This window comes from Microbacterium sp. Ld4, assembly GCF_045066555.1.
Classification (GTDB): Bacteria; Actinomycetota; Actinomycetes; order Actinomycetales; family Microbacteriaceae; genus Microbacterium.
In genome coordinates this window covers 612,231-665,272 of sequence record NZ_JBISHE010000011.1, presented here as the reverse complement: position 1 = coordinate 665,272, position 53,042 = coordinate 612,231, and the positions used below count along the sequence as shown (strand labels likewise).

The 53,042-nt window shown below is 70.6% G+C and carries 54 protein-coding genes (1 of these 54 only partly in view); 35 read left to right on the top strand and 19 right to left on the bottom strand.

Features of this window, described 5'->3' with window-relative positions; all coding sequences use genetic code 11:
• Positions 1-61 precede the first annotated feature (61 nt).
• Together ACJJV7_RS10565 and ACJJV7_RS10560 are read right to left on the bottom strand one after the other, a co-directional pair.
• Positions 62-772 (bottom strand): GntR family transcriptional regulator, encoded by a 711-nt coding sequence (locus ACJJV7_RS10565; RefSeq protein WP_405467852.1) that lies wholly within the window; start codon positions 770-772, stop codon positions 62-64.
• 48 nt (positions 773-820) lie between these two features.
• Complete coding sequence (locus ACJJV7_RS10560; protein ID WP_405374991.1) at positions 821-2,254, bottom strand: RNB domain-containing ribonuclease; 1,434 nt, start codon at positions 2,252-2,254, stop codon at positions 821-823.
• Between the two features lie 102 nt (positions 2,255-2,356).
• On the opposite strand from ACJJV7_RS10560, the gene ACJJV7_RS10555 reads away from it, so the two are divergent.
• The 5 genes from ACJJV7_RS10555 (at position 2,357) to ACJJV7_RS10535 (ending at position 8,241) form a co-directional block, all read left to right on the top strand.
• Positions 2,357-3,247, top strand: coding sequence for a cation-transporting ATPase (locus tag ACJJV7_RS10555; protein WP_405374992.1), 891 nt, complete (start codon positions 2,357-2,359; stop codon positions 3,245-3,247).
• A 122-nt stretch (positions 3,248-3,369) separates the two neighbouring features.
• On the top strand, positions 3,370-4,389 hold the full coding sequence (locus tag ACJJV7_RS10550) for a hypothetical protein (RefSeq protein WP_405374994.1): 1,020 nt from the start codon (positions 3,370-3,372) through the stop codon (positions 4,387-4,389).
• 52 nt (positions 4,390-4,441) lie between these two features.
• Positions 4,442-6,235, top strand: coding sequence for a proline--tRNA ligase (locus tag ACJJV7_RS10545; RefSeq protein ID WP_405374996.1), 1,794 nt, complete (start codon positions 4,442-4,444; stop codon positions 6,233-6,235).
• 85 nt (positions 6,236-6,320) lie between these two features.
• The gene (locus tag ACJJV7_RS10540) at positions 6,321-7,400 is read left to right on the top strand and encodes a TIGR00730 family Rossman fold protein (RefSeq protein ID WP_405374998.1); all 1,080 of its coding nucleotides are present in this window, start codon (positions 6,321-6,323) and stop codon (positions 7,398-7,400) included.
• Positions 7,401-7,404: 4 nt separating this feature from the next.
• Positions 7,405-8,241, top strand: coding sequence for a hypothetical protein (locus ACJJV7_RS10535; protein WP_405374999.1), 837 nt, complete (start codon positions 7,405-7,407; stop codon positions 8,239-8,241).
• A gap of 4 nt (positions 8,242-8,245) precedes the next feature.
• On the opposite strand, the gene ACJJV7_RS10530 is transcribed toward ACJJV7_RS10535, so the two are convergent.
• A complete protein-coding gene (locus ACJJV7_RS10530) occupies positions 8,246-9,046 on the bottom strand; it encodes a DUF1206 domain-containing protein (RefSeq protein ID WP_405375001.1) in 801 nt (266 codons plus the stop codon).
• A 123-nt stretch (positions 9,047-9,169) separates the two neighbouring features.
• Here ACJJV7_RS10530 and nusA point away from each other — a divergent pair, with 123 nt between their 5' ends.
• The 4 genes from nusA to rbfA all read left to right on the top strand — a co-directional run bounded on the left by nusA (position 9,170) and on the right by rbfA (position 13,865).
• Complete coding sequence (gene nusA, locus ACJJV7_RS10525) at positions 9,170-10,159, top strand: transcription termination factor NusA (protein WP_405375003.1); 990 nt, start codon at positions 9,170-9,172, stop codon at positions 10,157-10,159.
• Between the two features lie 9 nt (positions 10,160-10,168).
• On the top strand, positions 10,169-10,435 hold the full coding sequence (locus ACJJV7_RS10520; protein WP_405375005.1) for a YlxR family protein: 267 nt from the start codon (positions 10,169-10,171) through the stop codon (positions 10,433-10,435).
• Positions 10,436-10,528: 93 nt separating this feature from the next.
• Complete coding sequence (gene infB, locus ACJJV7_RS10515; RefSeq protein ID WP_405375007.1) at positions 10,529-13,294, top strand: translation initiation factor IF-2; 2,766 nt, start codon at positions 10,529-10,531, stop codon at positions 13,292-13,294.
• Positions 13,295-13,430: 136 nt separating this feature from the next.
• Complete coding sequence (gene rbfA, locus ACJJV7_RS10510; protein ID WP_405375008.1) at positions 13,431-13,865, top strand: 30S ribosome-binding factor RbfA; 435 nt, start codon at positions 13,431-13,433, stop codon at positions 13,863-13,865.
• Between the two features lie 6 nt (positions 13,866-13,871).
• On the opposite strand, the gene ACJJV7_RS10505 is transcribed toward rbfA, so the two are convergent.
• Positions 13,872-14,738 (bottom strand): A/G-specific adenine glycosylase, encoded by an 867-nt coding sequence (locus tag ACJJV7_RS10505; protein WP_405375010.1) that lies wholly within the window; start codon positions 14,736-14,738, stop codon positions 13,872-13,874.
• Positions 14,739-14,806: 68 nt separating this feature from the next.
• Here ACJJV7_RS10505 and truB point away from each other — a divergent pair, with 68 nt between their 5' ends.
• Genes truB through ACJJV7_RS10485 form a run of 4 tightly spaced genes read left to right on the top strand, consistent with a single transcriptional unit; the run spans position 14,807 to position 17,501 of the window.
• Complete coding sequence (truB, locus tag ACJJV7_RS10500) at positions 14,807-15,700, top strand: tRNA pseudouridine(55) synthase TruB (RefSeq protein ID WP_405375011.1); 894 nt, start codon at positions 14,807-14,809, stop codon at positions 15,698-15,700.
• Positions 15,697-16,065, top strand: coding sequence for a hypothetical protein (locus ACJJV7_RS10495; RefSeq protein WP_405375013.1), 369 nt, complete (start codon positions 15,697-15,699; stop codon positions 16,063-16,065). Before truB ends, ACJJV7_RS10495 begins: the two co-directional genes overlap by 4 nt.
• Positions 16,066-16,089: 24 nt before the next feature.
• A complete protein-coding gene (locus tag ACJJV7_RS10490) occupies positions 16,090-16,539 on the top strand; it encodes a hypothetical protein (RefSeq protein WP_405375015.1) in 450 nt (149 codons plus the stop codon).
• The gene (locus ACJJV7_RS10485) at positions 16,536-17,501 is read left to right on the top strand and encodes a bifunctional riboflavin kinase/FAD synthetase (protein ID WP_405375017.1); all 966 of its coding nucleotides are present in this window, start codon (positions 16,536-16,538) and stop codon (positions 17,499-17,501) included. The genes ACJJV7_RS10490 and ACJJV7_RS10485 overlap by 4 nt, the downstream gene beginning before the upstream one ends.
• A gap of 6 nt (positions 17,502-17,507) precedes the next feature.
• Here ACJJV7_RS10485 and deoC read toward each other — a convergent pair whose 3' ends face one another.
• On the bottom strand, positions 17,508-18,218 hold the full coding sequence (deoC, locus tag ACJJV7_RS10480) for a deoxyribose-phosphate aldolase (RefSeq protein ID WP_405375018.1): 711 nt from the start codon (positions 18,216-18,218) through the stop codon (positions 17,508-17,510).
• A 215-nt stretch (positions 18,219-18,433) separates the two neighbouring features.
• On the opposite strand from deoC, the gene ACJJV7_RS10475 reads away from it, so the two are divergent.
• From ACJJV7_RS10475 to ACJJV7_RS10465, 3 genes are all read left to right on the top strand, one after another.
• Entirely contained in the window at positions 18,434-20,587 is a 2,154-nt protein-coding gene (locus tag ACJJV7_RS10475; protein ID WP_405375020.1) for a DEAD/DEAH box helicase, read from the top strand.
• Positions 20,588-20,700: 113 nt separating this feature from the next.
• Positions 20,701-21,729: a 6-phosphofructokinase gene (locus ACJJV7_RS10470; protein WP_405375022.1), complete on the top strand. Its 1,029-nt coding sequence runs from the start codon at positions 20,701-20,703 to the stop codon at positions 21,727-21,729.
• Complete coding sequence (locus tag ACJJV7_RS10465; RefSeq protein WP_405375024.1) at positions 21,722-22,678, top strand: DMT family transporter; 957 nt, start codon at positions 21,722-21,724, stop codon at positions 22,676-22,678. Before ACJJV7_RS10470 ends, ACJJV7_RS10465 begins: the two co-directional genes overlap by 8 nt.
• A gap of 3 nt (positions 22,679-22,681) precedes the next feature.
• Here the strand turns inward: ACJJV7_RS10465 and msrB are convergent, their stop codons facing one another.
• The gene (msrB, locus tag ACJJV7_RS10460) at positions 22,682-23,086 is read right to left on the bottom strand and encodes a peptide-methionine (R)-S-oxide reductase MsrB (RefSeq protein WP_405375026.1); all 405 of its coding nucleotides are present in this window, start codon (positions 23,084-23,086) and stop codon (positions 22,682-22,684) included.
• Positions 23,087-23,175: 89 nt separating this feature from the next.
• Here msrB and ACJJV7_RS10455 point away from each other — a divergent pair, with 89 nt between their 5' ends.
• The 5 genes from ACJJV7_RS10455 to groL all read left to right on the top strand — a co-directional run bounded on the left by ACJJV7_RS10455 (position 23,176) and on the right by groL (position 27,278).
• On the top strand, positions 23,176-23,436 hold the full coding sequence (locus ACJJV7_RS10455) for a DUF3263 domain-containing protein (protein WP_405375028.1): 261 nt from the start codon (positions 23,176-23,178) through the stop codon (positions 23,434-23,436).
• 48 nt (positions 23,437-23,484) lie between these two features.
• Positions 23,485-24,036 (top strand): LytR C-terminal domain-containing protein, encoded by a 552-nt coding sequence (locus ACJJV7_RS10450; RefSeq protein ID WP_405375030.1) that lies wholly within the window; start codon positions 23,485-23,487, stop codon positions 24,034-24,036.
• A gap of 141 nt (positions 24,037-24,177) precedes the next feature.
• Complete coding sequence (locus tag ACJJV7_RS10445; protein ID WP_405375032.1) at positions 24,178-24,381, top strand: cold-shock protein; 204 nt, start codon at positions 24,178-24,180, stop codon at positions 24,379-24,381.
• Positions 24,382-24,404: 23 nt separating this feature from the next.
• Positions 24,405-25,472, top strand: a complete 1,068-nt coding sequence (locus tag ACJJV7_RS10440) for a DUF3048 domain-containing protein (protein ID WP_405375033.1) — start codon at positions 24,405-24,407, stop codon at positions 25,470-25,472.
• A 186-nt stretch (positions 25,473-25,658) separates the two neighbouring features.
• Entirely contained in the window at positions 25,659-27,278 is a 1,620-nt protein-coding gene (groL, locus tag ACJJV7_RS10435; RefSeq protein WP_405375035.1) for a chaperonin GroEL, read from the top strand.
• A gap of 71 nt (positions 27,279-27,349) precedes the next feature.
• Here the strand turns inward: groL and ACJJV7_RS10430 are convergent, their stop codons facing one another.
• The 3 genes from ACJJV7_RS10430 to ACJJV7_RS10420 form a co-directional block, all read right to left on the bottom strand.
• Positions 27,350-27,637 carry a WXG100 family type VII secretion target gene (locus tag ACJJV7_RS10430; RefSeq protein WP_405375037.1) on the bottom strand — a complete coding sequence of 96 codons (288 nt, stop codon included), beginning with the start codon at positions 27,635-27,637 and terminating at the stop codon, positions 27,350-27,352.
• Positions 27,638-27,767: 130 nt separating this feature from the next.
• The gene (locus ACJJV7_RS10425) at positions 27,768-29,387 is read right to left on the bottom strand and encodes a sensor histidine kinase (protein WP_405375039.1); all 1,620 of its coding nucleotides are present in this window, start codon (positions 29,385-29,387) and stop codon (positions 27,768-27,770) included.
• A gap of 149 nt (positions 29,388-29,536) precedes the next feature.
• Positions 29,537-30,229, bottom strand: a complete 693-nt coding sequence (locus ACJJV7_RS10420) for a response regulator transcription factor (RefSeq protein WP_405375041.1) — start codon at positions 30,227-30,229, stop codon at positions 29,537-29,539.
• A gap of 99 nt (positions 30,230-30,328) precedes the next feature.
• Between ACJJV7_RS10420 and ACJJV7_RS10415 the strand changes: the two genes are divergently transcribed.
• Positions 30,329-31,768, top strand: coding sequence for a type II CAAX prenyl endopeptidase Rce1 family protein (locus ACJJV7_RS10415; protein WP_405375043.1), 1,440 nt, complete (start codon positions 30,329-30,331; stop codon positions 31,766-31,768).
• 23 nt (positions 31,769-31,791) lie between these two features.
• Here the strand turns inward: ACJJV7_RS10415 and ACJJV7_RS10410 are convergent, their stop codons facing one another.
• The 3 genes from ACJJV7_RS10410 to ACJJV7_RS10400 all read right to left on the bottom strand — a co-directional run bounded on the left by ACJJV7_RS10410 (position 31,792) and on the right by ACJJV7_RS10400 (position 35,486).
• Positions 31,792-33,435, bottom strand: coding sequence for a DNA repair helicase XPB (locus ACJJV7_RS10410; RefSeq protein ID WP_405375044.1), 1,644 nt, complete (start codon positions 33,433-33,435; stop codon positions 31,792-31,794).
• A 67-nt stretch (positions 33,436-33,502) separates the two neighbouring features.
• Complete coding sequence (locus ACJJV7_RS10405; RefSeq protein WP_405375046.1) at positions 33,503-35,209, bottom strand: helicase-associated domain-containing protein; 1,707 nt, start codon at positions 35,207-35,209, stop codon at positions 33,503-33,505.
• A gap of 1 nt (position 35,210) precedes the next feature.
• Positions 35,211-35,486: a multidrug ABC transporter ATPase gene (locus ACJJV7_RS10400; RefSeq protein ID WP_405375047.1), complete on the bottom strand. Its 276-nt coding sequence runs from the start codon at positions 35,484-35,486 to the stop codon at positions 35,211-35,213.
• Positions 35,487-35,589: 103 nt separating this feature from the next.
• Here ACJJV7_RS10400 and ACJJV7_RS10395 point away from each other — a divergent pair, with 103 nt between their 5' ends.
• Together ACJJV7_RS10395 and ACJJV7_RS10390 are read left to right on the top strand one after the other, a co-directional pair.
• A complete protein-coding gene (locus ACJJV7_RS10395; protein ID WP_405375049.1) occupies positions 35,590-35,973 on the top strand; it encodes a cold-shock protein in 384 nt (127 codons plus the stop codon).
• The gene (locus ACJJV7_RS10390) at positions 35,957-36,826 is read left to right on the top strand and encodes a DUF3027 domain-containing protein (protein WP_405375051.1); all 870 of its coding nucleotides are present in this window, start codon (positions 35,957-35,959) and stop codon (positions 36,824-36,826) included. Before ACJJV7_RS10395 ends, ACJJV7_RS10390 begins: the two co-directional genes overlap by 17 nt.
• Positions 36,827-36,889: 63 nt before the next feature.
• On the opposite strand, the gene serC is transcribed toward ACJJV7_RS10390, so the two are convergent.
• Positions 36,890-38,008 (bottom strand): phosphoserine transaminase, encoded by a 1,119-nt coding sequence (gene serC, locus ACJJV7_RS10385; protein ID WP_405375053.1) that lies wholly within the window; start codon positions 38,006-38,008, stop codon positions 36,890-36,892.
• 117 nt (positions 38,009-38,125) lie between these two features.
• On the opposite strand from serC, the gene ACJJV7_RS10380 reads away from it, so the two are divergent.
• From ACJJV7_RS10380 to ACJJV7_RS10370, 3 genes are all read left to right on the top strand, one after another.
• A complete protein-coding gene (locus tag ACJJV7_RS10380; protein ID WP_405375055.1) occupies positions 38,126-38,830 on the top strand; it encodes an iron dependent repressor, metal binding and dimerization domain protein in 705 nt (234 codons plus the stop codon).
• A 235-nt stretch (positions 38,831-39,065) separates the two neighbouring features.
• A complete protein-coding gene (locus tag ACJJV7_RS10375) occupies positions 39,066-39,938 on the top strand; it encodes a M23 family metallopeptidase (protein WP_405375056.1) in 873 nt (290 codons plus the stop codon).
• Positions 39,939-40,245: 307 nt separating this feature from the next.
• Entirely contained in the window at positions 40,246-40,743 is a 498-nt protein-coding gene (locus tag ACJJV7_RS10370; protein WP_405375058.1) for an HNH endonuclease, read from the top strand.
• A 13-nt stretch (positions 40,744-40,756) separates the two neighbouring features.
• Here the strand turns inward: ACJJV7_RS10370 and cynS are convergent, their stop codons facing one another.
• On the bottom strand, positions 40,757-41,227 hold the full coding sequence (gene cynS, locus ACJJV7_RS10365; RefSeq protein WP_405375060.1) for a cyanase: 471 nt from the start codon (positions 41,225-41,227) through the stop codon (positions 40,757-40,759).
• Between the two features lie 179 nt (positions 41,228-41,406).
• Between cynS and ACJJV7_RS10360 the strand changes: the two genes are divergently transcribed.
• The 4 genes from ACJJV7_RS10360 to ACJJV7_RS10345 all read left to right on the top strand — a co-directional run bounded on the left by ACJJV7_RS10360 (position 41,407) and on the right by ACJJV7_RS10345 (position 47,938).
• On the top strand, positions 41,407-42,102 hold the full coding sequence (locus ACJJV7_RS10360) for a helix-turn-helix domain-containing protein (RefSeq protein ID WP_405375062.1): 696 nt from the start codon (positions 41,407-41,409) through the stop codon (positions 42,100-42,102).
• A 147-nt stretch (positions 42,103-42,249) separates the two neighbouring features.
• Positions 42,250-42,939 (top strand): hypothetical protein, encoded by a 690-nt coding sequence (locus ACJJV7_RS10355; RefSeq protein WP_405376161.1) that lies wholly within the window; start codon positions 42,250-42,252, stop codon positions 42,937-42,939.
• The gene (locus ACJJV7_RS10350; protein ID WP_405375064.1) at positions 42,939-44,534 is read left to right on the top strand and encodes a DNA polymerase Y family protein; all 1,596 of its coding nucleotides are present in this window, start codon (positions 42,939-42,941) and stop codon (positions 44,532-44,534) included. The genes ACJJV7_RS10355 and ACJJV7_RS10350 overlap by 1 nt, the downstream gene beginning before the upstream one ends.
• Positions 44,534-47,938, top strand: coding sequence for an error-prone DNA polymerase (locus tag ACJJV7_RS10345; protein ID WP_405375066.1), 3,405 nt, complete (start codon positions 44,534-44,536; stop codon positions 47,936-47,938). The genes ACJJV7_RS10350 and ACJJV7_RS10345 overlap by 1 nt, the downstream gene beginning before the upstream one ends.
• Positions 47,939-48,008: 70 nt before the next feature.
• Here ACJJV7_RS10345 and ACJJV7_RS10340 read toward each other — a convergent pair whose 3' ends face one another.
• The gene (locus ACJJV7_RS10340) at positions 48,009-49,442 is read right to left on the bottom strand and encodes a PepSY-associated TM helix domain-containing protein (RefSeq protein WP_405375068.1); all 1,434 of its coding nucleotides are present in this window, start codon (positions 49,440-49,442) and stop codon (positions 48,009-48,011) included.
• A gap of 237 nt (positions 49,443-49,679) precedes the next feature.
• Positions 49,680-50,288 (bottom strand): hypothetical protein, encoded by a 609-nt coding sequence (locus ACJJV7_RS10335; protein ID WP_405375070.1) that lies wholly within the window; start codon positions 50,286-50,288, stop codon positions 49,680-49,682.
• A 126-nt stretch (positions 50,289-50,414) separates the two neighbouring features.
• Between ACJJV7_RS10335 and ACJJV7_RS10330 the strand changes: the two genes are divergently transcribed.
• Positions 50,415-50,675, top strand: coding sequence for a hypothetical protein (locus tag ACJJV7_RS10330; RefSeq protein WP_405375072.1), 261 nt, complete (start codon positions 50,415-50,417; stop codon positions 50,673-50,675).
• A gap of 18 nt (positions 50,676-50,693) precedes the next feature.
• Here the strand turns inward: ACJJV7_RS10330 and ACJJV7_RS10325 are convergent, their stop codons facing one another.
• Together ACJJV7_RS10325 and ACJJV7_RS10320 are read right to left on the bottom strand one after the other, a co-directional pair.
• Positions 50,694-50,891, bottom strand: a complete 198-nt coding sequence (locus tag ACJJV7_RS10325) for a hypothetical protein (RefSeq protein ID WP_405375074.1) — start codon at positions 50,889-50,891, stop codon at positions 50,694-50,696.
• Positions 50,892-51,000: 109 nt separating this feature from the next.
• Complete coding sequence (locus ACJJV7_RS10320) at positions 51,001-51,282, bottom strand: Fe-S cluster assembly protein HesB (protein ID WP_405375076.1); 282 nt, start codon at positions 51,280-51,282, stop codon at positions 51,001-51,003.
• 187 nt (positions 51,283-51,469) lie between these two features.
• Here ACJJV7_RS10320 and ACJJV7_RS10315 point away from each other — a divergent pair, with 187 nt between their 5' ends.
• Both ACJJV7_RS10315 and ACJJV7_RS10310 read left to right on the top strand, forming a co-directional pair.
• Positions 51,470-51,712, top strand: a complete 243-nt coding sequence (locus ACJJV7_RS10315; protein ID WP_405375077.1) for a hypothetical protein — start codon at positions 51,470-51,472, stop codon at positions 51,710-51,712.
• A 341-nt stretch (positions 51,713-52,053) separates the two neighbouring features.
• Positions 52,054-52,338 carry a hypothetical protein gene (locus ACJJV7_RS10310; protein ID WP_405375079.1) on the top strand — a complete coding sequence of 95 codons (285 nt, stop codon included), beginning with the start codon at positions 52,054-52,056 and terminating at the stop codon, positions 52,336-52,338.
• Between the two features lie 38 nt (positions 52,339-52,376).
• Here the strand turns inward: ACJJV7_RS10310 and ACJJV7_RS10305 are convergent, their stop codons facing one another.
• A complete protein-coding gene (locus tag ACJJV7_RS10305) occupies positions 52,377-52,739 on the bottom strand; it encodes a hypothetical protein (protein WP_405375081.1) in 363 nt (120 codons plus the stop codon).
• Between the two features lie 174 nt (positions 52,740-52,913).
• Between ACJJV7_RS10305 and ACJJV7_RS10300 the strand changes: the two genes are divergently transcribed.
• Positions 52,914-53,042: the beginning of a hypothetical protein gene (locus ACJJV7_RS10300; protein ID WP_405375083.1), read on the top strand. The gene runs 843 nt beyond the window's last position; 129 of the gene's 972 nt are visible here — the first part of the coding sequence; its start codon is at positions 52,914-52,916; its stop codon lies off the right edge, out of view.

Genomic DNA, 53,042 nt, shown 5'->3' with positions numbered 1-53,042 from the left:
TGGGCGCCGCCGAGGTGCTGACTGAGCCGCGCAAGGTGGTGCACGGGGCTGGGCCCGAACGTCAGCGGGTGGCGGGGGAACTGGTCGAGGATCCTGGGGTCTCCAGGGGGGTCGGGAGGGGCAGGGGGCCGGGGCCGGCGAGCAGATCGAGCCAGATGCGTTCAGCCACCGCGCCGGCACCGACACGGTCGCCGGCGGCGCACCGTCGGATGAGCTCGTCGTGACGGTCTGCGGAGGCATCCGCATCGTGTGATGCGAAGCGCAGCCGCTCGGCGCGTTGGAGGACAGGCGCGTACAGGGCCAGGACGGTGCGCACCGCGTCGCTGCCGGCCCGGCCTACGGGAACAGCGTGGAAGGCGCGATCGGCCACGTGGGTGGCGGCGGTGTCGCCCGCATCGTGGGCGACACGGAAGGCGTCGTTCGCCTCCCGCATCTGCTCCAGGTCCGCCGTGGTGAGGTGCGGGGTCGCCTCCATGACGGCGACCCGGTGCATCGCGGCGACGACGGCGACCGCGTGGCGGACCTCCTCCGCATCGATCGGCGCGACGACGGTGGACCGACCCGGGGATGCCTGCACGAGGCCCGAGCGCGCGAGCGAGAGGAGTGCTTCCCGGACCGGCGTTCGGCTGACGCCGAGCCAGTCGGCGATCTCGGCGTCGCGCAGTTGCTCGCCGGGGGCGAAGGTCCCGTCGACGATGGCGTCGCGCACGCGAGCGAACACGTCGTCTCTCAGCAGCGAGCGCGGGGGAACTGTCGTTGAGGGGACCGGCATGCAATATATTGCACACGGTCACGGCCCGTCCGTCAACCCGCGGGCCCGTCAGACCATAGTGAAGAGCGTCTCTCCGCGACCGATGTCGACGGATTCCAGGCGCACCTGGACCGGCTCGCCCGGCGCGGGAACAGCCCCGTCGACCGTCGCTTCGACCGGGGGAGAAGTCAGTGCGATCCGCGCCCCGTCACCCCGGCGGCGCAGCACGATCCCCTCGAACTCCTCCCCCTCCCGGCCCGCCAGGAGGGCGGCCTCGACGCGGTCGATGCTTCCGGCATCCATCCGCCGCGCCACTGCGGAGGAGCGCGCCATCGCGGCGGGCACGTCGCTCAGGGTGGCGCGCGCCCACTCGGGTACGGGTCTGTCGTTCGCGAGGGCGTCGCAGATGACGAGGACCCACCGGTCGACGAGGCGACGGAGGGGAGCGGTGGTGTGCGCGTAGGGTGCCGCGATCGCGGCCTGCTCGGGCGAGTCGGGAATGGAGCCGTCGAAGGCGGCGTAGCCCGCCCCGCGGAAAAGCGCGGCGGCCTGCTCCCGCACGGCTCTTCCCGCGCCGGAGCGAGGAAGATCCCGCAGATAGTCGCCGTACGCGACTCCGGGCGCCCACGGCAGCCCGAGCGCCACGGTCTCCGCCCGGAAGGTCTCCAGGTCGTCCGGCGAGGCCGGCGGCATGGTCCGGAGGATGCCGATGCGTCCCCGCAGCATGATGTCCGCCGCCGCCATCCCGGTGAGGAGCGACACCTGGGCGTTGGCATCCTCGAGGGGGACGCCCTCGTCGACCTCCAGGTCGTACCCGCGCGCTGTCGAGACGATGCGCGTCTCGGGCAGATTGAGGCTGGCGCCGCCCCGCTCGCTCTCTCGGCGGGCGCGTTCGTCGCCGAACCAGACGAGGGCGGTCAGCGTCTCCGGGGCGCGTCCGCCGTCGATCGCCTGCTGCGCGTCGACGTACGTCCACTGCGCGCGTGACCGGATCACCGCGCGGACGAGCGTGACGGAGGTCGGGCGGGCTCCGTCGTCGAGGTCGAAGCGCCAGACGTAGGCCCGGCGATCACGGTCGGGAAGGAGTGAGGCGGCATCCTCGCTGAGAACGGCCGGATGCAGGGGGATCCGTCCGTCGGGAGCGTAGATCGTCTGCCCGCGCTGCCAGGCTTCGGCGGCCACCGAGCCGCCCGGCGAGACGAACGCCGGGACATCGGCGATCGCGTAGTGCAGCGTCGCACCCGACGCCGTGCGCGCCAGGTGGACCGCTTGATCGAGATCCGTCGATCCGGCGGGGTCGATGGTGAGGAACGGGATGCCACGCAGATCGGCGAGTCCGGCGGCATCCGGATCGACGGGCACCTCACGGGCGGCACGCTCCGCTTCCGCGAGCACATCGGGCGGGAAATCCTGCGGAAGATCCAGCTCGTCGCGCAGCGCCGACAGCGCGGCGGTCAGGTCGGCGGGGATGTCGGCGAGGAGCCGTGCACGTCGGTGGGCCACGCCGCCAGTGTAGGTGTCGACACCCCCATGGCCCGAGGTGCACACGGCCGGCTCCTCGACGCTGCTCAGCGCCTCCATAATCGGCCTCGCTACCGTCAGCACATGGGAAAGCTTTCACGACTCATCGGCATGGCGTCCAAGGCACTCGACAGCTCGGGGTCGTCCCGGTCGAACGCACCGACCGGCGGCTCGACGGACTGGCGTTCGGTCGCCCGTTCGGCGATGAACGCGGTCTCAGGCGATGGTCGGAACGCGGCGACGTCCGACCGCCCGGCGCCTCCCGCCCCCGCCGGGTACACCCCGCCTCCCGCCAGTCGGTACACGCCTCCGGCTGCTCCGGGAGGCTACGCGCCCCCGGCCGCTCCTGGCAGCTCCGTCCCGCCCGCAGGCGGTGCGCCGCTCTCCGCAGCGGACCGGCAGGCCATTGCGCGGTACGACTACCTCCTGCAGACGGCCGATCCGCACCAGGTCGAGCAGATCCACCGCGACGCGTTCGCGCGGCTGACGCCGGAGCAGCGGGCGCATCTGCAGTCGCGGATGCGGTCGGAGCTCCCTCCGAACGAGCAGCCGCGCTCGGCTGATCCTGCCGATCTCGCACGGGCGGCGGCGCGGTCCGAGGCCGCGCGGCCCGGCATGCTGAAGGGCCTCCTGGCGCGTGCGAGCGGTCGGGGCGGCTCCGGCGGCGGAGGCCGCCTTGCGGGCGGTCTCGCCCTGGGCGCCGGAGCGGGCATCCTCGGCGCCGTCGCGGGCGGCGCGATCCTCACGGCCGTCGGCGGTGCGGTCCTCGAGAACGCCGCCGCGATGGGCGTCGACTTCGAAGGGCTCGCGCAGGGCGTCGACCTCGACGCCATCGCGCAGGGCGTCGACGTCGAGGGGTTCGCCGGGGAGGCCGTGTCGGGTCTCGGCGAGCACGTCTCCGGCCTCGGCGAGCAGGTGTCGGGGTTCGGGGAGAACCTCGGCGGCTTCGGTCTGGGCGGCTTCTTCGACCGCTGAGCTCCGACAGAGGGATGCCGCCGCGATCCGCCCGCCGTCGCGGCCGGGAACAGCCGGGACACCCTCGAGCGACACGCCTCGCCTGCCTTCGCGTCCGTCTGCGAATCGCCTAGCCTGGGCGCATGAGCATCACGGGGGATGGTTTCGGGTCGGTCCGTTCACGGAAAGCCGGATGGTGGGGCGCGGCGGCACTGGTCGCCATGCTGACGGGCTGCACGCCGACAGCGGAACCGGCGCCGACACCGGCCGCCTCCGAGCCCACCGCCACCGCCACCGCCACTGCACCGTCGCCGTCGCCGTCGCCGTCGCCGTCGCCGTCGCCGTCCGACGCCGTCCTCTCCGGCGTGTCCATCGGGTGCGACGACCTCCTCGCGTCGGGCGACCTGGCCGAGGTCACGGGCGCCGCGGAGGCTCAGGAGCCGGTCGAGCTGTGGCATGTGGGGTTCGAGGCGGCGGGCGGCGTCGACTGCGCCTTCTCGTCGTCCACCGTCACGGGAAGAATCCTCGCGCTTCCCGCGGAGCGCGCCGCCGCGCTGTCCGATGGAGCGCCGGAATGTGAGCAGGTGTACGACACCGTCGAGTGCACTGCCACGACGGTGGTGGACGGGCTCTGGGTCGCCGTCCTTCTCGACCTCGTGGAAGACCCGGGCGGCGTGCCCGACGTGCTCGGCGAGCTTCTGAGCGCCGCCGCGGCCTCGGTGAGCGAGGCCGACCGCGTCGCGCCGGTCGCGACGGACTGGTCCGCGGAGACGTGCGACGCCCTCGGGCAGGTCGTGCGACCTGCCCGGCTGCTCGACTCCGATGAGGTGTCGACGTCGCGGATCGAGGAGGGACCGGGGGCGTTTGACCGTCGCGTCGCCGTCGACCTCGATCTGGTCCGCCAGTGCGACTGGTCTGAGCTGGAGGACTTCCGGGAAATCGGCGTGCTCATCGCTCCCGCCGGCGCGGACGCCTGGGATCGCGAAGCCGACCGTGTCGGCGGCTCCTCGGTGCAGATCGGCGACGCGGCGGCGCGCGAACTCCGGACAGACGCCTTCACGACGCTCCTCATCCAGAGCGAGGGGGAGCTGATCCAGGTATCGGGCCGCGGCATCCCCGCGGAAGCTGTCAGAGAGGCCGGCTCAGCCGTCCTGACCCGGTGAGCGAGGGGATGCCGCCACGCGGCCGGGATCGCGGGATCTAGACTTGACCCTCGTGGTCACCCGTCTCTCGACATACTTCCTCCGCACGCTCCGCGAAGACCCGGCCGACGCCGAGGTCACCAGCCATCGCCTGCTCGTGCGCGCCGGTTACATCAGGCGCGCAGCACCGGGCATCTTCACCTGGCTCCCGCTCGGCCTCCGGGTCAAGGCGAAGCTCGAGGCGATCGTCCGCGAGGAGATGGCCGCGTCGGGTGCGTTCGAGGTGCACTTCCCCGCGCTCCTGCCGCGTGATCCCTACGAGCAGTCGGGCCGTTGGACCAGCTACGGAGACGGGATCTTCCGTCTGCAGGACCGCAAGGGCGCCGACTACCTGCTGGCGCCGACCCACGAGGAGATGTTCACCCTCCTCGTGAAGGACCTGTACTCCTCGTACAAGGACCTCCCGCTCACGATCTTCCAGATCCAGGACAAGTATCGCGACGAGGCCCGGCCGCGCGCCGGTCTGCTGCGCGGCCGCGAGTTCACGATGAAGGACGCGTACTCCTTCGACTACACCGACGCGGGTCAGGACGTCTCGTACCAGGCGCAGCGCGACGCGTACGAGCGGATCTTCACGCGCTTGGGGCTCGAATACGTCATCGTGGCGGCCGACAACGGCCTCATGGGCGGTGCCCGCAGCGAGGAGTTCCTCCACCCGATCGCCGTCGGTGAGGACACCTTCGTCCGGAGCGACGGCGGGTACGCCGCCAACGTCGAGGCGTTCGTGACCGAGGTGCCCGCAGTCCTCCCCATCGCGCAGGGAGCACCGGTGGTGTTCGACTCCCCGAACACGCCCACGATCGAGACGCTGGTCGCCCACGCCAACGCTCACCTCGATGCCCCGGCATCCGGGGTGGCCGGGCCCGCCACAGACGGTGCGGATGCCTGGACGGCCGCCCACACGCTGAAGAACGTCGTCCTGGCGCTGACCCACCTCGATGGCACGCGAGAACTCGTCGTCGTCGGGCTGCCCGGTGACCGCGACGTCGACGACAAGCGCGTCGAGGTCGCCTTCGCGCCCGCTGCGGTCGAGGCGGCGACGGATGCCGATTTCGCGAAGAACCGCGGACTCGTCAAGGGATACATCGGGCCGTGGGCCGAGGGCGGTGCCGTGCTGGGCGAGGAGTCCGCGACCGGCATCCGCTACCTCGTCGACCCGCGGGTCGTCGACGGGACCGCCTGGATCACGGGCGCGAACATCTCGGAGAAGCACGTGCACTCCCTGGTGCACGGACGCGACTTCACGGCCGACGGCGTCATCGACGTCGCCACGGTGCGCGCCGGCGACCCGGCCCCTGACGGGTCGGGCCCGGTCGAGCTGGCCCGCGGGATGGAGATCGGTCACGTCTTCCAGCTCGGCCGCTTCTTCGCGGAGAAGCTGGGGCTCAAGGTCCTCGATGAGAACGGCAAGCTCGTCACCGTCACGATGGGCTCGTACGGCATCGGCGTCACCCGCATCCTGGCGATCCTCGCCGAGCTCAACAACGACGACAAGGGTCTCATCTGGCCCGAGTCCATCGCGCCGTTCGACGTCCACGTCGTCGCGACCGGACGCGACGCCCTCGCGTTCGAGCTCGCCGAGAAGCTCGCCGCCGATCTCGAGGCCGCGGGCAAGGACGTGCTGCTCGATGATCGCCCCAAGGTCTCGCCCGGTGTGAAGTTCGGCGACGCCGAGCTCGTGGGCGTGCCCCACATCGTGATCGTCGGGCGTGGCGCTGCCGACGGGCAGGTCGAGCTGTGGGACCGCCGCACGGGTGAGCGCACCGCGATCGCCGCGACGGAGGCCGTCGCCGCGCTGGTCTCCTGACGTCTCGGGTGCGACCGCAGTGATCGACATCCGATCACTGCGGATCGTTCACCCATCGGATGCCGGATCGTGACAGCCTGGGGAGATGTCGCCGAGCTCTTCCCCGTCCATCGATGGTGACGTCACCGATGCCATCCGCGATCTCCTGACCGGCGCGGGCATCGAGGCGAACGCCGACCTGATCGCCCGCATCCTCGTGACGGGGGTGGGGCTCGGGCTCGACGACACCGATCGCCTCGACCTGAAGATCGCGTCGGCCGCGCTGTCGGAGATGAGATCGGCGTTCTCCCTGTTCGCGCCGTATCGCTCATCGCCCAAAGTGACGATCTTCGGGTCGGCGCGCACGCAGCCCCACGACCCGCTGTACCGTGCGGCGGCCGATGTCGCCGCGGCGCTCGCCGAGCGGGGCTGGATGGTCGTCACCGGGGCAGGGCCGGGGATCATGCAGGCCGCGGCCGAGGGGGCCGGGCCCGACAACTCGCTCGGAGTGTCGATCCGGCTGCCCTTCGAGGAGAAGCCGAACGCGGTCATCGCCGAAGCGGAGCGCGTCGTCGCGATGAAGTACTTCTTCACCCGGAAGCTGATGCTCGTCAAGGAGTCCCGCGGTTTCGTCTGTGTTCCGGGCGGCTTCGGCACCCTCGACGAGCTGTTCGAACTCTTCACCCTCCAGCAGACAGGCAAGGCCGAACCGACCCCGATCGTGCTGCTCGATGCCCCCGGCGGGACCTTCTGGCAGGGCCTGCAGCGCTTCGCCGACGAGCAGCTGATCCCCTCCGGCGTCATCTCGCGTGATGACCTCGACCGTGTGCTGATCACCGATTCGGTCGAGGCGGCGTCGGCGGCGATCACCGGCTTCTGGCGCAACTACGACTCGCTGCGCTGGATCGGCTCGCGCCTGGTCCTGCGACTGTGCGCGGAGCCCACGGACGCAGAGGTCGCCGATCTCGGACGCCGCTTCTCGCACCTCCTCACGGGTGGCCGGATCGAGCGCACCTCGCCGTTGCGGCGTGAGCGCCAGGACCAGGACCGCCTCGACAAGCCTCGGCTGATGATGGAGTTCGATCGCTTCCGGGTGGGGGAGCTCCATCACCTGATCCGTGCGGTCAACGAACTCGACTCCGCACCCGCCGCGACGCCTCCCGACGAGCCCCGCGACCAGCGCTGACCCGATGTCGATGCGGCGAGCGTGCGGGCTGCCGGCGTCCGTGATCCTGGCCGCCCTGCTCACCGGCTGCGCCGCCGGATTCGGCTCCGCCGCGTCGACGCCCGTCGGTACGCCGCCGACGGGCGTCGACGCGTGGCTGCACCAGCAGCGCTCCGACGAGCCGGATCGTCGGGCGCAGCTGAGGATCGTCAACGACTCCGGATCCGACCTGGAACTGATCGGCATCCGTATCGAGGACGGACGGCTCGCCGCGTCGATCGAAGGAGACGCGCCCACTCTTCCCGCCGGCGAGTCGGTCGACCTGCCGGTCCGGCTCCCTCCCGTCGCCTGCGGCGTGGGAGGCGGCGACACGCGCCTCGAACTCCGCTTCGCCGGCGGAGAGATCCAGACGATGGTCGTCCGCGACTCCCTCGGCTTCCTGGCGCGCCTGCACGAACGCGAGTGCCGCGCGGAGCGCGTCGCCGACGCCGTCACGCTGCGCTGGCGGGACTTCGTCCCGTCGGCTCCGGGGGAGCCTGCATCCCTCACCCTCGAGGGCCGCACGCGCTCCGACGGGGTCCGGTTGCGGAGCGTGCAGTCGACGCCTCTGCTTCAGTTCGGCGAGGGCGACCTGAGCCATCCGCTCGACATCGCGACGGCGACCGGGCCGTTCGAGGTGGTGGTGCCTCTCGTGCCGCAGCGATGCGATCCTCACGTGGTGCAGGAGGACAAGCGCGGCACGGTGTTCGCGATCGATGTCGAGGTGGACGGGGAGCGCGGGAGCATCGATCTCGCGACGGATGCCGCGACGAAGGCGGCCCTGCTGACCTGGGTGTCGCAGTGGTGCGACTTCGGCGGGTGAGGCGTCAGAGCTTCGCGTAGCGCGCGCGGAGGAAGCAGAACCCTCCGTAGACGAGCACGCCGAAGCCGACGAGGAAGACCAGGTACGGCCCGAACGGTTGCTCGAGGAGCGCCTCGATCGCGGCGTCGAAGCCGCCCGCGGCAGCCGATTCCTGCCTGACGGCGGCGACGAGCAGCAGGATTCCCACGATGGTGACCGACACACCCTTGCCGAGGTAGCCGATGATGCCGGTCACGGTCACCGCAAGCCCTGCCGGGCCGCGGGGGATCCGCACCTTCTTGTCGAACGATCGCCTCACGCCGATCGAGGCGAAGATGACCCCGCCGATCGCGAGTCCGAGCCCGGCCGCGGCCAGGACGAACACACCGCCGGGCGTGTCGAGGAGGCCGCGAGTGGCCTCCTGAGCGCTGCGGTCGCTGTTGGGCCGCGCACCGAGGGCGACGGTGACGGCGATACCGGCGAGGCAGAGGTACACGGCCGCCTGCCCTGCGGAGGAGACCCGGCGCCCCCATCCGGCGGCGTCCGTGCTGCGTTCGAGCGCCGCCTGCAGCACGTGCCACAGGCCGAGCGCGCCGAGGAGGATCGCGATCACCCACACTCCGACGAGTCCCAGCGGAGCCTGGAGGAGGGTCGTGAAGGCGCCCGCCTGATCGGACTGCCCACTGCCGCCGAACGCGATCCCGATGACGATCACCCCGAAGAGCACGTGGACGACGCCGTTCGCCGCGTACCCCCCTCGGGCCAAGCCCCGAGCGGCGGGGGAGCGCTCCACGGAGCGCGCGGTGTCTTCTGCGGAGTCGGTCATCCCTCGATCTTCCCAGGTCTGGCATCGTCCGATCGGGTAACGTTGATGGGATGCCGTCCGGCGGAGCTCTGCTGCTCCGTCTCCCGGCGGCGACGCGAACATCAACTGAAAAAGGAGGCGCTCATGGACATCGACATGGGACTGCTGCGGACTGTCGAACGCGAGCGGGAGATTCCGCTCGAAGAACTGATCCGGATCATCGAGCAGGCCATCCTGACGGCATACGCGAAGCACACGTCTCCTGACGGCGAGCTTCCCGACGGTGCGCGCGCACACCTCGACCGGAAGTCCGGTCACGTGGCCGTATACATCCCGATGCGCGATGACGAGGGCGCCGTCATCGGCGAGGAGGAGTCGACCCCCGACGACTTCGGCCGCATCGCCGCCTTCGCCGCTAAGCAGGTCATCAGCCAGCGCCTCCGCGACATCGCCGACGACGCCGTGCTCGGCGAGTTCAAGGGCAAGGAAGGCGACATCGTCGCCGGCGTGGTGCAGCAGGGCCCGAACCCTCGCATGGTCCATGTCGACCTCGGCACGATCGAGGCCATCCTGCCTCCCGAGGAGCAGGTGCCGGGCGAGAAGTACACGCACGGATCGCGTCTGCGCGTCTACGTCACATCGGTGTCGAAGGGCATGAAGGGCCCGCAGATCACCGTCTCCCGCACCCACCCCGGTCTCGTGCGCAAGCTGTTCGCGCTCGAAGTGCCCGAGATCGCCTCGGGTGTCGTGGAGATCGTCTCGCTGGCCCGAGAGGCCGGGCACCGCACGAAGATGGCCGTGAAGGCGAACGATTCCGCGATCAACGCGAAGGGCGCCTGCATCGGCGAGCTCGGCCGCCGTGTCCGCGCCGTCACGGAGGAGCTCAGCGGCGAGAAGATCGACATCGTCGACTACGACGAGACGCTCGCGAAGTTCGTCGCCAACGCCCTCTCGCCCGCCAAGGTCACCTCGAGCTTCGTGCTCGACCAGGCGACCAAAGCGGTCCGGGCCCTCGTTCCCGACTACCAGCTGTCGCTGGCGATCGGGAAAGAAGGACAGAATGCGCGCCTGGCGGCGAAGCTGACCGGAGCGAAGATCGACATTCAGCCCGACAGCATTCTCGACGAGTCCTGACGCGGTAGGATGGAACCTGTTCGAACGTGCGTGGGATGCCGCGCGCGTGCCCCCCGGTCCTCGATGCTTCGCGTCGTGGCGCAGGATGGCGTCCTCGTCCTCGACGAGACGGCAGTCCTTCCCGGTCGGGGTGCGTGGGTGCATGACACGGACACCTGCGTGACCACCGCCCTGCGGAGACGCGCATTCGGACGCGCACTACGAGTGCCCGGCGTGCTGGAGACGGCAACGCTCGAGGCGCATACCCCTCACAAGACCCACCAGCGAAACGGCTGAACGGCTATGGACACAAAGTGAACGGCTCGAAATGAGACCCGTCCGCCAATGACGGTCCGCCCTGTCCGGGGTGGGCCCCCAGACAGGAGAATTGTGGCAAAACCACGCGTGCACGAGATCGCTTCCGAGCTCGGCGTCGACAGCAAAGTCGCCCTCGCGAAGCTGAAGGAGCTCGGCGAATTCGTCAAGAGCCCCTCATCCACCATCGAGCCCCCCGTGGCTCGCAAGCTTCGGGCTGCGCTCGAAGCTGAAGGCGTGAAGGCACCTGCCGCCGCGCCCGCCAAGCCCGCCTCGCAGGCTCCGCGCCCCGGCGCGCCCAAGCCTGCGGCCCCCGCGCCTGCAGCTCCGGCCCCGGCAGCCCCCGCTCCGGCGGCGGCTGAGCCGGCCGCGCCCGCACCGGCTGCTCCGGCGGCGCCCGCCCCGGCTGCGCCCGCGGCTCCGGCGGAGACCCCCGCCCCTTCGGCCCCGGCTGCTGCCGAGGAGCCCAAGAGCGGTGGCGCGCCCACGCCCGGCAAGCCGGCCTCGCAGCCTCCCCGTCCGGGTGGCGCGCGTCCGGGCAACAACCCGTTCGCGTCGGCTCAGGGCATGGGACAGCGTCCCGCCGGCCCTCGTCCGGGCAACAACCCGTTCGCCTCGGCTCAGGGCATGGGCCAGCGTCCGAGCCCCGGCAACATCCCGCGTCCGCAGGCGCCGCGACCCGGCGCCCCGCGTCCGGGCGCTCCGCGTCCCGGCGGTGCAGGACGTCCCGGCGGTGCAGGTCGCCCCGGCGCCCCGTTCCAGCAGCGTCCCGGCGGTCCCGGTCGTCCCGGCGGTGCCGGTGGTTTCGGTGCTGCTCGTCCCGGCGCACCGGCCGGCGGTTTCGCCGGTCGCCCCGGTGGCGGCGGTGGCCGTGGTCGTGGACCCGGCGGTGGCACCGCAGGTGCCTTCGGCAAGGGCGGCGGCAAGTCGAAGCAGCGTAAGTCGCGTCGTGCGAAGCGGCAGGAATTCGAGATGCGGTCGGCACCGGTCGTCGGTGGCGTCAACGTCTCGAAGGGCAACGGCGAGATCATCCGTCTCCGTCGTGGCGCATCGATCGCCGACTTCGCCGACAAGCTCGAGGCGCTCCGCGGCTACAACGTGCAGCCCGGCACCCTCGTGACAATCCTCTTCAACCTGGGCGAGATGGCGACAGCCACCGAATCCCTCGACGAGGCGACCTTCGAGGTCCTCGGCGCCGAGCTGGGCTACAAGATCCAGATGGTCTCGCCCGAGGACGAAGACAAGGAGCTCCTCGAGGGCTTCGGTCTCGACCTCGAGGCCGAGCTGGAGGCGGAGAGCGAGGATGACCTCGAGATCCGTCCTCCCGTGGTCACCGTCATGGGCCACGTCGACCACGGTAAGACGCGACTGCTCGATGCGATCCGTCAGACCAACGTCGTCGCGGGCGAAGCCGGCGGCATCACCCAGCACATCGGTGCCTACCAGGTGTGGACCGAGCATGAAGAGATCGAACGTGCGATCACCTTCATCGACACGCCCGGTCACGAGGCCTTCACGGCCATGCGTGCCCGTGGTGCTCAGGTCACCGACCTCGCGATCCTCGTGGTCGCGGCCGACGACGGCATCATGCCGCAGACGGTCGAGGCGCTCAACCACGCCCAGGCCGCCGGCGTGCCGATCGTCGTCGCGGTGAACAAGGTCGACAAGCCCGACGCCAACCCGGCCAAGGTCCGTCAGCAGCTCACCGAATACGGCCTCGTCGCCGAGGAGTACGGCGGAGACGTCATGTTCGTCGACGTCTCGGCTCGTCAGAACACCGGCATCCAGGATCTCCTCGACGCTGTGCTCCTCACGGCCGACGCAGGGCTCGACCTCACGGCGAACCCGAACAAGGCCGCCCGTGGTGTCGCGATCGAAGCGAAGCTCGACAAGGGCCGCGGTTCGGTCGCCACGGTGCTGATCCAGTCCGGAACGCTCCGCATCGGTGACGCGATCGTCGCCGGCACGGCCTACGGCCGCGTCCGCGCCATGATCGATGAGAACGGCGACGCCGTCGACGAGGCCTACCCCTCGCGGCCCGTGCAGGTGCAGGGACTCAACTCCGTGCCCCGCGCCGGCGACGTGTTCATCGTCACCGAGGAAGACCGCATGGCTCGCCAGATCGCTGAGAAGCGTGAGGCCGTCGAGCGCAACGCCCAGCTGGCGAAGGCCCGCAAGCGCATCTCGCTCGAGGACTTCACCCGTGCGCTCGAAGAGGGCAAGGTCGAGTCGCTCAACCTCATCATCAAGGGTGACGTCTCCGGTGCCGTCGAGGCGCTGGAGGAGTCGCTCCTCAAGATCGAGGTCGACGATTCGGTGCAGCTGCGGATCATCCACCGCGGCGTCGGTGCGGTCACCGAGTCGGACATCAACCTGGCGACGATCGACAACGCGATCGTCATCGGCTTCAACGTCCGTCCCGATGCGAAGGCACGCGAGCGCGCTTCCCGCGAGGGCGTGGACGTCCGGTTCTACTCGGTCATCTACAACGCGATCGACGACGTCGAGCAGTCCCTCACGGGCATGCTGAAGCCGGAGTACGAAGAGATCCAGTCCGGTGTCGCCGAGATCCGCGAGGTGTTCCGCTCCTCGAAGTTCGGCAACATCGCCGGTGTCATCGTCCGCTCGGGCACGATCACGCGAAACGCGAAGGCTCGTGTCATCCGAGACGGTGTCGTGCTGGCCGATGGCCTGGCCATCGAGTCGCTGCGTCGATTCAAGGACGACGTCACCGAGGTGCGTACGGACTTCGAGGCCGGTATCGGTCTCGGCAAGTTCAACGACATCCAGATCGGTGACGAGATCGAGACCACGGAGATGGTGGAGAAGCCGCGCGGCTGATCTGCGTCTGCACGGTCGGCGATGGATGCCACCACGATGACGGGCCACTGAGGCTCCGGTCATCGAGGCGGCATCCATCGCCTCCGCAGTTTTTCCGGTCTGCCCCATCGTGGGCCGGGTAGAGAAGGAGAAGGACATGGCTGGCGAACGACAGGCTCGACTGGCGGATCGCATCCGCGTGCTCATTGCGGAGCGTCTGGAGAAGGGGCTGCGCGACCCGCGCCTCGGTTTCGTGACGATCACCGACGTCCGCGTCACCGGTGATCTGCAGCACGCATCGGTGTTCTACACCGTCTACGGCGACGACACCGAGCGCGCCGACTCGGCAGCGGCCCTCACAGCTGCCACCGGACTCCTCCGCAGCGAGGTCGGGCGACAGCTCGGCATCCGTCTCACCCCGACGCTCGAGTTCATCCTCGACGGCCTGCCCGAGAACGCCGGCCACATCGAGGAGCTCCTCCGCGAAGCACGCGAGCGCGACGCGAAGGTCGCGGGCATCGCGGCGACCGGCACCTACGCCGGCGACGAGGACCCGTACCTCAAGCCGCGCGAGGGCGACGACGAGGACTGAGCCCGCTCACCGCGGCAGGTGCAGGTGGCCCTCGGTGACCTCGACCAGGCCGTCGGCGATCAGCGAATCGATCGCGCGGGCGCGCTGCAGGCCGTCGGGCCAGTCTGCGACGACCTCGTCGAACGGGGCGGAGTGCCCTGTCGCACCCCGCAGCACCTTCAAGACGGCGCCGCGCGCCTGACGATCGCTGCCCTCGTAGCGCGCCTGCTTTCGGCGTGTGTCGCCCGTGTCGGGGTAGCCTGCTGCGCGCCATGCGCAGAGGTGCGCGATCGGGCACGCGTCGCACCGCGGCGATCGGGCGACGCACACGACGGCCCCGAGCTCCATCGCGGCTGCGTTCACGACCGCCGCCGCGGCACGGTCTGCCGGCAGGATCGCGGACATCGCGGCCAGGTCGGCCTTCGCGGGTGGTCCCGGCTGCGCCCGGCCGTCCACGGCCCGCGCCAGCACGCGCCGGGTGTTCGTGTCGACAACGGGATGACGGTCGCCGTACGCGAAGACGGCGACGGCCCTCGCGGTGTAGTCGCCGATGCCGGTCAGCGCGAGGAGCGCGTCGACGCCCCGGGGCACGACGCCATCGTGGCGGTCGCGGATCTCGGTCGCCGCCCGGTGCAGCCAGAGCGCACGGCGGGGGTAGCCGAGGTTGGCCCAGAGGCGCACGGCATCCGCTGCCGGGGCCGCCGCGAGCGCGGCCGGGGTGGGCCAGCGCTCGAGCCACTCGGCGAGGCGGGGGACCACACGCGCGACGGGCGTCTGCTGCAGCATGAACTCGCTCACGAGCACGCCCCAGGCGCCGAAACCCTCCGCTCGCCACGGCAGGTCGCGTGCGTTGGCCCGAAACCATGAGATCAGCGGAGGAGCGAGGTCGGGCACCGCATCAGCCTAAGCCGGGTGGCGCCGGCGAGCGGGAGCGCCGACGGGCAGAGCCTAGGCTGGATCCCATGCAGCAGACGCCGAATCCGAGTGGCATCCTGCTCGTGGACAAGCCGGGGGGCATCACGAGTCACGACGTCGTCTCGCGGGCTCGCCGTGCGCTGAACACCCGCAAGATCGGCCATGCCGGCACGCTCGACCCGATGGCGACCGGCCTCCTCGTGCTGGGGGTCGGCCCGTCGACCCGGCTGCTCACCTACATCGTGGGCCTCGACAAGACCTACGAGGCGACGATCCGTCTCGGCGTCGCCACCGACTCCGACGACGCCGACGGTGTCGAGACGACGCGAACGGATGCCGGCGCGGTCACCGACGAGGCGATCGCGAACGGCGTCGCCGTGCTGACCGGGGCGATCTCGCAGGTGCCGAGCACGGTGTCGGCGATCAAGGTCGGCGGCCGCCGTGCCTACGATCTCGCCCGCGCCGGCGAGGAGGTCGAGCTCAAGGCCCGAAGCGTCACCGTCTCGCGGTTCGACGTCCTCGGTGTGCGCCGCGGCGCCGGCGTGGTCGACGTGGACGTCGTCGTCGACTGCACGAGCGGCACGTACATCCGCGCGCTCGCCCGTGATCTGGGCGCCGGCCTCGGGGTCGGCGGCCATCTCACCGCCCTCCGCCGCACCCGCATCGGTCCGTTCGAGGTCGCCGACGCCGTCACCGAGCTCGCCCCCGACGCCCCGCTCCGCGCGGCCGCCGACGTCGCGGCATCCGTTCTGGGGGCGTTCCCCGTCACCGCCGAGGAGGCGCGCGACCTCCGGCACGGCAAGCGCCTGGTCGGCGCCGCGACGCGACTGGCCGGCGAGACCCCCGCCGCCATCGATCCCGCGGGCGACCTCGTCGGCATCGTCGGCCGCCGCGGAGCCGACGTCAAGAGCCTCATGAACATGCCGGGGGAGCAGCCGTGATCTTCTGGTTCACCGTGACGCAGATCGTCGTGGCCTGCGCTGCGGGACTCCTCTGCACGGTTCTCGGGCTGGCGGGGCGTCGCCCGAGCGACCTCTCCGTCGGCACGCAGGCGCTCATCCTGCTCCTCCTGATCGCACAGGTGGTCGTCGCGATCGTCTCGCCGCTCGCCGGCAATCCGCCCACGGGCGACCTGCTGGAGTACTGGGTCTACCTCGTCTCGGCGGTCCTGATCCCGCCCGCCGCCGTGGCCTGGGCGCTCATCGAGCGCGGGCGGTGGAGCACGGTCGTCATGGGCGTGGCATCGTTCGCGATCGCCATCATGGTGTGGCGCATGCACGTCATCTGGACGATCCAGGTCGTCTGAGCGCGACCGTAGGATTGAGGTGTCATGGCTGAGCTCACCTCCACCACGGCGGCGCCCGCGCGCCGCATGACCGGCATCGGCCGGGTCCTCGTCGTCGTCTACGCGATCATGGCGATCGGGGCCACCGGACGTTCGTTCGTGCAGATCGTGCGGGAGTTCGACGAGGCGCCCCTCGCGTACACGCTCTCGGCGGCGGCCGCCGTCGTCTACATCCTCGCGACGCTCGCTCTCGTCTTCAGCGCCTCCGACGCGTGGTACCGCGTCGCCTGGGTCGCGATCGGCTTCGAGCTCGTCGGCGTCGTGATCGTCGGAACCCTGTCGGTGACCCTTCCCGAGCTCTTCTTCCACCCCACCGTGTGGTCGGGATACGGCATCGGATACGTGTTCATCCCGCTGGTGCTCCCGTTCCTGGGACTGTGGTGGCTCATCACCCACCGGGTCGCGGTGCCCGCTGCCGAGGGAGCACCCGCATGAGGGTCTTCACCGACCCCGCCGACATCCCCGCCGGATTCGGCCCGAGCGTCATCGCGATCGGCAAGTTCGACGGTGTGCACTCCGGGCACCGCGCCGTCATCGACCGGGCACGCGTCACCGCGACCGACGCCGGCGCGCGCGTGGTGGCCGTGACCTTCGACCGCAATCCGCTCAGCATCCTGCGCCCCGAGTCGTGCCCCGAGGCGCTCGTCAGCATCGAGCAGAAGATCGCGCTTCTCGCCGACGCCGGCGTCGACGCCACGCTGGTGCTCCGCTTCGATGCGGAGCTCGCCGCGCTCACGCCGGAGGAGTTCGTGGAGCACGTCCTCGTCGACGCACTCGACGCCGTCTGCGTTCTGGTGGGCGACGACTTCCGGTTCGGACGCGGCGGAGCTGGAACCCCGCAGTTGCTCGCATCGCTCGGACTCGACTCGGGATTCACCGTCGATGTGGTCTCCGACGTGCAGGGAGGCGGGCGCCGGGTCTCCTCCACGTGGGTCCGGGAACTCCTCGCCGCAGGTCAGGTCGAAGATGCCGCCCGCCTCCTCGGCCGGCCGCATGCGCTGCGCGGCGAGATCGTCCACGGGGTGAAGCGGGGGCGGGAACTCGGCTATCCGACGGCGAACCTGTCGGCCGATGTGGAGGGGTTCGTCCCGGCCGACGGCGTCTACGCGGGCTGGCTCGTCGACGAAGGGTCGAGCGCCGATCGCCTGTTCGCCGCGACCCGCTATCCTGCGGCGATCTCTATCGGCACGAACCCGACGTTCGACGACGTGCCGGTGCGTCAGGTCGAGGCGTACGTGCTCGACGAGACGGACCTCGACCTCTACGGCCACACCGTGCAGGTGCAGCTGACCCACCGCATCCGCGGCATGGTGAAGTTCGAGGGGATCGACGCCCTCATCGAGACGATGCGCGGCGACGTCGAGGCTGCCCGCATCGCCCTCCGCGCCGGGCGCTGAGCCCGGTCAGTAGGATCCGGAGTCGACGGCGCCGGTCGCCGATCCGCCGGCGTCGATGCGGCGGGCTTCGCCGAGGATGACGGCGCTGCCGCTCGTGCCGAGGCGGGTGGCGCCGGCCTCGAGCATCGCGATGGCGTCGTCGTAGCTGCGGACTCCGCCGGATGCCTTGACCTCGACGTGCTCGCCGACGGTGCGTCGCATGAGCGCGACGTGCTCGGCGGTCGCGCCGCCACCGGCGAACCCGGTCGACGTCTTCACGAAGTGCGCGCCGCCGGCCTCGGTGAGGCGGCTGCCGCGCTCGATCTGCTCGTCGTCGAGGAGGGAGGTCTCGAGGATGACCTTGGTGATGTGACCGGATGCCGCGTCGACGACAGCGCGGATGTCCTCGGTCACGACCTCGTCGAACCCGGAGCGGAGAGCGCCGATGTTCACGACCATGTCGACCTCGGCGGCGCCGTCGGCCAGTGCCTGACGGGTCTCGGCGACCTTCGCCGCGGTCGAGGTCGTGCCGTGAGGGAACCCGATGACGGTGCCGACCTTGACACCGGTGCCGGCGAGGCGCGAGACGGCGTAGGCGATGTCGCTCGGGCGCACGCAGACGCTGAAGACGCCCCATTCGGCGGCGATGACGAGCTGGGCGTCGACGTCGGCGCGGGTGAAGTCGGGCTTCAGGATCGCGTGGTCGATGGTGGCGGCGAGGTCGCGTTCGGTGGGCATGCTTCCAGCGTACGCGTCGCGTGTGCTCTCGGCGGGGCGGGGGAGTTGCTAGACTGGAGGGAAGGGACCGTCGCGTCGCCGCAGCTCGCTGAAGCGAGTGCTTGCGGCCGGGAGGTTCCAGGCACACCCCCTCGCCGTGGCGCACTGTCGCGGTCCATTCATCCGTCGCTCGCGGCGGTTCCGCCGGGCTCCCCGGTGTCACGCTCAGGAGGAGCATGCCGACCACGGCATCCACCGCCCCGAAGACGTCGTCGCGACGTCGCAAGGGCTCGTCGTCACGTCGCGATGACGACGCACCACTCATCCCGATCCTCGCCCGCAAGGTGCGCGAGATCGAGGCCAAGGCGCAGCGCGGCAAGCTCGGCCCCACCAATAGGGTCAAGTTCCAGGTGATCGCCTTCCTCGTGCGCGAGGAGCGCGCCCGCGTCAAAGCCGACGGCGAGATCACCGACGGCGCCCGCGCCGAGCTGCTCAAGCGCCTCGACGGGGTCGCCACGATCCTGGCCAAGACGGCAGCGCGCGACACGTCGCTCATCCAGCTGCTCGAGGTCGACCAGGCGGCGTCGCCCGTCGCCCGCCGCATGCGTCGCGACTGGCTGCTCGAGTCGGGTGCCGACCTCGCCGAGGACGAGCTCATCATCACGGATGCCGCTCCCGTCCAGGCCCCGGTCGTCCCCGCCGCCCTCGCGCAGCGCCAGGTCGTGCCGCCGCAGATCGACGCGCGCCGCGAGTCGAACCCGTTCCTCGCCCCCGAGGTCACCGCACCGCCGGTCTCTTCGACGCGCCGCCGCCTCGACGGCTGGGAGCTGATGGGCCCGCTGTACAAGGCGTTCGAGACGGGCGCCGGTGGCCGTGCCGCGTCGATGGATCTTCCTGAGGTCCCCGAGTTCGACCGGCTGTCGCCCAAGGGTCTCGAGATCATGCCGCACCAGTCGCGGTTCCTCGAGGCCGTCCGAGGAGGGCACCGCCGCTTCCTCCTCGCCGACGAGCCCGGCCTCGGCAAGACGGCCCAGTCGGTGGTCGCGGCATCGGTCGCCGATGCCTACCCTCTCCTCGTCGTGGTGCCCAACGTCGTCAAGATGAACTGGGCGCGCGAGGTCGAGCGCTGGACGCCGCAGCGACGCGCCACGGTCATCCAGGGCGACGGCGAGACGATGGACGCCTTCGCGGACGTCTTCATCGTGAACTACGAGATCCTCGACCGGCACCTGTCCTGGCTGAGCTCGGTCGGGCTCAAGGGCATGGTCGTCGACGAGGCGCACTTCATCAAGAACCTCTCGTCGCAGCGCTCGCAGAACGTGCTGGCCTTGGCCTCGCGCATCCGCGAGCAGGTCCGTGACCCGCTCCTGCTCGCTCTGACCGGTACGCCCCTGATCAACGACGTCGAGGACTTCGACGCCATCTGGCGCTTCCTCGGCTGGACCAACGGCGAGAAGCCCGGTCCCGAACTCATGGAACGCCTGGATGCCACGGGCTTCACGCCTGCAGACAAAGCCTTCTATCCGGAGGCCCGCGACGCGGTGATCTCGATGGGCATCGTCCGGCGCAAGAAGAAGGACGTCGCCGCCGACCTCCCCGACAAGCTCGTCGCCGACCTGCCCGTGGAACTGGACGACGAGTTCGGCCGGTCGATCCGCGCCGCGGAGCGCGAGCTGGGTGGCCGCCTGGCCGCCAAGTACCGCCGCATCATCGAAGCCCGCGGCGACACGTTCATCCGCGGCGAGGCCGACGACGACATCGTGCGTCTGGTCGCGCACGGCGAGCTCGAGGAGTCGAAGGCCTCGGGCACCGGCTCGGAGAACGTCTTCTCCATGGTGCGTCGCATCGGTCAGGCGAAAGCGCACCTGGCGGCCGATTACGCGGTGCAGCTGCAGCGATCGGTCGGCAAGGTCGTCTTCTTTGCCAAGCACATCGATGTGATGGATGCCGCTGAGGCGCACTTCGCGTCGGCCGGGCTCCGGACCGTCTCGATCCGCGGTGACCAGACCACACCGGTCCGTCAGCAGGCGATCGACGCCTTCAACGGCGACCCCGACGTCTCGATCGCGGTCTGCTCGCTCACCGCGGCCGGCGTCGGACTCAACCTGCAGGCGGCCTCGAACGTCGTGCTCGCCGAGCTGAGCTGGACGGCGGCCGAGCAGACGCAGGCCATCGACCGGGTGCACCGCATCGGCCAGGGTGAGCCCGTGACGGCGTGGCGCATCATCGCCGCCCACACGATCGACACGAAGATCGCCGAGCTCATCGACAGCAAACAGGGCCTCGCCCAGCGTGCGCTCGACGGCGACGCGGTCGACCCCACGTCGAGCGATTCCGTGCAGCTCTCGGCGCTCATGCACCTCCTGCGGCAGGCGCTCGGCGCCGCGTGATCGCGAGGCCGGCCGGTGCAGACCGTCGGCTGGCCCGCGATCGGCTCCGGGCGATAGGCTCGATGGCGGCAGCGTCGCCCTCAGCATCTCCCGAACCGCGAAGGACCTCCCTCATGAAGATCGGCATCCTCACGAGCGGCGGCGACTGTCCTGGACTGAACGCGGTCATCCGCGGCGTGGTCCTCAAGGGCAGCACCGCCTACGACATCGAGTTCGTCGGCATCCGTGATGGGTGGCGAGGGGTCGTCGACGGCGACTTCTTTCCGCTGACGCGTCACGAGGTCAAGGGCCTGTCGAAGGTCGGCGGAACCATCCTCGGCACGAGCCGCACCAACCCGTACGAGGGGCCCCGCGGTGGCGCCGAGAACATCTCGAAGACGATGTACGGTCACCGGCTCGACGGCATCATCGCGATCGGCGGCGAAGGCACCCTCGCGGCGGCCAACCGCCTCCACAAGGACGGCATCAACGTCCTCGGGGTGCCGAAGACGATCGACAACGACCTCCGGGCCACCGACTACTCGTTCGGCTTCGACACGGCCGTCAATATCGCGAGCGAGGCGATGGACCGTCTCCGCACGACCGGTGACTCGCACCAGCGGTGCATGGTCGCCGAGGTCATGGGACGCCACGTCGGCTGGATCGCCCTCCACTCCGGCATCGCCGCGGGCGCGCACGTCATCTGCATCCCCGAGGTCCCGATGTCGATCGAGGAGATCACCGAGCAGGTGACGAAGGCGCACGACCGTGGCCGCGCACCCCTCATCGTGGTCTCCGAGGGCTTTACGCTGAAGGGCATGGACGAGGCGTTCAGCGACAAGGGCCTCGACGCCTTCAACCGCCCGCGCCTCGGTGGCATCAGCGAGATCCTCGCGCCCGAGATCGAGCGCATCACGGGCATCGAGACCCGCTCGACGGTGCTCGGTCACATCCAGCGCGGCGGTTCGCCGTCCGGATTCGACCGCGTGCTCGCGACTCGTCTGGGTCTCCACGCGGCCGACGCCGTGATGGACGGCGCGTGGGGTCAGATGGTCGCCATGCGCGGCACCGACATCGTCCGCGTCCCCTTCGAGGACGCGCTCGGCGAACTCAACACGGTGCCGTTGTACCGCTACGAAGAAGCCGCCGCACTCTTTGGGTGAGGTCTCGCCCCGCCGCGAGTCACCTCCGCTCTGGCTCGCCCTGACGGGCGCGGTCTTCGTTGGCGTGCTGACGGCCGTGCAAGCGCGCATGAACGGTCAGCTGGGCCTTCGACTCGATCACCCGATGGCCGCTGCGTCGATCTCGTTCGGCAGCGGTCTCGTCATCATCACCGTCATCGCCCTGGCGACGCCGTCGGGGCGCCGGGGGTTCGTCGCGCTCGGGCGCGGCGTCCGTGACGGGGCGATTCCCTGGTGGATGCTGATCGGCGGCGCCGCAGGAGCGCTCACGGTCGCGACGCAGAGCCTCACGGTCGGCATCGTCGGGGTCTCGCTGTTCACCGTGGGTCTCGTGGCCGGTCAGACGGTGGGCGGTCTGTTCATCGACCGGATCGGCTTCGGCCCGGGCGGGGTGGTGCCGGTTACGGTGCCGCGCCTAGTGGGAGGTCTGCTCGCCCTCGTGGCCGTCACGGTCATGCTGACCGCGGGCGAAGGCATCGGCGACGTGCCCGTGTGGCTGCTCGCACTGCCGCTCATCGTCGGAGTCGGACTCTCCTGGCAGCAGGCCGCGAACGGCAGGCTCCGGCAACGCGTCGGCACGCCGCTAGTCGCGACGTTCGTCAACTTCACGGTGGGCACGATCCTGCTGGTGGCGGCGGCTCTCGTCGTGACGGCGACGAGCGGACCGCCCCGGGCCCTGCCGGGGGAGCCGTGGCTCTACTTCGGCGGCGCTCTCGGGGTGGTCTACATCGTGATGTCGGCGGCGCTCGTCGCCCACACCGGGGTGCTGCTTTTCGGCCTCGCCGCCGTGTCCGGGCAACTCGTGGCATCCCTTGTCCTGGATGCCGTGTGGCCGGCACCGGCGAGTCCGGGCCTCGCGGTCGAATCGATCACCGTCGCGATCGCGTTGTGCTCGGTGTTCGTCGCGGGGTTCTGGCGGACTCGCCGGTAGTCGTCAGTCGGCCTTCGGGGTGAACGACAGCGACAGCGAGTTCATGCAGTAGCGGTCGCCGGTGGGCGTGCCGAAACCGTCGGGGAACACGTGCCCCAGGTGGGAGCCGCAGTTCGCGCAGCGCACCTCCGTGCGCACCATCCCGTGGCTGTTGTCCTCGATGAGCTCGACCGCCTCGGGGCGGACCGACTCGTAGAAGCTCGGCCAGCCGCAGTGCGAGTCGAACTTCGTGCCGCTCTGGAAGAGCTCCGATCCGCACGCCGCACAGGCGTAGAGCCCGGCGCGACCCTCGTCGAGGAGTTCGCCCGTCCAGGCCCGCTCGGTTCCCGCCTCGCGAAGCACGGCGTACTGCTCGGGAGTCAGCTCTTCGCGCCACTGCTCGTCTGTCTTGTCCACGCGATAGTTCATGGGGTCCATCCTTCCGCTCGTCCTATTCAACCCGACGAACCGCCCGCGTGTTCCCGACTCCGGCGGGCCACCCCGGTTACCGTGGGCATGTGCCCCTCTCCGACTTCGATCGCGCGATCCTCGACTTCGAGACGCGATGGACCGCGCACACCGGCGCGAAGGAGGAAGCGGTGCGGGTGGAGCTGTCGCTGACGCCTGCACGTTACTACCAGCTGCTCGGTCGCCTCGTCGACACCGCGGATGCCGTCGCCTACGACCCCGTCCTGGTGCACCGCCTGCAGCGCCTGCGCGAGGCGCAGGACCGGGCCCGCCGGGGCCGCGCTCAGGTCTCCACCTCGCGCGGCAGGTAGCATTCTCGGGTGCCGTCCCCGACTTCCCGCCAGGATTCATCCGAACCCGTGACCGATCGTTTCGATGATCTGCCGGCGTCTCCGCGCAGGATCGGCGCACACCGGGCCGAGAACCCGCGACTCCGCCTCGGCGGTGTGCTCCTCTGGTCGGCGATCGCGACGGTGGTCATCATCTTCCTCGGCGTCTTCGGCTCGATGCTCGCCAGCGGTCGGCTCAGCATCGCCCCCGGTGGGACGCAGCAGTCGCAGGGCCCCGTCGCACCCCAGGTCGACGCCTCGTACCCGGTGCTCGTGCTCAACGCGACCGATCAGGAGGGGCTCGGCGGAGAGATCCGCGAGCTCGTGATCGGCGGCGGCTGGGCCGAGGGTGCGGTGCAGGAGGTGAACGCCAGCTCGGACGACTTCGCCGTGACGACGGTCTACTACCCGACGCCGGCGGACGAGGCGGCCGCGCGCGGGCTCGCCGATGTGATCGGCGGTGCCGAGGTGGATCTCGACGACACCTACGACGTCGTCGCGAGTCCCTCCGCGGCGGATGCCCAGAACGGCGTGAAGCCGCAGCTCGTGATCGTCGTGGGCCTCGACTTCCGCACCGAGTGACCTCCCGCGTCGCCCCGCGGCGCTCCGTGTTTCGCTGTCGTAAACAGTTCGATGCGCGGGTGTCAACAAGCGAGATATCGGCGGATGACGCCGTCGCGGCATGGATATTCTGACGCTGTTCCAGAGCATCAGGAGAATCGCATGACCCAGGGCACCGTCAAATGGTTCAACGCCGAGAAGGGCTTCGGCTTCATCACCCAGTCCGATGGCGGAGACGTGTTCGTGCACTATTCGAACATCGAGATGTCGGGGTTCCGCGTCCTCGAGGAGGGGCAGGCGGTGGAGTTCACCGTCGGTTCGGGTCAGAAGGGTCCGCAGGCCGAAGCCGTGCGTCTCCTCGCGTAATCCGCGGGGGCTATCCTGCCTGCGTGACTACCTTGCGCCCCGACCGGGGCGGTGCCGCGCGTCGCCTCTCCCTCGCCGGGCTGCCCGCCGTGCTGACGCTGGCCATGGTGGTGGGGTGCGCACCGGAGACGACTCCGGTGGCCGCTCCGTCGCCCACCCCGTCGCCGACGTCCTCGGTGTCGACCTTCACGCCGGCGCCGGAACCGGCGGCCACGGTGGTCGCCGCGCCGCTGCGGGGCACCGAGATGCCGATCGAGGCCGCCATGCGACCGTCGCTGGCCGCGAAGATCGACAACGTGGGGGAGGCGCGACCTCAGTTCGGGCTCGACCGGGCGGACATCGTCTACGAGGAACTCGTCGAGGGCGGCCTCACCCGCTACGTGGCGGTGTGGCACTCCGACGTTCCCGATGAGGTCGGGCCGATCCGCAGCATCCGACCGATGGATCCCGACATCGTCTCTCCGCTCGGAGGTCTCATCGCCTACTCCGGCGGGCGGGCTGAGTTCATCGCGCTCATGAAGGATGCGCCCGTCCACAATTCCGTCCACGGTGGCCTCGACGACGCGTTCATGGCGCGGACCGGCACCCGGCCTGCCCCTCACAACGTCCTTCTCCGCGCCACCGATCTGGTGAGCGCGTACGCGCACCTGAATCCGCCGAAGCCGCAGTTCGCCTACTCCCCGTCGGGCTGGGCGCCGGTGTTCGGTCGGCCGTCGACGGGCCTCGACCTGCAGTTCTCGGATGTGTCCGCGCGCAGCTGGAGGTGGGATGCGGCTGCCGGTGCCTACCTGAGGGCGCAGGACGGCCGCGCCGACGAGACGGCGGACGGCGACCCGGTCACCGCGACGAACGTCGTGGTGCTGCGGGTGGGGATCGACACCCGCTATGGCGACGTGCCGAAGACGGTGCTCGTGGGCGAAGGCCGCGGTTCCGTGTCCACCGGCGGGTCGGCGATGGAGATCACCTGGCAGAAGGACGACCGCGACAGCCCGATCGTGCTGCGCAACGACGCCGGGTCGGAAGTGAAGCTCGCCCCCGGGAGCACCTGGGTCGAGCTGGTGCCGACGGCGGGATCGGCCACCGTTCGCTGACAGCGCCACCCGGCACGGGTCGCGGGGCGACTTTCGGGCTCGAGCGCCGCCGCGGCGGCTTGCACTCGCCATGGTCGAGTGCCAGAATGATTTAGCACTCACTCATCCCGAGTGCCAGAACGAATCAGCGCTCAGCCCCCTGAGCGCAAGGGACTGAACGTTACGTCCGGGAGGGACGACACACTTATGGCAAAGATCATCGCTTTCGACGAAGAGGCCCGACGCGGCCTCGAGCGCGGCCTCAACATCCTGGCCGACGCCGTGAAGGTGACGCTCGGCCCGCGTGGCCGCAACGTCGTGCTCGAGAAGAAGTGGGGCGCCCCCACGATCACGAACGACGGCGTGTCGATCGCCAAGGAGATCGAGCTCGACGACCCGTTCGAAAAGATTGGTGCGGAGCTCGTCAAGGAGGTCGCGAAGAAGACCGATGACGTCGCCGGTGACGGCACGACGACGGCTACCGTCCTCGCTCAGGCGCTCGTCCGCGAAGGCCTGCGCAACGTCGCAGCCGGCGCCGACCCCATCTCGCTCAAGAAGGGCATCGAAAAGGCCGTCAAGGCCCTCTCCGAGGAGCTGCTCGCCGGCGCCAAGGAGATCGAGACCAAGGAAGAGATCGCGGCCACGGCATCCATCTCCGCCGCCGACCCCGAGATCGGCGCCCTGATCGCCGAGGCCATCGACAAGGTGGGCAAGGAAGGCGTCGTCACGGTCGAGGAGTCGAACACGTTCGGCACCGAGCTCGAGCTCACCGAGGGCATGCGGTTCGACAAGGGCTACATCAACCCCTACTTCGTCACCGACGCCGAGCGTCAGGAAGCGGTCTTCGAAGACCCGTACATCCTGATCGCCAACCAGAAGATCTCCAACATCAAGGACCTTCTGCCGATCGTCGACAAGGTGATCCAGGAGGGCAAGGAGCTCCTGATCATCGCTGAGGACGTCGAGGGCGAGGCTCTGGCCACGCTCGTGCTCAACAAGATCCGCGGCATCTTCAAGTCGGCTGCCGTCAAGGCTCCCGGCTTCGGCGACCGTCGCAAGGCTCAGCTCCAGGACATCGCGATCCTCACCGGCGGCCAGGTCATCACCGAAGAGGTGGGCCTCAAGCTCGAGAACGCGACGACCGACCTGCTCGGCCGCGCACGCAAGGTCATCATCACCAAGGATGAGACGACCATCATCGAAGGCGCCGGTGACGCTGCGCAGATCGAGGGTCGCGTGACCCAGATCCGCCGCGAGATCGAGAACACCGACAGCGACTACGACCGCGAGAAGCTCCAGGAGCGTCTCGCCAAGCTCGCCGGCGGCGTCGCCGTCATCAAGGCCGGCGCGGCGACCGAGGTCGAGCTCAAGGAGCGCAAGCACCGCATCGAGGACGCCGTCCGCAACGCGAAGGCTGCCGTCGAGGAGGGCATCGTCCCCGGTGGTGGCGTTGCGCTCATCCAGGCCGGCGAGAAGGCATTCGCGAAGCTCGAGCTCACGGGCGACGAGGCGACCGGTGCGAACATCGTCAAGGTCGCCATCCAGGCTCCGCTGAAGCAGATCGCGCTCAACGCCGGTCTCGAGCCCGGTGTCGTCTCGAACAAGGTCGCCGAACTCCCCGCGGGCCAGGGCCTCAACGCCGCCACGGGCGAGTACGTCGACATGTTCGCTGCCGGCATCATCGACCCGGCCAAGGTCACTCGTTCGGCGCTGCAGAACGCTGCGTCGATCGCCGGCCTGTTCCTCACGACCGAAGCGGTCGTCGCGGACAAGCCGGAGAAGGTCTCGGCTCCGGCCGGCGACCCGACCGGTGGCATGGACTTCTGATCCCACGCTGATCGAGGCGAAGGGCCCCTCCTCGCGGAGGGGCCCTTCGTCGTTCGTGGGACGGTGACGCGTCAGCGGAACAGCCCGGCAGCGGAGAGCTCGGTCTGGGCGTACTGCTGCCCGACAAGGCCGAGCGCGCTGCTGATGTCGCCGAGAGCCGCGTCGAGTTCGCGCTGGGCGCCGCGCCAGCGCTCGATCACGGACTGGAAGGCGACGGACGCGCTTCCGGTCCACGAGCCCTGCAGCTGCGTCAGCTGCCCGAGCATCGAGGCGGTTTCGCTCTGCACCCGATCGCCGGTTGCGCGGATCGTGGCGGTGGCGGCGAGGACGGCGTCGCTGTCGACGGTGAAGACGCTCATGGTCGTGCTCCTTTCGAGGTGGTGTCAGCGACGCTAGGCGCGCGGGTACCTCGGCGAGCGGATGCTGCGGGGGCGGGGGAGAGTGGCGGTGCTGTGAGGCCGTGTGGAGGAGGGGCTACTCCGCCGTGGACTACTCTGCCGTGGGTGGTGCCGACGGCAACGCGGGTGTCCGCGGCAGCGGCTGCGTCGCGACATCGAGGTAGGGGCCCGCGAGGGCGCGGTCGACGGCGAGCGGGAACGACACGGTGAAGGTGGCGCCGCCGCCCGCGGTGTCGGTGACCTCGATCGACCCGTGGAGTGCGGCGACGACGGATGCCACGATCGACAGTCCCAGGCCCGAGCCGCCCGTCTCTCGGGTGCGTGAGGAGTCGGCGCGCCAGAAGCGCTGGAAGATCTTGCCGCGGATCGGTTCGGGAACACCCTCGCCGTGGTCGGCCACGGCGATCCAGCCGCGCTCGTGCACGATGTCGACGCCCACGGAGAGCTCGATCGGGGAGCCGTCGGGTGTGTACCGCCGGGCGTTGCCGAGGAGGTTCGCGACGATCTGCCGGACCCGGTTCTCGTCGGCGAGCACGATCGGCACCGCTTCCCGCGCGGCCGACAGGGGGATCGGCTCCGTGAACAGCGGGGGATGCGCGGCATCCGAGGTTCGGTCGTGAGGGCGCCCACGCCGGCGAAGGAGGGAGCGGGTCGCATCCGCGATCGCCCCGCCGCTGCGGCGGCGCGGCTGGGGGCCGTCGGCGGGAAGGTGCGCGAGCGGGATGGTGGCGGTCGGCGACTGTCCGACGAAGGTCACGTCTCGGTCGGGCGAGGCGGCGCGGGCGTCGAGCGCGGCGTCGCGGGCGATGGGGCGGAGGTCGACCGCGGTCACCGCGATGTCGCGCTGCTCGTCGAGGCGCGCCAGTGCCAGCAGGTCTTCGACGAGGGCCCCCATCCGGATGGCCTCCTTCTCGATCCGCTCCATGGCCTGGGCGGTCTGCTCATGGCCGTCGATCGCACCCATGCGGTACAGCTCGGCGTAGCCACGGACGGTGACGAGTGGGGTTCGGAGCTCGTGGCTCGCGTCGCCGATGAAGCGGCGCATGCGCTGCACGGTGGCGTCGCGCTGGTCGAGGGCGGTGTCGATCCTGTCGAGCATCGCGTTGATCGCGGTCTTCAGCCTGCCGACCTCGGTGCCCGGCGCGATGTCGCCCATGCGCTGGCTGAAGTCGCCCTTCGCGATGGTCATCGCGGTGTCCTCCACCTGGCCGAGCCCGCGGAAGGCGAGCGTGACCAGCCCGCGGGTGACGACCGCGCTGCAGAGGATGACGAACAGTGCCAGCACCGTGTAGATGCCGATGTAGTTCGTGATCGTCCGGTTGACCTCGTTGAGGGGCAGCGCGATCATCTGCGAGTAGAACTCGCGGGCTCCGGGGATCTCCAGGATGTCGACGCTGGCTCGGAACTGCGCCGTGCCGTCGGCGGACGCGAGATCGAAGGGGGCGGTGCCGGTGAGGTAGGTCTTGTCGATCTTGAACGAGGTGGGGAACTCGGCGGTCAACGCCGCGTCGCCGCCCGCGACGGCGACGCGGTTGCCCTCGGCGTCGTACACGGCGACGAGGAAGTCGGTCGGCGGCGCCCCCGTCGAGGTGAACTCCGCTTTGCCGTCCGCCACGTCGATGTCGAAGATGGTGCTCGCGACATCGGTCGTGACGGTCTGCGTCAGCGACTGATCGACCGCCGACAGCTGCGCGTTGCGGAGGAACACCATCGTGCCGACGCCGGCGCCGATGAGACCGAACGCGAGGATCGTGACGGTGACGCCGGTGATCTTCGCGCGCAGGCTGATGCCGCGCCACCAGAGGGTGACGCGATCGTGCGAGCTCGAATGCGCCAGTGCCGCCTCCGGGGGATGCTCCGTCAGGAGGTGCGGTCGGCCTTCAGCATGTACCCGAAGCCGCGCTTGGTCTGGATGAGCGGCTCCGACGAGTGCGGATCGATCTTGCGGCGGAGGTAGGAGATGTAGCTCTCCACGATTCCGGCGTCGCCGTTGAAGTCGTACTCCCAGACGTGGTCGAGGATCTGCGCCTTGCTGAGCACCCGGTTCGGGTTGAGCATCAGGTAGCGCAGCAGCTTGAACTCGGTGGGAGAGAGGTCGATGGAGGCATCGCCGACCTGCACGTCGTGCGTGTCCTGGTCCATGGTGAGCTCGCCGGCCTTGATAACCGATTCCTCGTCGGCCTGCATCGTCCGGCGGAGGATGGCCTGGATGCGCGCGACGATCTCGTCGAGGCTGAATGGCTTCGTGACGTAGTCGTCGCCGCCCGCGTTCAGGCCTTCGATCTTGTCCTCGGTCTCGTCCTTCGCGGTGAGGAAGAGGATGGGAGCCGTGTAACCGGCGCCGCGCAGACGCTTGGTGACGCTGAACCCGTTCATGTCGGGCAGCATCACGTCGAGGATGATGAGGTCGGGTTCTTCTTCGAGGACCGCCGAGATGGTCTGGGCGCCGTTCGCGACGGCGCGGACCTGATATCCGGCGAATCGCAGGCTGGTGACCAGCAGGTCTCGGATGTTCGGCTCGTCGTCCACGACGAGGATGCGCGCTGCATTCATGGGTTCATCCTGGCACCGGATGCCATCGGTTTGCTGGACATTCCTCCGCGGTGCGGCATCGCGGTGCTCCCGGTGCGCGGCGTGGGCGAGGATGGAGGGGTGACTGCGCTCCTGCCTCCTGCCCCCCGAGAGCTGCCCGCCGACGCGACGGCCGAAGGCCTCGCATTCCACCGTTTGGTCTACGCCCGGCGGGGCTTCGGCTGGTGGACGCCGCTCGTCACGGGCCTTCTCGGCGTCGTGATCTTCTTGGGCTTCACCATCGTCCTCATCGTCATCGTCGCGGTCGTGGCGATCGCGAACCCGGAGTACGCCGACAAGCTGACCTCGGCGAACGTGCCGATCTTCGACCTCACCGATCCGTTCTTCACCGCACTGCTGCTCGTGTCGATCGCGGTCATGTGGCCGTCGTATCTCCTCGCGTCGCTCGTCGTGAACGGCCCTCGGATCGGGCTCATCTCGTCGGTGGCGGGACGGCTCCGCTGGAAATGGATGCTGATGCTCGCCGGCGTGGCCGTGGGCGTCTATGTGGTGATCTCCGCGCTGACATTCCTGATCCCGGCCGACGAATCATCGGGCGGCAACGTCGTCGCGCCCGGCGACAACCCGGCGTTCGTCTGGACGCTGCTGATCATCGTGCTGCTCGTGCCGTTCCAGTCCGCCGCGGAGGAGTACGTGTTCCGCGGGTACCTGCAGCAGATGATCGGCCGGTGGCTCCGGCATCCCGCGTGGGCCATCTTGCTGCCGGTGCCGCTGTTCGTGCTCGGTCATGTCTACGACGTCCTCGGGCAGACGAGTGTCGCCGTGTTCGCGGTCGCGGCCGGCTGGCTCACCTGGCGCACCGGTGGGCTCGAGGCGGCGATCGCCCTTCACGTCGTGAACAACCTGTTCGCCTTCGGCCTGTCGACCTTCGGCCTCAGCGACCCGAACGCGACCGACACCGGGATCATCAGCCTGGTCTCGTCGGTCGTGATGATCGGCGTCTACGTCGCGCTCGTGGAGGTGCTCTGGCGTCGGGGAGCGCAGCGTCGCACCCTCCGACTGACCCCGCCCGCGCCCACGCCGATGCCGATGCCGTACGGCTCGTACGCCGGGGGATACCCGACGTACGCCCCTCACGGCTACGCACCGCTCCCGTACGGGCAGCCGGGACAGGCGCCCCAGGCTCCGCACGGTCAACCGGCTCAGCCGCCCTACGGCCAGCCGCCCCAGGCTCCGTATGGTCAGCCGGTGCAGGCTCCGTATGGTCAGCCGGCTCAGGCTCCGTATGGTCAGCCGGCTCAGGTTCCGTACGGCCAGCCGCCCCAGGCTCCGTATGGTCAGCCGGCTCAGCCGCCCTACGGCCAGGCGCCGGTGGCCTCCGCTCCTGCGGCGCCCGCGCCGGCAGGGCCGCCACGACAGGCACCCCGGTGGGGCGAGTACGCGCCCGGGTATCCGCTGCCCGAGCAGCCGCAGACACTGCCGAGCGCCGCGCCGGCAGGGCCCGCGTCGTCCGACCGCCCAGAGGGTGGCGACGACACCGGGTCTGCCCGCACCGACTGACGGCCGGCGGCCGACGGCGGGAGTCAGGCGGCGGTCAGCCGATCGGCGTCGAGGATCGTGTAGCTGTAGCCCTGCTCGGCCAGGAACCGCTGACGGTTCTGGGCGAAGTCCTGGTCGACGGTGTCCCGCGCGATCAGCGTGTAGAAGCTCGCCTTGTGCCCGTTCGACTTGGGCCGGAGCAGTCGGCCGAGGCGCTGGGCCTCTTCCTGACGCGACCCGAACGAGCCCGACACCTGGATCGCGACCGACGCGTCGGGGAGGTCGATCGAGAAGTTCGCGACCTTCGAGACGACCAGGACGGGCACGGTCCCCTTGCGGAACGCATCGTAGAGCTGCTCCCGTTCGTCGACGGGCGTCGACCCGGTGACCTTGGGCGCGTCGAGCTCTTCGGACAGGATGTCGATCTGATCGAGGTACTGACCGATGACGAGGATCTGCTCGCCGGCGTGCTTGGCGACGAGGTCGCGGGCGACCCCGATCTTCGCGTGGGCGGTCGCGGCCATGCGGTAGCGCTCGTCGTCAGCGGATGCCGCGTACTCGAGCCGGTCGGAGGCGGGAAGGTCGATGCGAACCTCGTAGCAGACGGCGGGGGAGATGAAGCCCTGCGCCTCGATCTCCTTCCACGGTGCGTCGAAGCGCTTGGGGCCGATGAGGCTGAAGACGTCGCCCTCGCGACCGTCCTCGCGGACGAGCGTGGCGGTGAGGCCGAGGCGGCGACGCGCCTGCAGGTCGGCGGTGAGCTTGAACACCGGTGCGGGGAGCAGGTGGACCTCGTCGTACACGATGAGGCCCCAGTCGAGTGCGTCGAGCAGCGCGAGGTGGGCGTACTCGCCCTTTCGCTTGGCCGTGAGGATCTGGTACGTCGCGATCGTGACCGGCTTGACCTCCTTGACCTGACCGGAGTACTCGCCGATCTCCTCGGGGGTCAGCGAGGTGCGCTTGAGCAGCTCGTCGCGCCACTGCCGGGCGCTGACGGTGTTCGTCACGAGGATCAGGGTGGTCGTCTTGGTGTCCGCCATCGCCGCCGCGCCGACCAGGGTCTTTCCGGCGCCGCAGGGGAGCACGACGACGCCCGACCCGCCCTCGGTGAAGATGTCGACGGCTTTGCGCTGGTACGGGCGGAGGGTCCAGCCGTCCTCGTTCAGGTCGATCTCGTGCGGAGTGCCGGGTGTGAACCCGGCGTGGTCCTCTGCGGGCCACCCGATCTTGAGCAGCTCCTGCTTGATCTGACCGCGGGCCCACGCATCGATGACGTAGGTGTCGGGGGTGGGGTGCGCGATGAGCAGCGGCTGGATGCGGCGGTTGCGGGCGATCTCGGACAGCACGGCCTGGTCGGTCGAGCGGAGGATCAGGGTGCCCTCGTCGTCGCGCTCGATGACGAGCCGGCCGTAACGGCCGACCGTTTCGCGGATGTCGATCGACACCGAGGGCGGAACCGGGAACTTCGCCCAGGTCTCGAGCGTGGTGAGCATGTCTTCGGCGCCGTGACCGGCGGCCCGCGCGTTCCACAGCCCCAGCCGCGTGATGCGGTAGGTGTGGATGTGCTCGGGAGCGCGTTCGAGCTCGGCGAAGATCGCGAGCTCGTGTCGTGCGCTCTCCGCGTCGGGATGAGCCACTTCGAGCAGCACGGTGCGGTCGCTCTGGACGATGAGGGGGCCGTTAGCCATAACGGGTAATTCTACCGGCACGCGGGTGGGCGTCGGCCGCGAGGGCGGGATGCCGGCAGCCCGGGCGTCAGGCGGGGCGAACGCTGACGATGCTCGACAGGGGGAGGGTCCGCTCGACGTCGGCGGCACGATCCCGCCCGCGCAGGCGGCCTCCGCCGAGCCCGGCGGCTTCGACGGTGACTTCGCGCGTGCTGCCGTCCGGCATCCGGACGACGATGACGACGACCGAGCGCGTGCGGACCGCGTGGTCGAGTTCACGTTCGAGCCAGGCGGCATCCGCGTCACCCGACAGGCTCGTCTTCAGCCGGCCGAGAAGGGTCTCGTACCGATCTGCCGCCGTCGGGGCGGGCCCCGCGACCGTGGGGGTCTGGTGCCGGTCGAGCGCGCGCGGCGCACCGTCGGCGCCGACGGCGAGCACGGGATACCGCGCATCGGTGAGCATCCAGTAGACGGTCTCGGGGCCGCTGCGCGTGACGAGCGCGTCGCCTTCGAGGATCAGGCCGAGCGAGCGGAGCGCCTGGTCGACCGCGAGCGCCTCGATGAGGTCGCGGTCGCCGGTGACCCGGGTGCTGCCGGCGCCGTCGGGGCCGACGCGGAGCGTGCCGTGCCGCGCCGCCGACCGTTCGATCTCGTACGCCAGCGGCTGCGGGACGCCGGTCAAGGAGAGTTCGGTGAGGAACTCGGTGAGGGATGCCGCGGTCTCGCCGCTCGCGAAGGCGGCGCCGACGGTCTCGGCGGTGAAGCGATAGGTCGAGGCCTGCGCCCGCGATTCGCGTCGCGCCATCGTGCGAAGGCGCATGTCGAGGTGCGGCTCGAGCGGCCCGGGCGCGATCGCGGTGAGGTCGTTCTGCAGGTAGACGCGGTCGACTTCGTGGGGGAGGAGCGCCCGGAGCGCTTCGACGTCGGCGTCCCCGCCGCGGGCGAGACCCGCACCCCAGGAGGGCGAGGTTCCGTCGGGGGCGACAAGGGCCCACGACGTCCAGATCGCCGCGACGTGCGCGGCGCGCTCGGCCCAGGTCGGGTCGTAGGGGTACGCGGTGGCCCATTCGCCGGGCGCACGCCAGCCGCCGTCGGCGGTGCGGAGGGCGGACGGCATCCGCTCGCGAAGGTGCACCGCCACGGCGTGCCAGCGCTCGAGGGTGCGGGTGCGCAGCCACGCGCTGCCGGCGTCGGTGACGAGCCAGGTCTTCTCCCCGCCGGCGAGGAGCCCGGCGAGGTCGGCGATCGCCACGAGCAGATCGGCGTCGGCGGCGTCGGCGACGGCCCCGCCCTCGACGAGCCGTCGTCGGTCGGCGGCGCTGAGCGCGCCGTTGCCGATGCGGGCGAGGGGGGTCTTGGTGGCGCTGTGGAGGACGTCGGCGAGGGATGCCGCCGCCTCGAACGCCCGCTCCGCGCTGGCTTCGTCGGATTCTCCGCCGCCGGTGAACAGCGGTGTGGACGGCCGGGGCGAAGCCTCGGCGAGGGCAGCACGGAGGGGTTCGTACGCCCGTCCCTCGTCGTCGATGAGGGCTCGGTTCGCGAGCTGGGTGCGCACGGGCTCCGCCACGGGGGCATCGCCGCCGGTCGAGGTGAGGAGGGCGTGCGCCTCGAGATCGCTCAGGGTCGCGACGGCACGCGCGGTCTGCGCCGGATCGAGCAGGGCCTCGGCGACGTCGAAGAAGTCCGACCAGGTCGACTGCGGGGCGACCTGACGGGAGTCGAACAACCGGGCGAGCGCGTCGGAATCGAGCTGGGCGAGGCGGTTCGCCAGTGCGCGGGCATCCGAAGCGGTCACGTCATCGGCCCTTGTTGGCCCGACCCCTTCGGATGAAGGTGATGATCAGGAGCGCCAGGAGCAGGCCGAAGGCCACGGGAGGCGCGATCAGGATCACCATGCTGACCACAGGCCAGGCACCTTCGGCGAAGTCGTCTTGGACGAGCCCGACAGCGCGTCCGATGATGATCGAGAAGAAACAGAGGATCGCCAGGATCAGCAGGCCGAGCGACATGAACGCCAGGATGCGATCGATCCGGCGGACCGGGAGGTCGCCGGGGGCGGGCGTTGTGCTCATCCGATCAGAGTAGCGGCTCGCCGCCGTGTCCTAGACTGGTTCGTGGGCTGAGACGGTCCGATTTTTTCGCGCCCGCGAGCGGGCTGATCAGTGAGGTAAAGACATGCCCACCGGCAAGGTCAGGTTCTACGACGAAGAGAAGGGGTTCGGCTTCATCACGACAGATGACGGCCAGGACGTCTTCCTGCACGCAACGGCTCTTCCCGCCGGGACCACCACCATCAAGCCCGGCACCCGGCTCGACTTCGGCGTCGCCGACGGTCGCCGCGGTCTCCAGGCGCTCGCCGTGCGGGTGCTCGACGCCCCGGTCAGCCTCAGCAAGCGGTCGCGCAAGCCGGCCGACGACATGGCGGTCATCGTCGAGGACCTCGTGAAGCTCCTCGACGGCATCGGCGGCGACCTGCGACACGGTCGTTACCCGAACCCCGCACAGGGCAAGAAGATCGCTGCCGTGCTGCGCAAGGTAGCCGATGACCTCGACGCCTGAGCACGACGCGGGCCTCGAGGCTCCGGCATCCGAGGTCCCGGCTGTCGAGGCCGAGACCGTCGACACCGAGACGAACGAATCCGCGCCCGTGGAATCCACCCCTGGTGAATCCGCGCGCGTGGAATCGGAGCCCGCAGAGTCTGTGGCGGACGACGCTGTGACGGCGGAATCTCCGGCCGAGGCCGCGGAGGTCGCTCCGACGGCTGCTCCGGTCGAGCCCGATCCGCGGCTCTTCGAGGCGCACGATCTCGCCCGCTCGGCGCTCGCCGAGGTCACCCCCGCCGCGAGCATCGGCGAGGCTGCCGGCTACCGCGTCGAGAACGACGGCGTCGTGTCGCTGCGGTTCGCGAACCGTCTGCCCGGTTACCCGGGGTGGTTCTGGACCGTGAGCCTCGCCGTGGTCGAGGGCGCCGAACCCACGGTGCTCGAGGTCGAACTGCTCCCCGGCGACGGCGCACTGCTCGCACCCGAGTGGCTGCCGTGGGCGGAGCGCCTGGCCGAGTACCAGGCCGCCCAGGTCGCGACCGAGGGCGACGCGGATGACGCCGACGATGAGGAGTCGGACGACGAAGACGACGACGATCTCGACTCGGACGACACCGACGATCTGGATGCCGCGGACTTCGACACCGACGGCTCGCCGATCCTGCACGCGGGTGATGTCGACGGCGTCGACATCGACGAGCTCGACGACGATGCCCAGGACGATGACGAGTCTGACGATGAGGAATCGGACGACGATGATTCCGAGACCGACGACGACTCGGACGAGGAATCAGACGACGACTCGGACGACGACGACTCGGACGACGACGAAGACGGCGACTCCGAAGAGGAACTGCGCGAGTACTGAGCGTCACACCCCCTTACGACGACGACCCCGGAGCCGCGGCTCCGGGGTCGTCGTCGTAAGGGGTCAGCCGTTCAGGCGCTCCACGGTGTAGTCGATGCAGCGGATCAGCTGGCGGACGTCGTCGGGCTCGATCGAGACGAACGTCGCGACGCGGAGCTGGTTGCGGCCGAGCTTGCGGTAGGGCTCCGTGTCGACGATGCCGTTGGCGCGGAGGCTCTTCGCGACGGCGGCGGCGTCGACGGTCTCGTCGAAGTCGATCGTGACGACGACGGGCGACCGGTCTGCCGCAGCCTCGACGAACGGCGTCGCGAACGTCGCGGCATCCGCCCACTCGTAGAGCGCGCTCGACGACTCCGCCGTCCGGGAGGCCGCCCACGTGAGGCCGCCGTTGCCGTTGATCCAGTCGAGCTGCGAGTCGAGCAGCTGCAGCGTCGCCACGGCGGGGGTGTTGAGCGTCTGGTTGAGGCGCGAGTTGTCGAGCGCGTTCTTGAGGCTCAGGAACTCGGGGATGTACCGGCCGGACGCGGCGATGCGCTCGATGCGCTCGACGGCGGCGGGCGACACCGCGGCGTACCAGAGGCCGCCGTCGGAGCCGAGGTTCTTCTGCGGGGCGAAGTAGTAGACGTCGGTCTGCGAGATGTCGACGTCGATGCCGCCGGCGGCGCTCGTCGCGTCGATGACCGTCAGCGCACCGTCATCACCGTGGACGCGGGTGATCGCGGTCGCGACACCGGTCGAGGTCTCGTTGTGCGGCCAGGCGTAGACGTCGACGCCCTCGACGGCCTCGGCCGCGATGGATGATCCGGGCTCGGCCTTGCGCACGTCGGGGGCCTCGAGCCACGGCGCGCCGGCGGCGGAGGCGAACTTGCCACCGAACTCGCCGAAGACGAGGTTCTGCGCGCGCTTCTCGATGAGGCCGAACGCCGCCGCGTCCCAGAACGCGGTCGAGCCGCCGTTGCCGAGGATGATCTCGTAGCCGTCGGGCAGGCGCAGCAGGTCGACGAGCCCACCGCGGGTGCGACCGACGAGGTCCTTCACCGCGAGCTGGCGGTGCGAGGTCCCGAACAGCGTCGCGCCGCGCGAGACGAGAGCCTCGAGCTGCTCGGCGCGGATCTTGGACGGGCCGCAGCCGAATCGACCGTCGATGGGCAGGATCTCGCGCGGGAGCGGAACAGTGGCCATGGGTCAGATTGTACGGGCCAGGTCGGCGTCGCCCCTGCCCTATGACGCCCCGCGCCGCGGCCGATGGGGGAGCGGATAAGCTGGGCAGGCACTGTTTACCGCGCGAGAAGGCATGTGATGACCGACCTGATCGACACCACCGAGATGTACCTGCGCACGATCCTCGAGCTCGAGGAGGAGGGCATCACGCCCCTGCGCGCCCGCATCTCCGAGCGACTCGGCCACTCCGGACCGACGGTGTCGCAGACGATCGGCCGCATGGAGCGCGACGGCCTCGTGATCGTGTCGGAGGCCCGCAAGCTCGAACTCACCGGCACCGGCCGTCAGAAGGCCGTCGACGTGATGCGCAAGCACCGCCTCGCGGAGCGCCTGCTCAGTGACGTGATCGGGCTCGACTGGGCCTATGTGCACGATGAGGCCTGCCGGTGGGAGCACGTGATGAGCGAGCTCGTCGAGCGTCGCCTGATCGAACTCCTCGACCATCCGACCGAGTCGCCGTACGGCAACCCGATCCCCGGGCTCGACCAGCTGGGCGATGTCCCCGCCAACTCGTTCGAGTCGGGCGTCGTGGGTCTCGTCCGCCGGATGAACGAGGAGGGCGGCCCCATCACCGCCAGCATCCGCCGCCTCGCCGAGCCCGTGCAGGTCGACCCCGAACTGCTCATCCAGTTGAGGGATGCCGGTGTGGTCCCCGGCGGCACCGGGTCGTTCCGGTACAACGAGGGCTACGTCCTCGTCGAGATGGACGGCTCGTCAGAAGCGCTCGAGCTTCCGGTCGAGGTCGCCTCGCACCTGTTCGTCGTCGACGCCCGCCCCGCCTGAACGCGCGCCGGGTATCCGCCGGGAGCGGGTGCCGGACGGCGTCCGAAGCGTGACTTATTCGTTACCTTCGGGTAGCCTTCGAGAGTCCACCGGCGAGAAGCCCGCCTCGGACCGCTGCGCGAGTTGCCTCTCTGGCTCGTCATTCCCGCAGTGACACCCGTACATCTGTGCCCGACACTGATCACCGACGAGCCAGCATCCCGCCCGATGGGATGCGGAGGCGCCGGAGGATAGCTTGGCTGAACAGCTCCACCCGTCGACCGAAGCGCTTGAGGCGTCGACACCCACCCGAACCGCTCGTCTTCTGCGCAGGCCCGTGGCGAAAGCCCCGGCGAAGCGCACGAACGGCACGCGCCCGCACCCCGTGCGCAGCTTCGTGACCATCGCCGCTGTCGCGGGCATGGTCGCGACGGTCGCCATTCCGGCGTTCCTGCCGGCGGGACGAGGCGACGTCGCCGAGGCCCGCACCATCGCCCAGGTCTCTGCCGACGACATGCAGTCCCTGGTCGTCGCCTCCGAGGCGACCCCCGAAGCCCTCGACCGCGGCGGCTACTCGGCCACCACGCCCGAAGAGATCAAGAAGAAGAAGGACAAGGAGGCCGCCGAGGCCGCAGCGAAGGCTGCACTCGCCGCCCGCCTGTCCAGCTCGGCCCGCAGTGCGAGCAGCGGCGGCGGATCGTCGTCGTTCTCGTCGAGCGTGCCGCTCGTCTCGCCGGGATCGGGCCTCGTCCGGCGCCCGCTCGCGCGCTTCGACAACTTCGGTCGCCCCTACGCGGGCCACAAGGGCACCGACTACATGGTCGGCCGTGGCGAAGGCATCTACTCCGTCGCCGACGGCGTCGTGGTCGCGTCCTCCGAGGCCGGTCCCGGCTGGGGCGTCTACGTCAAGATCGCGCACAACATCGGTGGCAAGAGCGTGACCTCGCTCTACGCGCACATGAACTACGGCACGCGCCGCGTCTCGGTCGGAGAGTCGGTCTCGGCCGGTCAGCTCATCGGCCAGGTCGGCGACACCGGGCGCGCGAACGGCACCCACCTGCACCTGGAGATCCGGGTCAACAACGGGTACGCGAACGCCGAGTCGTGGCTGCAGGCCAACGCCGGCTGATCGACACGCGGCATCCGTTGTCGCCTGCTCGACCCTGGACGACTCCGGGGTGTATTACCCTGTCCCCGACGCTCGTGTGAGCCGAGGGGAGGCCGGATGGACACTCAACCCCGCATTCGAAACCGGAATGCGCTAGGTCGTTATGTCCTTCGGCATCGTGTGCACGGATGCCGCGACTTCGGTCGTGTGAAAAAGGCGCTGTCTTCATGACAGCGCCTTTTTGCATTCCCGCACCCTGCTCTTCTCGCACGCGCGCCGCAACCGGAAGGCCGCCGAAGCCGTCACGGCCGTTCGAGAGGACACTCCCATGCGCACCCTGGTGCTGAACGCAGGATACGAACCCCTGGCCGTCGTGTCGTTCAAGCGAGCGCTCGTGCTCGTCATGACAGACAAGGCCACCATCATCGAGCGCGTCGAGGAGGATCCGGTCTGGGCCGCGCACGACGTCTTCGACCGCCCCGCCGTGATCTTGCTCACCCGCTACGTGCGCATTCCGGGCGGGCGCCGCGTGCCGGTCACCCGCCGCGGCGTGCTGCGGCGCGACGGGCACCGCTGCGCGTACTGCGGCAAGAGCGCGTCGACGATCGACCACGTGCTGCCCCGCTCGCGCGGCGGCGCCGACTCGTGGGAGAACCTCGTCGCCGCGTGCCTGAGATGCAACAACCTCAAGGGCGACCGCACGCCGCAGGAGATGCGATGGGAGCTGCGCTGGCTGCCGACGCCGCCGACCGGTGCGCAGTGGCGGGTGCGGGGCACCGAGCGCTCCGATCCCGCGTGGGAGCCCTACCTGGCGCTCGCGGCCTGACCGCCGGCCGGCGTCACTCCGTGCCGCTGACCCATGCGTAGGGCAGGAACTTGCCGTCGATCGTGATGACGACGCGGTCGCCGTCGGGATGCGGCACTCGGTCCAGGGTGATGCTGCAGTTGATGGCGCTCATGATGCCGTCGCCGAACTGATCGTGGATCAGCGCCTTCAGTGCGGGCCCGTAGACCTGGACGAGCTCGTGGAAGCGGTAGATCGTCGGGTCGGTGGAGAGGTCAGCCTCCGCCGCGCGGTTGGGCTGACGGGTGAGGGCGTCGACGAGTTCGGTGTCGAGACCGAGCGCATCGCCGAGGCGCGCGGCGGCGATGTCGGGAACGGCGTGCATGCCGAGGACCGCGGCGGCCGTCCAGACCGGCGGTGTGCCGAGCAGGTCGCTGACGGCCTGCCAGGACATCCCGTTCTTGCGGCGGATCTCATCGATGACGGCGCCGGCGGCCTGCTTGCTGATGATCGAGGGGAGCGTCATGGTTCGGTCCTTTTCGTCGAGCGACATCGGTTCCTCCACTCGACCACCCGCACCGGAGCGGCCGGAAGGAAAACCGCGCACGGGAGCCGTCGATCCGCGCAGCGACCCCGCCGCGACTCGTAACACGGCGGAGACGTCCGCGACCCGGGTCGGCAAAGCGGCATCCCTACCGTGAGGGGATGGCGGCTCTCGAAGACTGGGTTCCCGCGGTGATGGATGCCGTGACGCAGCCGCTGTGGGTCATCGGCCCCGGCGGTGCGGTCGCCCATGTCAACGATGCGGCGGGCCGCCTGCTCGGCCATGACGACCGGCACGGACTCGTCGGAGCCTCCAGTCACGACGCCCTGCACGCCTGCCACCCCGACGGCTCGCGGTATCCCGGTCACGAGTGCCCCATCGTGCACGCCTCGACGCGCGCCGGCGGCTCGCGCGGCCGGGAGGTGTTCCTCACCCGCTCCGGAGACCCCGTCGATGTCGACTGGACGGTGACGGCCCTGCCGCTGCCCGAGTACCGCCTGCTCGCCTTCACGCCCCGGCCGGGGTCGCCCGTCGCGCGGGGGATCCCGTCGGCATCCGCTCTGCGCGCGCAGATCGCGGCGCGGCACCGCGACCCGGAGTTCACGGCCGATCTGCTCGCGCGCGACAACCACATCTCGGTGCGGACGCTGCAGGCGGTGCTGGCCGCCGCGGGCGAGACCCCGGCGGCGCTGATCCGCGAGCACCGGCTCGAGCGCGCGCGGCTGCTCCTGATCGACGGGATGCCGGCGGGCGCCGCCGCGCACGCCGCGGGCTTCCGCGATTCCGACACGTTCGCGCGGGCCTTCCGGCGACGGTTCGGGACGGCGCCGAGCGGGTACGCGCGCTCGATCCGCTGACGCGGAGCCGAATCAGCCGCTGACCTCGCGATCTTCGCATCGGGGGTCGAACGGACGCGCGGCGATGTCGGAAGTCGTGCGTATCTTCGACGTGAGCCCCTTGAGGCATTCGAACAAAGCTTCTACCATGTCGAGGTGAGATCTATCGTGCGCAACACCGCGACTGCACAAGAAGTGCAGCGTCTGCGCGCGCAATTGGCGCAGATGCAGGGGCACAAGCTCGACGCGCCGCCCCTTCCCACCCATCCTGCCCTGGCAGAACTGCTGCCGGGCGGGGGTCTGCGACCGGGGTCGTCGTATTCGGTCGGCGGATCGATGTCGCTGCTGTTCGCCCTGCTCGCCCAGCCGTCGCAGACCGGCAGCTGGTGCGGCGTCGTGGGCATGCCGGGCTTCGGCGCCGAAGCGGCCGAGAGCGCGGGCGTCGACCTGTCGCATCTCGTGCTGATCCCCGAGCCGGGGCCGCGATGGCTCGCCGTCACCGCGACGATCGCCGACGTGCTGCCGGTCGTCGCGGTGCGCCCGCCGAGCCGCGCGAAGGACGGCGACATCTCCCGCCTCGCCGGCCGCATGCGCGACCGCGGCGTCGTGCTGCTCGTGCAGGGGCCGTGGCCGCAGACCGAGGCGATGATCGATGTGACCGATGCCCGGTGGTCGGGGCTCGGCGACGGGTACGGCATCCTGTCGGATCGCGAGCTGACGGTCACCGTGTCGAGCCGGCGCTTTCCGGTGCCGCGCTCGTCGCGCATGCTGCTGCCCGCCCCCGACGGGTCGCTCACGCCGTCGCCGCAGCAGACGCGCCCGGTCGCGCTGCCGCAGCCGATGCGGGCGGTGAGCTGATGCGCGCCGAACGTACCGCGGATGCCGCTCCGACCGGCTTCGAGCCGGTGCGGAGCCTGGTGGTCTGGGTTCCCGACTGGCCCGTCGTCGCGCTCGTCCGCGAGGGGCTGGCCGAACCCGATCAGCCGATCGCCGTGTTCGCCAAGGGGGCGGTGCGGGCGACCTCTCCCGCGGCCCGGGCCGACGGCGTCCGGAGCGGTCAGCGCCGCCGCGACGCCCAGGCGCGGTGCCCGCAGCTCGTCGTGGTCGACGCCGACGAGGCCCGCGACCACCGCACGTTCGCCCCGCTGATCGCCCGCCTCGAAGAGATCGCTCCCGGCGTGCAGCTGCGCGAGCCCGGACTGTGCGCGCTGCGTGTGCGCGGGCCGGCACGCTTCTACGGCGGCGAGGCGGGCGCGGCGACCGCGCTGACGGGCGCGCTCGCCGAGCTGCGGGTCGATGATGTGCGGGCGGGGGTGGCCGACGGTCCGTTCACCGCCGAGCAGGCGGCCCGGGCGACCGGACCGGACGCACCGCTGCGGATGGTCGCCCCCGGCGCGGCGGCGGCGTTCCTGTCGCCGCTGCCGGTGACCGCCCTGGGTGACGAGGCGATCGCGAGCCTGTTCGCGCGCCTCGGCATCCACACCCTCGGGCAGCTCGCGGCCCTTCCCACCGCGCGGCTGGTCGAGCGGCTCGGGCCCCGCGGGGCGCGGCTGCACGCGCTGGCCTCGGGGCTCGACTCGCAGCCGGTGCAGCCGCGCACGCCGCCGCCCGAGCTCGAGCGGGAGGTGACCTTCGAGCCGCCGCTCGAGATCGCCGATCAGGTCGCGTTCGGAGTGCGCGTGGCGGCCGAGGAGTTCATCGCCGGGCTCGGAGCGGTCGATCTGGTGTGCACCGAGCTGCGGGTGGCTCTCACCGGCGACCGCGGCGACCACAGCGAGCGGGTGTGGCTGCATCCGGGCGCCTTCGACGCGGCCGGGGTCGTCGACCGGGTGCGCTGGCAGCTCGCCGAGCGCGGGCTCCGCAGCGCCGTGGCGAAGGTGCGCATCGAGCCCGAGCGGGTCGATGCGGCATCCCATCATGTGACGGGACTGTTCGGGTCGGGGCCCGAGGAGCGCGTGCACCATGCGCTGTCGCGCGTGCAGGCGATGCTCGGCCACCGCGGGGTCGTGACAGCTCAGGTGGGCGGCGGGCGCTGGCTCGCCGAGCGGCAGGTCATGGTGCCGTGGGGTGACCGTGCGGTGATCGCCGACCGGTCGCGGCCGTGGCCCGGCAGCCTGCCCGACCCGCTGCCGGCGACCGTGTTCGGCGAGCCGCTGCCGGTCGCCGTCGTCGACAGCGACGGCGACATGGTGGCCGTCGACGGGCGCGGCGAGCTGACCGCCGACCCGGTGGCGCTGACCCTGCCGGGTGCGCCCGACGCCTCTGGGGCCCCGAGGCCCCGGCATCCGCGTGCGATCGAGTCGTGGGCCGGGCCGTGGCCCGTGATGGAGCGGGGGTGGGATGCCGCGCGCACGCGCCGGGCGCACCGGTTCCAGATCGTCGACGCGGCGCAGACCGCCTGGCTGCTGATCTGCGAGGAGGGCGTCTGGCACGCCGAGGGGAGGTACGACTGATGGGGTTCGACAATCCATCAGTGCGCTGGTCCGACCTCGAGCGCGTGCTCAGCGACCGTCGCCGCCCCGGCGGTGCACCCGCGGGCGCCGATGGCGGTGACAGCCCGGCGTGGTCGCACAAGCGCGGGAAGTACCGGGCCCCCGAGATCGAGCGTCCCGCCGAGGTGGTGCCCTACGCCGAGCTGCACGCGCACTCGTCGTTCTCGTTCCTCGACGGGGCGTCATCGCCCGAAGAGCTCGCCGAGGAGGCGGAGCGGCTCGGCCTCCACGCCCTCGCGGTCACCGATCACGACGGGTTCTACGGCATCGTCCGGTTCGCCGAGGCCGCCGAGCACCTGCAGGTGAAGACGGTGTTCGGCGCCGAGCTGTCGCTCGGGCTGCCCGGCCCGCAGAACGGCGAACCCGACCCGCACGGCTCGCACCTGCTCGTCCTCGCCCGGGGCGAAGAGGGCTACCACCGGCTCGCCGCGGCCCTGACGAACGCGCAGCTGTCGGGAGGCGAGAAAGGGCGACCGGTCTACGACCTCGACGACCTGGCCGCGCGGGCGGACGGGCACTGGACGATCCTGACCGGATGCCGCAAAGGCGCCGTCCGGCAGGCGCTGGCTTCAGGGGGCGCGGCAGCGGCGGCGATCGAGCTCGACCGGCTGGTCGAGCTGTTCGGCCGGGAGCGGGTCGAGGTCGAGCTCATCGACCACGGCGCCCCCGGCGACACCCGCGACAACGACGCGCTCGCGGCGCTCGCCGCCGAGCGGGGCCTTTCGATCCTGGCGTCGAACAACGTGCACTACGCCGTGCCCGAGAAGGTGCACCTGGCGGCGGCGGTCGCGGCGGTGCGCGCGAACCGCGGCCTCGACGAGCTCGACGGGTGGCTCCCGGGTCATGCGAGCGCGCACCTGCGGTCGGGGGCCGAGATGGCCCGGCGGTTCCGCCGCTACCGGGGCGCGGTCGAGCGCACCGTCGTGCTCGCCGACGAGCTCGCCTTTCCGCTGCGGCGCGCGAAGCCCGCCCTGCCGAAGCAGAAGGTGCCCGAGGGGCATACCCCGATGTCGTGGCTGCGGCACCTGGTGTGGGAGGCGGTGCCGAGGAAGTACCCCGACGCGACCGCCGACAACCGGGCCCGCATCGAGAAGGAGCTCGCCGTCATCGAGCAGAAGGACTTCCCGGGCTACTTCCTCATCGTGCACGGCATCGTGCAGGAGGCGCGGCGTCGCGGCATCCTGTGTCAGGGGCGCGGTTCGGCCGCCAACAGCGCCGTCTGCTACCTGCTCGACATCACGGCGATCGACTCGATCTTCTACGACCTCCCGTTCGAGCGGTTCCTGTCGGCGCTGCGCGAGGAGGAGCCCGACATCGACGTCGACTTCGACTCGGATCGCCGTGAGGAGATCATCCAGTGGGTCTACGCGACGTACGGCCGTGACCGGGCGGCGCAGGTGGCGAACGTGATCCAGTACCGGCCGAAGAACGCGATACGCGACATGGCGAAGGCCCTCGGTCACTCGCCGGGGCAGCAGGACGCCTGGTCGAAGCAGGTCGAGCGGTGGGGGGCGACGCTCGACACCCCCGGCGACCATGACATCCCCGAACGGGTGATCGCCTACGCGGGCGAGCTGCTGAAGGCGCCGCGACATCTCGGCATCCATTCGGGAGGCATGGTGCTCACCGATCGTCCCGTCGGCGAGGTCGTGCCGATCGAGCACGCCCGCATGGAGAACCGCACCGTCATCCAGTGGGACAAGGACGACGCCGCGTGGATGGGGCTCGTGAAGTTCGACCTGCTGGGCCTCGGCATGCTGGCCGCCCTGCAGTACTGCTTCGACATGATCGAGACGGCGACGGGGGAGCGGTGGACGCTCGACACGATGCCGAAAGAAGAGGCGGCCGTGTTCGACATGCTGTGCCGGGCCGATTCGATCGGGGTGTTCCAGGTCGAGTCCCGCGCGCAGATGGGGCTGCTGCCGCGCCTGCAGCCGCGAAAGTTCTACGACCTGGTGATCGAGATCGCGCTGATCCGGCCGGGCCCGATCCAGGGCGGGGCGGTGCACCCGTTCGTGCGTCGCAAGCTCGGCCAGGAGAAGGTGACGTACGTGCACGAGAAGCTGCGCCCCGTTCTCGAGCGCACCCTCGGCATTCCGATCTTCCAGGAGCAGCTCATGCAGATGGGCATGGCCGTGGGTGGGCTGACGGGGGAGGATGCCGATCTGCTGCGGCGCGCGATGGGGTCGAAGCGCGGCATCGAACGCATCGACTCGCTCAAGAAGAAGCTGTACGAGGGCATGGCCGGCAACGGGCTCGTCGGCGAGGTCGCGGACGACCTGTACGCCAAGATCCAGGCGTTCGCGAACTTCGGGTTCGCCGAGAGCCACTCGCTGTCGTTCGGCCTGCTCGTCTACGCGTCGTCATGGTTGAAGCTGCACTATCCGGCGGCGTTCCTCGCCGCGCTCCTGCGGGCGCAGCCGATGGGCTTCTACTCCCCGGCGACGCTGTCGGCCGACGCCCGTCGCCACGGGGTCGAGGTGCGGCGCCCCGATCTGCACGCCTCGGGGGTCGATGCCGGCCTCGAGTCGGTGCTGCCGGGGGCGTACCGCCGCATTCCGACCGGACTCGACTCGTGCGCCGAGCGGCAGCAGCCGCCGGTGCCGGTGTTCGACCCGTCGAAGCCCGACGAGTCGGAGGCGCATCGCCGCGACGGGGCGTTCGCGGTGCGGCTGGGGCTCGCCTCGATCACGGGCATCGGGGTGCCGCTCGCGTCGAAGATCGTCGCCGAGCGCACCGCCGCCGGGCCGTTCCGCGACCTCCGCGACCTCGTGCGCCGCACGGGAGCTTCGACCGCCCAGCTCGAGGCGCTCGCCACCGCGGGGGCGTTCGAGTGCCTGGGCATCAGCCGGCGCGAGGGCATCTGGCTGGCGGGCGACGCCTCGCAGGACCGGCTCGAGTTCCTCGAAGGGTCGATGGTGTCGGTGCAGCCCCCGCTCTTCCCCGACCAGTCGAGCTACGACGTGCTGGCCGCCGACCTGTGGGCGACGGGCCTGTCGGCCGACGATCATCCGCTGACCCACTACCGGTCGCAGCTCGACGCGCGGGGCGTCGTCACCTCCCGGGGCATGCGCACGCACGAGATCGGCCGGCGCGTCGAGGTGGCCGGTCTCGTCACGCACCGGCAGCGACCGGCGACGGCATCCGGGGTCACGTTCTTGAACCTCGAAGACGAGCACGGCGTCATGAACGTCATCTGCTCGGTCGGGGTGTGGAGCAGGTACCGGCGGATCCTCCGCGACAGTCCCGCGCTGATCGCCCGGGGGATGCTGGAGCGCTCGCCGGAGGGGGTGACGAACCTGCTCGCCGACGGGTTCGAAGACCTGCGCGTGGGGGTGGAGCACCGGTCGCGCGACTTCCGCTGACGCGCCCGGGCGCGCGGCACGGCCGGGCGGCGGGCGACACCGCCCGGCGCCCGCCCCCGCCCGGCTCCCGCTACTCGGCGACCTCGTCGGCCTTCGCCCGCGGCGCCTGCCGTCGGGATTGCACGGCGTCGACGATCACGTCGATGATCACGAACGCCGCGAGCGGGTAGCCGACGAGGGGGAACGCCAGCCCGAGCGCCACGCCTCCGGTGACGATCGCCGTCACCGCCCACCACGGCGCCCCGTCGAGCGCGCCGCGACGGGGCGGCGTGCCGACCCGTGCACGGCGGGTGGGGCGGCGCTTGATCCACATGGCGTATCCGAGCACCACCATGGTGGCGATCCCGAGGGCGAGGAGGAACATGACGATCTGGTTAGCGAGCCCGAACATCGTGCCCATGTGGATGGCCACGCCCCAGGTCGCGAGCTTCGCAGGCAGCGAGAACTCCGCGAAGTCGACGCGGTCGACGACGGCGAGGGTCGCCCCGTCGACCGCGACGGCATCCGCTTCAGTCGGGTAGCCGCGCTGAATCTCCTGCACGACCCACGCCACCCCGGGTTCGGACGGCGGGGTGATCTGGATGAGGCCCGTGTTCACGTTGACGCCCTGGGCGACGGCGAGCACGTCGTCGAACGTCGCCGGATCGACCGGGGCTGCCGCCGACGCCGAACCGTGGTCGGCGTGCGCTCCGTGATCGTCGGCGCCGCCGGCGAGGCTCGTCGCGACGGCGGGCGTGCGCCAGTCGAGCGCGTCGCGCAGGCTCGACACGTTGGCGCCGGCGTAGGTCGACCACGTGAGGCCGGTCGCCGAGAGGAACAGGGCGCCGAGGGCAAGCCAGATGCCTACAGAGGTGTGCCAGCTGAACACGCGGCGGTAGCCGGTCGCCCGGCGGTTCGGGCGCACGAAGTCTTTCTTCGCGCGGGCACTGCGGATGCGGATGACCCACAGCCCGACTCCGGCGAGCACGACGATGCCGAGCCATGAGGCGGCGAGCTCGCTGTAGAGGCGGCCCGGCTCGCCGAGGTTGAGGTTGCGGTGCAGGTTGCTCAGCCAGGTGCGCAGCGGCAGCGACCCGCTCGTGCCGTAGACGACCTCGTCGCCGCGGATCGCGCCGGTGCCCGGGTCGATGAAGATCGCCCGGGTCTCGCTCGCGCCGAGCCCCTCCTGCGCGAACATGACGCGCGTCGTGTCGTCGCGCTCGGGCGCGGGCCGCACCGCGGTGAGGCTCGCCTCGTCGCCGACGTGGGCTTCGGCGATCTCGACCTGCGCGCCGAGCGTGAGCTGCAGGTCGGAGACGGGCGCGTGGAGCTGGCGCGCATACACGCCCTGCTCGATCGTCGGCGCGATCGCGTAGAGGGCGCCGCTGAGCGCGGCGATGAGGATGAACGGGCCGACGACGATGCCCGCGTAGAAGTGCAGGCGGAGGAGGAAGGCGCCGAACCAGGGCCGGCGCGGCGGGTGCGCGGGTGCTGCGTCGGTGGGCGGGGAGGAGAGGGAGGTCATGATCGTTTTCCGGAGAAGGATGCTGCGCGGTGGCAGAAAAGGCAGAGGTCGTCCGCGAGCGGACGGGGGAGTCGCGGGGCGACGGAGGTGGCTCACCGGCGGACAGCACGGTGAGCAGGGGACGCAGGTGCGAAGCCGGTGCAGGCCGGGGCAGAGCAAGGCAGGCCGGGGCCACGCGGCGACGTCACAGACGGGCGGCACCTCGGCACACCCGAGCGAGCGCGGGTGGGGGCGGTGTCAGCGCGCGAGCGCCGGTGGGCCGCGGCGAGCGATGACGGCGAGGAAGGGAGAGCGCGGCGGGCGCTCGGCGGCGACGGCGGCGGGGAGGGCGGGCCACGCGAGCGGCGTCAGCAGCCCGGTCGCCGCGATCAGCCGGCGGCGCAGCCACCGGGCGAGATCCGACGCCAGGGCGAGAAGGGCGCGGGCGGCGCGCTCGCCGCGGTGCAGCACGAGGGTGGTGACCAGGGCGGCGAGGCCGTGCAAGGCCCACATCGCCAGGTCGCCGTGCAGCGCGGCCGCGGAACCGGCGGCATCCGTCATCGCGGGCAGCGCCAGGTGGGCGTGCGCGTGCGGCGCGGCGGAGCCGGAGGGAGTGACGGTGCCGAGCAGGAACAGCGTGTGGAACAGCACCTGGCTGAGGGTCACCGCGATCGCGAGGCGGATGAGCGAGAGCCGCCGACCGGCGAGGGCGGTGCACAGCGCGAGTGAGAGCGCGAGGGGCGCGGCGACGCCGAGCCACCCGGGCGGTGTGCCGCCGGCGGTGACGTGCGAGAGCAGCGCGACCCAGGTCGCGACGGATGCCGCGAGCCCGCCGCGCAGGACGCGGGAGGCTCGGGTGGCACGCATGCTCCCATTGTCGCAGGGCGGGTGCGCCGAAAAGGCGCGGGGCCTGCGACCAAAGCGCAAGGGGGCTCCGCGAATCGGGGTGCGGTGCCTACGGTGGGCTTTCAGCTACGAGACGGAGGCCGTCGCATGACCGACGAGCAGAGGTACGACGCCACCCAGCGGCGACGGTTGAATTCGGGCGCGGTGCTCGTGTTGGCGTTGAGCCTGGTTTTCCTGGTCGTGGCGGTTGCGTTCGTGATCCTCGGCGCCCTGGCGCTGTCGATCGAGAGCCCGAATCACGTGCTCGGCATCGGGATGCTGATCGGCGCCGCCGTCGTGGGCATCGCGTGCCTGATGGGCATCGCCTACGGGGTGCGTAAGCTCCGGCATCCGCGGCTCGAGGCGTGACGCGCGGCAGCGGAGTCGTCAGGTCAGGAAGACGACGAACAGCAGCGCGGCGAAGAGCACCGTCGCGCACATGAGCGCGATCAGGTAGCGGCCGGCGAACCTGTTCGCGTCGCCCGTGCGTGCAAGGCGCCGGGTGCGGACGATGGTGCCGCCGAAGAAGAGGGCGACCATGCCGACCACGAGCAGCAAGACGAGGACGGGCGTGGGCAGAGGCATGATGGAGCTTTCGGGTCGGGGGCCAGAGGGAGCCTAGCCCGGGCGCACGAAAGCCCCGGACCGAAACGGGTCCGAGGCTTTCGAGGGGCGAGGCTCATGGCCTCACCGGTCAGATGCGCTCTGCGAGCGCGAACCCGACCGATCCGTCGTCGTCGACGCGAGCGTCGAGCACCCGGTCGCCGAGGGCGACGTTGGCGCCCGGGTCGACGAAGACCCGTGCGCCGTCGCTCTCGACGACGGTGTCTTCCGGCTCGGGGGCCGGGGCGAGAGAGAGGGCGTACCCGTTGTCGGGATCAGCGGCCTCGGCGATGCGCAGCCCACCCGTGGTGGTGGGGATCTGCGAGGCGAGGTTCTTGACGGCACTGCTGGCGTTCTCGGTGAGTGTGAGCATGATGCTCCCTTCCGTGGATTGCATGAGGGGGCCACGATGCCGAGAATGCGGGCGGCATGCAAACGCTGACACGCCACGTGCCGGGACTCACACGGCTTACGGAGGTTCGCGTCGCCGATCTCCGTCGCGCGGGGGAGGTGGCGGCATCCGCCGGCGATTACGGTCGGGGCAACGGAGAGGAGCCGTCATGACGAACGGCACGAAGCAGGAGACGCCGGTCGCGGTCTGGTATTTCATCGGCGCGACGTTCTTGGGCACGCTGCCGTCGATGCTGTTCGGCGATCTGGAGTGGTGGATGCGGGTGATCTTCCTCGTTCTCGCGCTCGCTCTGATCTTCGCCGGGTTCGTGCAGCTGCGTAAGGAGTCGGGCTGGGGCCGCCCGAAGACGGACGATCAGCCGCCGGCTCCGACTCCGCCGCCGACCGTCTGAGTCGCTGCGCGGGTCGCAGGCGTCTGGGTGAGATGCTTGTGCCCGGATCGACGGCGGGGGACGGCATGGCTGGAGTGGGCGCGCGTGTGCGGGCGGGTGCGGTGGGTGCCGCGCTGGTCGGGCTGATGCTGGCGGGGTGTGCTCCCGAACCGGTGCCTTCGCCCACGGTGAGTGCGTCGCCGTCATCGTCGCCCACGCCGTCTGCGTCGCCGACTCCGGAGGCGTCGGAGGCCCCGAGCGCCACGCCGACCGTGCGGCCGACGCCGCCGCCGTCAGCGACCCCGACGCCGGCGCCGCCGCCATCCGCGCCGACTCCCAAGCCGACCGCCGACGCGGCTCTGATGTCGGGTGCGGAAGCGGGCGAACTGTGCACCGCCTTTCACAAGGCAGAGCCCCTGAGCGCCGACGAGAAGCAGACCGGCACCGCTGTCGCGCTCGCTCGCTACGACCGGCCCGAGTGGTACGTGTACGTTCCGGCGGAGAACGCGAACGGTGCGTTCTACCAGGAGTGCGTCGTCGGCGGCACGGCCGCTGACCCGCGCTGGGTGATGACCGGTCAGGCGCTCGTCGACGGGTTCGAGGCCAACATCGAGGAGATGCGCTCGATGGACTTCGAGGCGGAGTGACCGGTCAGCTCAGGCGACGACCGCGTGGCGGGCGGACCTCAGCAGGGGACTTCGGGGATGGGCTGATCGTCGACGGTGAGGAAAGGTCGTTCCGCGATCGGAGCGTCGAACCTCACCTCGATAGTGGCCGGTACGCCGACCGCGGGGCTCGATCCTGATCCCTGCAGGTGGATCACTGCCGTGACCCTGTCGCCCGACTCGCTCAGACGCGGTGTCGCGTTCTCGACGCCGGGCCCCGAGGTGTAGTGCAGAGTCACGGTCGAGGGGTCGGCGCCGTCGCACACGGCGTAGCCCTCGACGGCTGCGTCGTGCTCCCACGCCTGCGAGCAGGCAGACAGGGAGGCGGCTGCGAGCGCGGTGAGAAGCGCAATGGCCCCGAAGCGCGCGAGGGCAGTGGTCATGTCCGGATGCTATCGGCCGCCGGTGACTTCGGGAGGCGACTACTCACAAGTTCGGCTTCCACAAGAACGGGGTGTAGATGACGTTCGCCGCCAACGTGAAGCCGCCCTCGCGCGTGCCGCTGTGGGCGCCGTCGTACCAGTCCTCCGGCCCCGCCGACGTGCGAGCATGGCCGCATGAATGACGACGACGAGTTTCCGCGCCTGCACGGCCAGGCGATCGACCCGACCGTTCTGGCCGGCGAGGGCGAGCCCTTCATCGACCTGGTCACGCGGCACGGAGGTGATCCGTTGCCGGTTCCGCAG

Excerpts from the sequence above, each read along its gene's own strand:
- ACJJV7_RS10565 (WP_405467852.1), bottom strand. The coding sequence starts at position 772 with ATGCCGGTCCCCTCAACGACAGTTCCCCCGCGCTCGCTGCTGAGAGAC.
- ACJJV7_RS10555 (WP_405374992.1), top strand. The coding sequence starts at position 2,357 with ATGGGAAAGCTTTCACGACTCATCGGCATGGCGTCCAAGGCACTCGAC.
- ACJJV7_RS10550 (WP_405374994.1), top strand. The coding sequence starts at position 3,370 with ATGAGCATCACGGGGGATGGTTTCGGGTCGGTCCGTTCACGGAAAGCC.
- ACJJV7_RS10540 (WP_405374998.1), top strand. The coding sequence starts at position 6,321 with ATGTCGCCGAGCTCTTCCCCGTCCATCGATGGTGACGTCACCGATGCC.
- ACJJV7_RS10535 (WP_405374999.1), top strand. The coding sequence starts at position 7,405 with ATGTCGATGCGGCGAGCGTGCGGGCTGCCGGCGTCCGTGATCCTGGCC.
- ACJJV7_RS10530 (WP_405375001.1), bottom strand. The coding sequence starts at position 9,046 with ATGACCGACTCCGCAGAAGACACCGCGCGCTCCGTGGAGCGCTCCCCC.
- nusA (WP_405375003.1), top strand. The coding sequence starts at position 9,170 with ATGGACATCGACATGGGACTGCTGCGGACTGTCGAACGCGAGCGGGAG.
- ACJJV7_RS10520 (WP_405375005.1), top strand. The coding sequence starts at position 10,169 with ATGGAACCTGTTCGAACGTGCGTGGGATGCCGCGCGCGTGCCCCCCGG.
- rbfA (WP_405375008.1), top strand. The coding sequence starts at position 13,431 with ATGGCTGGCGAACGACAGGCTCGACTGGCGGATCGCATCCGCGTGCTC.
- truB (WP_405375011.1), top strand. The coding sequence starts at position 14,807 with ATGCAGCAGACGCCGAATCCGAGTGGCATCCTGCTCGTGGACAAGCCG.
- ACJJV7_RS10490 (WP_405375015.1), top strand. The coding sequence starts at position 16,090 with ATGGCTGAGCTCACCTCCACCACGGCGGCGCCCGCGCGCCGCATGACC.
- ACJJV7_RS10485 (WP_405375017.1), top strand. The coding sequence starts at position 16,536 with ATGAGGGTCTTCACCGACCCCGCCGACATCCCCGCCGGATTCGGCCCG.
- deoC (WP_405375018.1), bottom strand. The coding sequence starts at position 18,218 with ATGCCCACCGAACGCGACCTCGCCGCCACCATCGACCACGCGATCCTG.
- ACJJV7_RS10475 (WP_405375020.1), top strand. The coding sequence starts at position 18,434 with ATGCCGACCACGGCATCCACCGCCCCGAAGACGTCGTCGCGACGTCGC.
- ACJJV7_RS10470 (WP_405375022.1), top strand. The coding sequence starts at position 20,701 with ATGAAGATCGGCATCCTCACGAGCGGCGGCGACTGTCCTGGACTGAAC.
- msrB (WP_405375026.1), bottom strand. The coding sequence starts at position 23,086 with ATGAACTATCGCGTGGACAAGACAGACGAGCAGTGGCGCGAAGAGCTG.
- ACJJV7_RS10445 (WP_405375032.1), top strand. The coding sequence starts at position 24,178 with ATGACCCAGGGCACCGTCAAATGGTTCAACGCCGAGAAGGGCTTCGGC.
- groL (WP_405375035.1), top strand. The coding sequence starts at position 25,659 with ATGGCAAAGATCATCGCTTTCGACGAAGAGGCCCGACGCGGCCTCGAG.
- ACJJV7_RS10430 (WP_405375037.1), bottom strand. The coding sequence starts at position 27,637 with ATGAGCGTCTTCACCGTCGACAGCGACGCCGTCCTCGCCGCCACCGCC.
- ACJJV7_RS10425 (WP_405375039.1), bottom strand. The coding sequence starts at position 29,387 with ATGGTGTTCCTCCGCAACGCGCAGCTGTCGGCGGTCGATCAGTCGCTG.
- ACJJV7_RS10420 (WP_405375041.1), bottom strand. The coding sequence starts at position 30,229 with ATGAATGCAGCGCGCATCCTCGTCGTGGACGACGAGCCGAACATCCGA.
- ACJJV7_RS10410 (WP_405375044.1), bottom strand. The coding sequence starts at position 33,435 with ATGGCTAACGGCCCCCTCATCGTCCAGAGCGACCGCACCGTGCTGCTC.
- ACJJV7_RS10400 (WP_405375047.1), bottom strand. The coding sequence starts at position 35,486 with ATGAGCACAACGCCCGCCCCCGGCGACCTCCCGGTCCGCCGGATCGAT.
- ACJJV7_RS10395 (WP_405375049.1), top strand. The coding sequence starts at position 35,590 with ATGCCCACCGGCAAGGTCAGGTTCTACGACGAAGAGAAGGGGTTCGGC.
- ACJJV7_RS10390 (WP_405375051.1), top strand. The coding sequence starts at position 35,957 with ATGACCTCGACGCCTGAGCACGACGCGGGCCTCGAGGCTCCGGCATCC.
- serC (WP_405375053.1), bottom strand. The coding sequence starts at position 38,008 with ATGGCCACTGTTCCGCTCCCGCGCGAGATCCTGCCCATCGACGGTCGA.
- ACJJV7_RS10380 (WP_405375055.1), top strand. The coding sequence starts at position 38,126 with ATGACCGACCTGATCGACACCACCGAGATGTACCTGCGCACGATCCTC.
- ACJJV7_RS10370 (WP_405375058.1), top strand. The coding sequence starts at position 40,246 with ATGCGCACCCTGGTGCTGAACGCAGGATACGAACCCCTGGCCGTCGTG.
- cynS (WP_405375060.1), bottom strand. The coding sequence starts at position 41,227 with ATGACGCTCCCCTCGATCATCAGCAAGCAGGCCGCCGGCGCCGTCATC.
- ACJJV7_RS10360 (WP_405375062.1), top strand. The coding sequence starts at position 41,407 with ATGGCGGCTCTCGAAGACTGGGTTCCCGCGGTGATGGATGCCGTGACG.
- ACJJV7_RS10350 (WP_405375064.1), top strand. The coding sequence starts at position 42,939 with ATGCGCGCCGAACGTACCGCGGATGCCGCTCCGACCGGCTTCGAGCCG.
- ACJJV7_RS10345 (WP_405375066.1), top strand. The coding sequence starts at position 44,534 with ATGGGGTTCGACAATCCATCAGTGCGCTGGTCCGACCTCGAGCGCGTG.
- ACJJV7_RS10340 (WP_405375068.1), bottom strand. The coding sequence starts at position 49,442 with ATGACCTCCCTCTCCTCCCCGCCCACCGACGCAGCACCCGCGCACCCG.
- ACJJV7_RS10335 (WP_405375070.1), bottom strand. The coding sequence starts at position 50,288 with ATGCGTGCCACCCGAGCCTCCCGCGTCCTGCGCGGCGGGCTCGCGGCA.
- ACJJV7_RS10330 (WP_405375072.1), top strand. The coding sequence starts at position 50,415 with ATGACCGACGAGCAGAGGTACGACGCCACCCAGCGGCGACGGTTGAAT.
- ACJJV7_RS10325 (WP_405375074.1), bottom strand. The coding sequence starts at position 50,891 with ATGCCTCTGCCCACGCCCGTCCTCGTCTTGCTGCTCGTGGTCGGCATG.
- ACJJV7_RS10320 (WP_405375076.1), bottom strand. The coding sequence starts at position 51,282 with ATGCTCACACTCACCGAGAACGCCAGCAGTGCCGTCAAGAACCTCGCC.
- ACJJV7_RS10315 (WP_405375077.1), top strand. The coding sequence starts at position 51,470 with ATGACGAACGGCACGAAGCAGGAGACGCCGGTCGCGGTCTGGTATTTC.
- ACJJV7_RS10310 (WP_405375079.1), top strand. The coding sequence starts at position 52,054 with ATGTCGGGTGCGGAAGCGGGCGAACTGTGCACCGCCTTTCACAAGGCA.
- ACJJV7_RS10305 (WP_405375081.1), bottom strand. The coding sequence starts at position 52,739 with ATGACCACTGCCCTCGCGCGCTTCGGGGCCATTGCGCTTCTCACCGCG.